This is a genomic window from Streptomyces sp. (assembly GCF_035645055.1).
GTDB lineage: Bacteria > Actinomycetota > Actinomycetes > Streptomycetales > Streptomycetaceae > Streptomyces.
Genome location: NZ_DASQNH010000097.1, coordinates 1 through 55,259 on the forward strand (window position 1 = coordinate 1; position 55,259 = coordinate 55,259).

General features: G+C 72.9%; 53 protein-coding genes, 1 pseudogene and 1 riboswitch (1 of these 55 running past the window's edge). Of the genes and pseudogenes, 28 read left to right on the top strand and 26 right to left on the bottom strand.

Going from position 1 to position 55,259, the window contains the following annotated elements; all coding sequences use genetic code 11:
* Together VE614_RS30750 and VE614_RS30755 are read left to right on the top strand one after the other, a co-directional pair.
* Positions 1–246 (top strand): diguanylate cyclase domain-containing protein (locus VE614_RS30750; protein WP_324944592.1); only part of this gene is annotated, 246 nt, incomplete at its 5' end.
* A 119-nt stretch (positions 247–365) separates the two neighbouring features.
* Entirely contained in the window at positions 366–1,304 is a 939-nt protein-coding gene (locus tag VE614_RS30755; protein ID WP_324944594.1) for a CBM35 domain-containing protein, read from the top strand.
* Between the two features lie 13 nt (positions 1,305–1,317).
* On the opposite strand, the gene VE614_RS30760 is transcribed toward VE614_RS30755, so the two are convergent.
* The 3 genes from VE614_RS30760 to VE614_RS30770 all read right to left on the bottom strand — a co-directional run bounded on the left by VE614_RS30760 (position 1,318) and on the right by VE614_RS30770 (position 4,528).
* Entirely contained in the window at positions 1,318–2,247 is a 930-nt protein-coding gene (locus VE614_RS30760; RefSeq protein ID WP_324944597.1) for a 1-phosphofructokinase family hexose kinase, read from the bottom strand.
* A gap of 125 nt (positions 2,248–2,372) precedes the next feature.
* Positions 2,373–3,587, bottom strand: coding sequence for an N-acetylglucosamine-6-phosphate deacetylase (gene nagA / locus VE614_RS30765; protein ID WP_414719672.1), 1,215 nt, complete (start codon positions 3,585–3,587; stop codon positions 2,373–2,375).
* The gene (locus VE614_RS30770) at positions 3,584–4,528 is read right to left on the bottom strand and encodes an ROK family protein (RefSeq protein ID WP_324944600.1); all 945 of its coding nucleotides are present in this window, start codon (positions 4,526–4,528) and stop codon (positions 3,584–3,586) included. The genes nagA and VE614_RS30770 overlap by 4 nt, the downstream gene beginning before the upstream one ends.
* Before the next feature lie 158 nt (positions 4,529–4,686).
* Between VE614_RS30770 and VE614_RS30775 the strand changes: the two genes are divergently transcribed.
* The 3 genes from VE614_RS30775 to otsB are packed head-to-tail and all read left to right on the top strand — an operon-like array spanning position 4,687 to position 7,135.
* Positions 4,687–5,940 (top strand): extracellular solute-binding protein, encoded by a 1,254-nt coding sequence (locus VE614_RS30775; protein WP_414719677.1) that lies wholly within the window; start codon positions 4,687–4,689, stop codon positions 5,938–5,940.
* Between the two features lie 44 nt (positions 5,941–5,984).
* Positions 5,985–6,242 (top strand): DUF3263 domain-containing protein, encoded by a 258-nt coding sequence (locus VE614_RS30780; protein ID WP_324944603.1) that lies wholly within the window; start codon positions 5,985–5,987, stop codon positions 6,240–6,242.
* 47 nt (positions 6,243–6,289) lie between these two features.
* Positions 6,290–7,135 (top strand): trehalose-phosphatase, encoded by an 846-nt coding sequence (gene otsB / locus VE614_RS30785; RefSeq protein ID WP_324944607.1) that lies wholly within the window; start codon positions 6,290–6,292, stop codon positions 7,133–7,135.
* A 480-nt stretch (positions 7,136–7,615) separates the two neighbouring features.
* Here otsB and VE614_RS30790 read toward each other — a convergent pair whose 3' ends face one another.
* Both VE614_RS30790 and VE614_RS30795 read right to left on the bottom strand, forming a co-directional pair.
* A complete protein-coding gene (locus VE614_RS30790) occupies positions 7,616–9,016 on the bottom strand; it encodes a trehalose-6-phosphate synthase (RefSeq protein ID WP_324944610.1) in 1,401 nt (466 codons plus the stop codon).
* 70 nt (positions 9,017–9,086) lie between these two features.
* On the bottom strand, positions 9,087–10,031 hold the full coding sequence (locus VE614_RS30795) for a glucosyl-3-phosphoglycerate synthase (RefSeq protein WP_324944613.1): 945 nt from the start codon (positions 10,029–10,031) through the stop codon (positions 9,087–9,089).
* 170 nt (positions 10,032–10,201) lie between these two features.
* A riboswitch (SAM riboswitch) is annotated at positions 10,202–10,365 on the top strand.
* A gap of 18 nt (positions 10,366–10,383) precedes the next feature.
* Here VE614_RS30795 and thrC point away from each other — a divergent pair.
* The 5 genes from thrC (at position 10,384) to VE614_RS30820 (ending at position 15,810) form a co-directional block, all read left to right on the top strand.
* Entirely contained in the window at positions 10,384–11,706 is a 1,323-nt protein-coding gene (gene thrC / locus VE614_RS30800) for a threonine synthase (RefSeq protein WP_324944615.1), read from the top strand.
* Positions 11,703–11,981 (top strand): MoaD/ThiS family protein, encoded by a 279-nt coding sequence (locus tag VE614_RS30805; protein WP_086169607.1) that lies wholly within the window; start codon positions 11,703–11,705, stop codon positions 11,979–11,981. The genes thrC and VE614_RS30805 overlap by 4 nt, the downstream gene beginning before the upstream one ends.
* A gap of 393 nt (positions 11,982–12,374) precedes the next feature.
* Positions 12,375–12,578, top strand: coding sequence for a cold-shock protein (locus VE614_RS30810; RefSeq protein ID WP_004986573.1), 204 nt, complete (start codon positions 12,375–12,377; stop codon positions 12,576–12,578).
* A gap of 303 nt (positions 12,579–12,881) precedes the next feature.
* Positions 12,882–14,504 (top strand): chaperonin GroEL, encoded by a 1,623-nt coding sequence (gene groL, locus VE614_RS30815; RefSeq protein ID WP_324944618.1) that lies wholly within the window; start codon positions 12,882–12,884, stop codon positions 14,502–14,504.
* A 172-nt stretch (positions 14,505–14,676) separates the two neighbouring features.
* Positions 14,677–15,810 (top strand): NADH:flavin oxidoreductase, encoded by a 1,134-nt coding sequence (locus VE614_RS30820; protein ID WP_324944621.1) that lies wholly within the window; start codon positions 14,677–14,679, stop codon positions 15,808–15,810.
* 224 nt (positions 15,811–16,034) lie between these two features.
* Here VE614_RS30820 and VE614_RS30825 read toward each other — a convergent pair whose 3' ends face one another.
* The 5 genes from VE614_RS30825 to VE614_RS30845 form a co-directional block, all read right to left on the bottom strand.
* A complete protein-coding gene (locus VE614_RS30825) occupies positions 16,035–16,604 on the bottom strand; it encodes a hypothetical protein (RefSeq protein ID WP_324944624.1) in 570 nt (189 codons plus the stop codon).
* Complete coding sequence (locus tag VE614_RS30830) at positions 16,601–16,870, bottom strand: type II toxin-antitoxin system Phd/YefM family antitoxin (RefSeq protein ID WP_324944627.1); 270 nt, start codon at positions 16,868–16,870, stop codon at positions 16,601–16,603. The genes VE614_RS30825 and VE614_RS30830 overlap by 4 nt, the downstream gene beginning before the upstream one ends.
* Positions 16,871–17,111: 241 nt before the next feature.
* The gene (locus VE614_RS30835; RefSeq protein ID WP_324944630.1) at positions 17,112–18,482 is read right to left on the bottom strand and encodes a PTS transporter subunit EIIC; all 1,371 of its coding nucleotides are present in this window, start codon (positions 18,480–18,482) and stop codon (positions 17,112–17,114) included.
* Positions 18,483–18,548: 66 nt separating this feature from the next.
* Positions 18,549–19,583 carry an N-acetylmuramic acid 6-phosphate etherase gene (gene murQ, locus VE614_RS30840; RefSeq protein ID WP_324944634.1) on the bottom strand — a complete coding sequence of 345 codons (1,035 nt, stop codon included), beginning with the start codon at positions 19,581–19,583 and terminating at the stop codon, positions 18,549–18,551.
* Between the two features lie 34 nt (positions 19,584–19,617).
* Positions 19,618–20,523, bottom strand: coding sequence for a MurR/RpiR family transcriptional regulator (locus VE614_RS30845; RefSeq protein WP_414719673.1), 906 nt, complete (start codon positions 20,521–20,523; stop codon positions 19,618–19,620).
* 55 nt (positions 20,524–20,578) lie between these two features.
* On the opposite strand from VE614_RS30845, the gene VE614_RS30850 reads away from it, so the two are divergent.
* Both VE614_RS30850 and VE614_RS30855 read left to right on the top strand, forming a co-directional pair.
* Positions 20,579–20,962 carry a hypothetical protein gene (locus tag VE614_RS30850; protein ID WP_324944639.1) on the top strand — a complete coding sequence of 128 codons (384 nt, stop codon included), beginning with the start codon at positions 20,579–20,581 and terminating at the stop codon, positions 20,960–20,962.
* Entirely contained in the window at positions 20,959–21,246 is a 288-nt protein-coding gene (locus tag VE614_RS30855) for a DUF4031 domain-containing protein (RefSeq protein WP_324944642.1), read from the top strand. Before VE614_RS30850 ends, VE614_RS30855 begins: the two co-directional genes overlap by 4 nt.
* Here VE614_RS30855 and VE614_RS30860 read toward each other — a convergent pair.
* Positions 21,228–22,313, bottom strand: coding sequence for a GNAT family N-acetyltransferase (locus VE614_RS30860; protein WP_324944645.1), 1,086 nt, complete (start codon positions 22,311–22,313; stop codon positions 21,228–21,230). The two genes, VE614_RS30855 and VE614_RS30860, sit on opposite strands and share 19 nt — an antisense overlap.
* Before the next feature lie 28 nt (positions 22,314–22,341).
* Positions 22,342–22,986: a hypothetical protein gene (locus tag VE614_RS30865; protein WP_324944647.1), complete on the bottom strand. Its 645-nt coding sequence runs from the start codon at positions 22,984–22,986 to the stop codon at positions 22,342–22,344.
* Between the two features lie 48 nt (positions 22,987–23,034).
* On the opposite strand from VE614_RS30865, the gene VE614_RS30870 reads away from it, so the two are divergent.
* Together VE614_RS30870 and VE614_RS30875 are read left to right on the top strand one after the other, a co-directional pair.
* Complete coding sequence (locus tag VE614_RS30870) at positions 23,035–23,712, top strand: maleylpyruvate isomerase family mycothiol-dependent enzyme (RefSeq protein ID WP_324944650.1); 678 nt, start codon at positions 23,035–23,037, stop codon at positions 23,710–23,712.
* Between the two features lie 86 nt (positions 23,713–23,798).
* Positions 23,799–24,491: a copper homeostasis protein CutC gene (locus VE614_RS30875; protein WP_324944653.1), complete on the top strand. Its 693-nt coding sequence runs from the start codon at positions 23,799–23,801 to the stop codon at positions 24,489–24,491.
* A gap of 74 nt (positions 24,492–24,565) precedes the next feature.
* On the opposite strand, the gene VE614_RS30880 is transcribed toward VE614_RS30875, so the two are convergent.
* On the bottom strand, positions 24,566–26,530 hold the full coding sequence (locus VE614_RS30880) for a HelD family protein (RefSeq protein ID WP_324944929.1): 1,965 nt from the start codon (positions 26,528–26,530) through the stop codon (positions 24,566–24,568).
* Between the two features lie 473 nt (positions 26,531–27,003).
* Here VE614_RS30880 and VE614_RS30885 point away from each other — a divergent pair, with 473 nt between their 5' ends.
* Together VE614_RS30885 and VE614_RS30890 are read left to right on the top strand one after the other, a co-directional pair.
* Complete coding sequence (locus tag VE614_RS30885) at positions 27,004–27,192, top strand: hypothetical protein (RefSeq protein WP_324944656.1); 189 nt, start codon at positions 27,004–27,006, stop codon at positions 27,190–27,192.
* A 110-nt stretch (positions 27,193–27,302) separates the two neighbouring features.
* Positions 27,303–28,352: a glycosyltransferase 87 family protein gene (locus tag VE614_RS30890; protein WP_414719678.1), complete on the top strand. Its 1,050-nt coding sequence runs from the start codon at positions 27,303–27,305 to the stop codon at positions 28,350–28,352.
* Here VE614_RS30890 and VE614_RS30895 read toward each other — a convergent pair.
* The gene (locus VE614_RS30895; protein WP_324944662.1) at positions 28,304–29,947 is read right to left on the bottom strand and encodes a DNA repair helicase XPB; all 1,644 of its coding nucleotides are present in this window, start codon (positions 29,945–29,947) and stop codon (positions 28,304–28,306) included. The two genes, VE614_RS30890 and VE614_RS30895, sit on opposite strands and share 49 nt — an antisense overlap.
* Before the next feature lie 164 nt (positions 29,948–30,111).
* Between VE614_RS30895 and istB the strand changes: the two genes are divergently transcribed.
* Positions 30,112–31,353: an IS21-like element helper ATPase IstB gene (istB, locus tag VE614_RS30900; protein WP_324944931.1), complete on the top strand. Its 1,242-nt coding sequence runs from the start codon at positions 30,112–30,114 to the stop codon at positions 31,351–31,353.
* Here the strand turns inward: istB and VE614_RS30905 are convergent.
* The 3 genes from VE614_RS30905 to VE614_RS30915 all read right to left on the bottom strand — a co-directional run bounded on the left by VE614_RS30905 (position 31,322) and on the right by VE614_RS30915 (position 34,563).
* A complete protein-coding gene (locus tag VE614_RS30905) occupies positions 31,322–31,552 on the bottom strand; it encodes a hypothetical protein (RefSeq protein ID WP_324944665.1) in 231 nt (76 codons plus the stop codon). The two genes, istB and VE614_RS30905, sit on opposite strands and share 32 nt — an antisense overlap.
* Positions 31,553–31,648: 96 nt before the next feature.
* Positions 31,649–31,777: a hypothetical protein gene (locus VE614_RS30910; RefSeq protein ID WP_324944667.1), complete on the bottom strand. Its 129-nt coding sequence runs from the start codon at positions 31,775–31,777 to the stop codon at positions 31,649–31,651.
* Between the two features lie 206 nt (positions 31,778–31,983).
* On the bottom strand, positions 31,984–34,563 hold the full coding sequence (locus tag VE614_RS30915) for a helicase-associated domain-containing protein (RefSeq protein WP_324944670.1): 2,580 nt from the start codon (positions 34,561–34,563) through the stop codon (positions 31,984–31,986).
* A gap of 173 nt (positions 34,564–34,736) precedes the next feature.
* On the opposite strand from VE614_RS30915, the gene VE614_RS30920 reads away from it, so the two are divergent.
* Both VE614_RS30920 and VE614_RS30925 read left to right on the top strand, forming a co-directional pair.
* Positions 34,737–35,756 (top strand): hypothetical protein, encoded by a 1,020-nt coding sequence (locus VE614_RS30920; RefSeq protein ID WP_324944672.1) that lies wholly within the window; start codon positions 34,737–34,739, stop codon positions 35,754–35,756.
* Positions 35,757–35,815: 59 nt separating this feature from the next.
* The gene (locus VE614_RS30925) at positions 35,816–36,475 is read left to right on the top strand and encodes an HAD family hydrolase (protein ID WP_414719674.1); all 660 of its coding nucleotides are present in this window, start codon (positions 35,816–35,818) and stop codon (positions 36,473–36,475) included.
* Here VE614_RS30925 and VE614_RS30930 read toward each other — a convergent pair.
* Positions 36,439–36,702: a hypothetical protein gene (locus tag VE614_RS30930; protein ID WP_324944678.1), complete on the bottom strand. Its 264-nt coding sequence runs from the start codon at positions 36,700–36,702 to the stop codon at positions 36,439–36,441. The two genes, VE614_RS30925 and VE614_RS30930, sit on opposite strands and share 37 nt — an antisense overlap.
* Before the next feature lie 165 nt (positions 36,703–36,867).
* Between VE614_RS30930 and VE614_RS30935 the strand changes: the two genes are divergently transcribed.
* Positions 36,868–37,251 carry a cold-shock protein gene (locus tag VE614_RS30935; protein WP_324944681.1) on the top strand — a complete coding sequence of 128 codons (384 nt, stop codon included), beginning with the start codon at positions 36,868–36,870 and terminating at the stop codon, positions 37,249–37,251.
* Positions 37,252–37,264: 13 nt separating this feature from the next.
* On the opposite strand, the gene VE614_RS30940 is transcribed toward VE614_RS30935, so the two are convergent.
* From VE614_RS30940 to VE614_RS30955, 4 genes are all read right to left on the bottom strand, one after another.
* On the bottom strand, positions 37,265–38,119 hold the full coding sequence (locus tag VE614_RS30940) for a 1,4-dihydroxy-6-naphthoate synthase (RefSeq protein WP_324944937.1): 855 nt from the start codon (positions 38,117–38,119) through the stop codon (positions 37,265–37,267).
* Positions 38,109–38,765: a futalosine hydrolase gene (locus VE614_RS30945; RefSeq protein ID WP_324944684.1), complete on the bottom strand. Its 657-nt coding sequence runs from the start codon at positions 38,763–38,765 to the stop codon at positions 38,109–38,111. Before VE614_RS30945 ends, VE614_RS30940 begins: the two co-directional genes overlap by 11 nt.
* A 26-nt stretch (positions 38,766–38,791) precedes the next feature.
* Positions 38,792–39,289 (bottom strand): DUF2771 domain-containing protein, encoded by a 498-nt coding sequence (locus VE614_RS30950; protein WP_324944687.1) that lies wholly within the window; start codon positions 39,287–39,289, stop codon positions 38,792–38,794.
* A gap of 62 nt (positions 39,290–39,351) precedes the next feature.
* Positions 39,352–40,776: an MFS transporter gene (locus VE614_RS30955; protein ID WP_324944690.1), complete on the bottom strand. Its 1,425-nt coding sequence runs from the start codon at positions 40,774–40,776 to the stop codon at positions 39,352–39,354.
* A 307-nt stretch (positions 40,777–41,083) separates the two neighbouring features.
* Between VE614_RS30955 and VE614_RS30960 the strand changes: the two genes are divergently transcribed.
* Positions 41,084–42,010, top strand: coding sequence for a DUF3027 domain-containing protein (locus VE614_RS30960; protein WP_324944694.1), 927 nt, complete (start codon positions 41,084–41,086; stop codon positions 42,008–42,010).
* A 440-nt stretch (positions 42,011–42,450) separates the two neighbouring features.
* Here VE614_RS30960 and VE614_RS30965 read toward each other — a convergent pair.
* Positions 42,451–42,636: pseudogene (locus tag VE614_RS30965) on the bottom strand (ATP-binding protein); the annotation flags it as partial.
* Positions 42,637–42,973: 337 nt separating this feature from the next.
* Between VE614_RS30965 and VE614_RS30970 the strand changes: the two are divergent.
* The 4 genes from VE614_RS30970 (at position 42,974) to VE614_RS30985 (ending at position 49,155) form a co-directional block, all read left to right on the top strand.
* Positions 42,974–46,105: a sacsin N-terminal ATP-binding-like domain-containing protein gene (locus VE614_RS30970; RefSeq protein ID WP_324944697.1), complete on the top strand. Its 3,132-nt coding sequence runs from the start codon at positions 42,974–42,976 to the stop codon at positions 46,103–46,105.
* A gap of 193 nt (positions 46,106–46,298) precedes the next feature.
* Positions 46,299–47,078 carry a DUF5707 domain-containing protein gene (locus VE614_RS30975; RefSeq protein WP_324944700.1) on the top strand — a complete coding sequence of 260 codons (780 nt, stop codon included), beginning with the start codon at positions 46,299–46,301 and terminating at the stop codon, positions 47,076–47,078.
* A 39-nt stretch (positions 47,079–47,117) separates the two neighbouring features.
* Positions 47,118–48,050 (top strand): hypothetical protein, encoded by a 933-nt coding sequence (locus VE614_RS30980; RefSeq protein ID WP_324944703.1) that lies wholly within the window; start codon positions 47,118–47,120, stop codon positions 48,048–48,050.
* A 199-nt stretch (positions 48,051–48,249) separates the two neighbouring features.
* Complete coding sequence (locus VE614_RS30985; RefSeq protein WP_324944706.1) at positions 48,250–49,155, top strand: DUF5707 domain-containing protein; 906 nt, start codon at positions 48,250–48,252, stop codon at positions 49,153–49,155.
* 3 nt (positions 49,156–49,158) lie between these two features.
* Here the strand turns inward: VE614_RS30985 and VE614_RS30990 are convergent, their stop codons facing one another.
* Both VE614_RS30990 and VE614_RS30995 read right to left on the bottom strand, forming a co-directional pair.
* Positions 49,159–51,552 carry an HAD-IC family P-type ATPase gene (locus VE614_RS30990; protein ID WP_324944709.1) on the bottom strand — a complete coding sequence of 798 codons (2,394 nt, stop codon included), beginning with the start codon at positions 51,550–51,552 and terminating at the stop codon, positions 49,159–49,161.
* Between the two features lie 30 nt (positions 51,553–51,582).
* Positions 51,583–51,849 carry a DUF2530 domain-containing protein gene (locus VE614_RS30995; protein WP_324944712.1) on the bottom strand — a complete coding sequence of 89 codons (267 nt, stop codon included), beginning with the start codon at positions 51,847–51,849 and terminating at the stop codon, positions 51,583–51,585.
* A 134-nt stretch (positions 51,850–51,983) separates the two neighbouring features.
* Here VE614_RS30995 and VE614_RS31000 point away from each other — a divergent pair, with 134 nt between their 5' ends.
* Complete coding sequence (locus VE614_RS31000; protein WP_324944714.1) at positions 51,984–53,435, top strand: NCS2 family permease; 1,452 nt, start codon at positions 51,984–51,986, stop codon at positions 53,433–53,435.
* Here VE614_RS31000 and VE614_RS31005 read toward each other — a convergent pair.
* Entirely contained in the window at positions 53,428–53,610 is a 183-nt protein-coding gene (locus VE614_RS31005) for a ribbon-helix-helix protein, CopG family (RefSeq protein WP_324944717.1), read from the bottom strand. The two genes, VE614_RS31000 and VE614_RS31005, sit on opposite strands and share 8 nt — an antisense overlap.
* Positions 53,611–53,765: 155 nt before the next feature.
* On the opposite strand from VE614_RS31005, the gene VE614_RS31010 reads away from it, so the two are divergent.
* Both VE614_RS31010 and VE614_RS31015 read left to right on the top strand, forming a co-directional pair.
* Positions 53,766–54,203 (top strand): MarR family transcriptional regulator, encoded by a 438-nt coding sequence (locus tag VE614_RS31010; protein ID WP_324944720.1) that lies wholly within the window; start codon positions 53,766–53,768, stop codon positions 54,201–54,203.
* A 27-nt stretch (positions 54,204–54,230) separates the two neighbouring features.
* Positions 54,231–55,259, top strand: partial view of an MFS transporter gene (locus VE614_RS31015; protein WP_324944723.1) — the 5' portion only. Its footprint extends 339 nt past the window's final position; 1,029 of the gene's 1,368 nt are visible here — the first part of the coding sequence; the start codon lies at positions 54,231–54,233; its stop codon lies beyond the right edge, outside the window.

Sequence of the window (55,259 nt, forward strand, 5' to 3'; positions counted from 1 at the left end):
GGCGACGAGTTCGTCATCCTCGCCGACGGCCTCGGCCGGGCCGACGCCGAGGACCTCGCCGTGCGGCTGCGCAACGAGATCATCCAGCCCATCCGGGCCGAGGGCCGGGCCGTCCGGGTGGGCGCCAGCTTCGGCATCGGCTGGGCGCACTGCGGGATGACCGCGGACGAGGTGCTCAAGTCCGCGGACGAGCGGATGTACGTAGAGAAACGATCTCGTCCCAAACAGCATCGCCGCGCGGGATGAACCGCAGGTCAGCGCGTTGGTGCGATCCGAGTCACCCGATTGGGGCAGTGAGAGCGGGTAGGCTCGCCCTCTCACCACCGCATCGCATCCGTTCCGCAGCTGCTTGAGGAGTACGAGGGATGACGCCCGGCAACAACGGCGCGAGCACGCCCGAGGACGACGACCCGTTCGGTTACCTGTACGCCGACGGTCAGGCCAACGGTGCCCAGCCGCCGTCCGGCGGTTACGGCTATCCGAACTCGGTCAGCAGGGTGCGTACGGTCGGCGACCGCCCGCGCGGGCAGCAGCACGTCACCTACGGGCAGGCCATACCGCCGCAGCAGGGCGGGCCCGGCCGTCCCAGCACGCACTACGCCGCGCCCGAGACCTACCCCGGCGGCGCCCCGACCACCCAGCAGCCGCTGCCCGGCACGCAGGGCGGCGGCCGGGGCCGCGGCCCCAACACCAAGGGGCTGCTGATCGGCGCGATCGCGGTCGTCGCGGCCGTCGTCATCGGCATCGGCGTGGCCATGCTGAACAGCGAGGGCGACGACGACAAGGCGGGCGGCGACACCACGCCCACCCCGACCGTCACCCAGAGCGGTGAGCCGACCCCGTCGGACAGCGGCAGCCCGGCCGCCGAGGACGAGGAGCTGCCGGCCATCGACGCCAAGACGCTGCTGCTCGGCGGCGGCGCCCACACCGCCGCCGACATCAAGGGCGCCAAGGCCGACGGCGGCTTCTACGTGACCGGCTTCAACACCGTCGGCGCCTCCGTCACCTGGAACGTCAACGGCATCCCGGAGTCCGGCAAGTACACCCTGTACGTCGGCTACGGCGTGCCCGGCAAGGACGCCAACGCCACCCTCACGGTCAACGGCACCGCCGCCTCCACGCCCGTCGACATGAAGAACTGGGCGAACGCCCCCGAGGGCGACTACGAGAAGGGCTGGACGAAGACGTACAACTACGTCCAGCTCAACAAGGGCACCAACACCATCAAGATCTCCTGCGAGCAGGGCAACCAGTGCGACGCCAACCTCGACCAGGTGTGGCTCGTCAAGGGCTGGGTGGAGTAGGACCGGGCGTGGCTCAGGCCGCGGTGGCCTCCGCGCTCACCGCGACCCGGGCCAGCAGCTCCTCGTAGGCCCGGCGGTCGAACTCCCCGGCCACCGGGGTGAGGACCGTCGCCGCCGACAGGGCGGTGGCGCGGGCCAGCCGGTCCGGCCAGGGCAGGCGCTCCACGAGCCCGGACAGCAGTCCCGCGACCGCCGAGTCCCCGGCGCCCGTCGGATTGCCGTGCAGCCGCGCGGGCGGTGCGGCGCGCCAGCGGCCCTCCGGGGTCACCGCGAGCAGCCCGTCCCGCCCCAGCGACGCCACCACGGCCCGGGCCCCGCGGCGGCGGGCGTCCTGGGTGGCGCGCAGCGGCTCGTGGGCGCCGGTCAGCTCGGCCAGCTCGTCGGCGTTCGGCTTGATGAGGTCGGGGCGGGCGGCGACGGCCCGGCGCAGCGGCTCGCCGCTGGTGTCCAGCAGGACGGGCACACCGGCCGCGCGGGCGGTGCGGACCAGTCCGGCGTAGGCGCCCACGGGCACGCCCGGCGGGAGGCTGCCGCACAGCGCCACCGCGTCGGCGGCGGCGAGCAGACCGCCGTAGGCCTCCTGGAACGCGGACCACTCGGCGGGGGTGATGAGCGGGCCGGACTCGTTCAGCTGGGTGGTGTCGCCGGTCTGCTCGTCGACGACGGCGATGGTGCGCCGGGTGACGCCGCCGATCGGGACGAGCGCGTCGCGCACGCCCGGGGTGGCGGTGAGCCGGTCCCGCACGCTGCGTCCGGTGCCGCCGCCCACGAAACCGGTGACCGTCACCTCGTGGCCGAGGGCCGCGAGCACCCGCGCCACGTTGACGCCCTTGCCGCCGGGGCGCTCGGTGACGTCGGTGACCCGGTGGGTGGCGTGGGGCCGCAGGGACCGGACGCGGTACGTGATGTCGAGAGCGGTGTTCAGCGTGACCGTGAGGATCACCTGGGCCGACCTCCCCCGAGTGGATGCGCTTGACGAGACGTTTTCCGGAGGCTTGATCATGCCAAAGAGACGGCGGTCGGCCCAGTCCTGGAACACGGCCGCCGTCCCGTCGACTCATGGACGGATTACCCCAGTTGGGGCTGAACCACCCATTCGCCGCGGCGCATCACGCCCGTCAGCTCGAAGTCCGCGTCCAGCAGCACCAGGTCGGCGTCCTTCCCGGGCTCCAGGGAGCCGATCCGGTCGTCCATCCCCAGCAGCCTGGCCGGGTTGGCGGAGATGGCCGCGACGACGTCCTCCACGGACAGCCGGTCGACGGTCACCGCCCGCTTGAAGGCACGGTCCAGGGTGAGGGTGGAGCCCGCGATCGAGCCTCCCTCCACCAGCCGGGCCACCCCGTCCGCGACCTCGACCTCCAGCGGGCCGAGCAGGTAGCGGCCGTCGCCGAAGCCCGCGGCGTCCATCGCGTCGGTGATGAACGCGACCCGGCCGGCGCCCGCGTGACGGAACGCCAGTTCCAGGGCGGCCGGGTGCAGATGGGTGCCGTCGTTGATCAGCTCGACGGTGACCCGCTCGTCCTCCAGCAGGGCCGCGATCGGGCCGGGGGCGCGGTGTCCGAGCGCGGGCATCGCGTTGAACAGATGGGTGGCGACGGTGGCGCCCGCGTCGATGGCCGCCACGGTCTGCTCGTACGTCGCGTCGGTGTGGCCGACTGCCGCGATCACGCCGTGCTCGCTGAGCAGCCGGACCGAGTCGATGCCGCCCGGCAGCTCGGTGGCCAGCGTGACCATCTTCGCGTGGCCGCGCGCCGCGTCGATCAGCTTGCGCACCTCCGCCGGGTCCGGGTCGCGCAGCAGCTCCTCGGAGTGGGCGCCCTTGCGGCACGGCGAGATGAACGGGCCCTCGAAGTGGATGCCGGCGATGTCGCCCTGTTCGGCCAGCTCGCTGAGGAGGCCCGCGCGCTCGGCGAGGAAGTGCATGTCACCGGTGACCGTGGAGGCGACCAGGGTGGTGGTGCCGTGGGCGCGGTGGGTGCGGATGCCCTTCAGGACGTCGTCGACGGTGCCGCTGGTGAAGCCCGCTCCGCCGCCGCCGTGGTTGTGGAGGTCGACGAAGCCCGGTACCACCCAGTGGCCGTCGAGGTCGATCACCTGGGCGTCGTCCGGGGCCGAGGCGGTGATGCGGGTGCCCTCGACGGCCAGGCGGCCGTTCTCGACGGTTCCCGTGGGGAGGACGATGTTGGCGCCGGTCAGGAGCAGGGGGGTGCGGTCCGTCGCGGGGTGCGGGAGGTTTGTGGCTGGTCGCGCAGTTCCCCGCGCCCCTGAGGGGGTGGCCGTCACGTCGGTTCCTCCGTACTGTCCGTTGAGTTGAGGAGATCCCAGGCGAGCAGGCCCGCGCCCAGGCATCCCGCCGTGTCGCCCAGGGCCGCCGGGACGATCGACGGCGGGTTCTGGAAGGTGACCCGCTGCCGGACGGCGTCCCGCAGCGGTGTGAACAAGGTTTCCCCCGCCTCGGCGAGCCCGCCACCGATGACGATCGTGCGGGGGTCCAGCAGGGTGAGGGCGGTGACCAGGCCGTCGGCGAGGGCGTCCACGGCCTCCCGCCAGATCCGGACGGCGTTCGGGTCCCCGGACATGACGGCCTTGGCGCAGTCCGCCGCGTCCGCGCCGGGGTCGCCGGCCGCCTCGGCCCAGGCCTGGCCGACCGCGGCCGCGGAGGCGTAGCGCTCCAGGCAGCCGCGCTGGCCGCAGGGGCAGGGGATGCCGCCGGGCCGTACGACGATGTGGCCGATCTCGCCCGCGTTGCCGTGCGCGCCCGCCTCCACCCGGCCGTCGATGCCGATGGCGCCCGCGATGCCGGTGCCGAGCGGGACGAAGAGGAAGCGGTCGGCGCCGCGGCCCGCGCCGATCCGGCCCTCGGCGAGGCCGCCGGTGCGGACGTCGTGGCCGAGGGCGACGGGGGTGCCGGACAGCCGCGCGCGGAGCAGGTCGCGCAAGGGGACGTCGCGCCAGCCGAGGTTGGCGGCGTAGGCGGCGATGCCGCGGTCGGCGTCGACGATGCCGGGGACGGCGACGCCGACGGCGGACGCCGGGGTGCCGAGGTGCTGTGCGCCGTGGGCGCGCAGGTCGGCGGCGAAGTCGAGGATGGTCTCCACGACCGCCTCGGGCCCGCGCTCGCGCCCGGTGGCCCGGCGGGCCCGGTGCAGCAGGGCGCCGTCCGCCCCGACCAGGGCGGCCTTCATCCCGGTGCCGCCCACATCGAGGGCGATGACGTGTCTCACGGGGGACAGTGTGGCCCGAGGACCCGGAAGAGGTCTAGTCCACTCACGTGGTGTAGACCTTGTGTGTCGGAAGGTGTAGACCTCCTTCCGCAATTCGGACAACAGGACAACGTGAGTCGACAGGGGTTGGGGAAGCGGTGCAGCGGCGCAAGGCAGGAATGATCGCGGTGGTGTCCGCACTGGGCATGACGGCGGTCCTCGGCGGCTGTGGCCTTACCGGAGGCTCCGACGACGTGACCCTGCGGCTGGTCGCCGCGGACTACGGCGACAGCGCGGCCAACAGCTCGAAGAAGTACTGGGCCGAGCTGGTCGAGAAGTACGAGGCCGACCACCCCGGGGTGAAGATCGAGGTCAGCGTCTACTCCTGGAACGACGTCGACCGCGAGGTCAAGGAGATGGTCGAGGCCGGCGACGCCCCCGACATGGCGCAGATCGGCGCCTACGCCGACTACGCGGACGCCGGACTCCTCTACCCGGCCGACGAACTGCTCTCCATCCCGGTCCAGGCCGACTTCGCCGGCCAGCTCGCCACCGCCGGGCAGATCGACGGCGCGCAGTACGGGATGCCGTTCGCCGCCTCCACCCGGCTGCTCTTCTACAACAAGACCCTCTTCACCGAGGCCGGCCTCACCCCGCCCACCACCTGGGACGAGCTGGCCGCCGCCGCGGCGGCGCTGAAGGCGCAGGGCGTGAAGTACCCGTACGCGCTGCCGCTCGGCCCGGAGGAGGCGCAGGCCGAGACCATGCAGTGGCTGCTCAGCGGGGGCGGCGGCTACACCGACAGCTCCGGCGGCTACGGCATCGACTCCCCGGAGAACGTCGAGACCTTCACCTGGCTGCGGGACGAGCTCGTCGGCAAGGACCTGACCGGGCCGGTCGCCCCCGGCAGGCTCAACCGGGCCGACGCCTTCGCCGCGTTCGCGAACGGGCAGGTCGGCATGCTCAACGGCCACCCCTCGCTGATGAAGATCGCCGAGAACAAGGGCGTGAAGTTCGGCATGGTGCCGATGCCCGGCGTCGACGGCGAGTCCAAGGCGACCATGGGCGTCGCCGACTGGATGCTGGCGTTCAAGCAGAACGGCCACAAGGAGCAGGTCGGCGAGTTCCTCGACTTCGTCTACAGCGACGAGAACGTGCTCGACTTCTCCCGCGAGTACGACCTGCTGCCGGTCACCAACTCCGCGTACGAGGTCATGAGCGCCGCCGAGGAGGACAAGGCACTCCAGCCGTTCCTGAAGGAGCTGCCGCTCGCCGAGCTGTACCCGGTGGGCAAGACGTCCTGGGCCCAGGTGGCCGCGGAGGTGAAGAAGCGGATCGGGCAGGCGGTCGCGCCCGGCGGCAGCCCGTCGGCCGTGCTCGGCAAGCTGGAGACCACCGCGCTCAACGCGGAGAGCGCGGCGGACGCTGACTAGCGGACCGGCGGTCGCTGTCAGTGGGGGCGGCTAGCGTTCCCCGTATGGAACGTCGTATGGAGCGTCGTGGGGAGCGTGGGCCGCTGGGCCGCCGGGAGCGGGACATCCTCGCGCTGGAGCGCCGGGGCTTTCCCGGCCCCGGCGCGAAGGAGCGCGCGATCCGCGAGGAACTGGGCCTCGCCCCGGTCCGCTACTACCAGCTCCTCAACGCCCTGCTCGACGACCCGAGGGCCCTGGAGCACGACCCGGTGACGGTGAACCGGCTCCGGCGGGTCCGGGAGGCCCGACGAGCCGAGCGATGAGGCCGGGTTCACGGTTCGGCACGGCCCCCGGCGGTTAGGTTCGCCCTATGGGCAGCCCTGAAACACACACGACGGACCTTCCCGAACCGGTGACCCCGCAGGGGCGCGACGGCCTGCGCGCCCTCCTCGCCCGCCCCGGCGAGGCGGTGATCGCGCTGGACTTCGACGGCACCCTCGCCCCGATCGTCGCCGACCCCGAGCAGGCCCGCGCCCACCCGGACGCGGTGCCCGCGCTGGCCGCGCTCGCCCCGAAGGTGGCCGCCGTCGCCGTGATCACCGGCCGGCCGGCCGAGGTCGCCGTACGCCACGGCGGCTTCGCGGACGCCCCCGGCCTGGAGCACCTGGTCGTCCTCGGCCACTACGGCGCCGAGCGCTGGGACGCGGCCACCGGCGAGGTCACCGCGCCCCACCCGCACCCCGGCGTGGCCGCCGTGCGCGCCGCGCTGCCGGGGGTCCTCGCCGGAGTCGAGGGCGCCCGGACCGAGGACAAGGGGCACGCGGTCGCCGTGCACACCCGGCGCGCCGCCGACCCCCAGGGCGCGTTCGACGCGCTGCGCGCCCCGCTCGGCGACCTCGCCGCCCGCAACGGCCTGATCGTCGAACCCGGCCGCATGGTCCTGGAACTGCGCCCGCCCGGTATGGACAAGGGCGTGGCGCTGGAGCGGTACGTCCGCGAGACCGACGCCGGCGCGGTCCTCTACGCCGGTGACGACCTCGGCGACCTCCCCGCCTACGCCGCCGTCGACACACTCCGCGCCGACGGCATCCCCGGCCTCCTGGTGTGCAGCGGCAGCGACGAGGTCACCGAACTCCGCACCCGCGCGGACGTGGTGACCGACGGCCCCCGGGGCGTCGTCCGCCTGCTGAGGACGCTGGCAGCCCACCTGCCCTGACCCGGCCGCCGGACGGCCGCCGGTCCGGCCCGCGTGGCCGACTGCCGTCACCCGGCCGGCCGGCGTGCTCGGCAGCCGCCGCGGCCCGGTCACGCGTCGGTCCGGCTGGTCGGCGTCCTCCGTGCTGCCGTCGGCTCGTCCGGCGCCGCCCCGTCCGGTCACGGCAGGTTGTCCCGGTCGGCGGGGAGGGACGGCGGCTGCCGCCCCGGCCGGTGGGTGTGATCACTCGCAGCGCGGCCCGGCCGCCGCCCCGGCCGGTCGGCACGGTCGCCCGGCGGCCCGGCTGGGTCGGCGTCCGCCGTGCTGCGGCCGGCCGCCGTCGCGCCCGGCGCCGCCGAGGCTCTGACGCGGGCCGACGGCGGGGGCCCGCCCGGCACCGACCCCGGCGGCCGGGGCGGCCGGTTCTCCCGGCCGGTGGGCCCGGCCGGTTGCCCCAGCCGGACGGCAACGGTCAGTCGCCGCCCCGGCCGGGCGGCGTGGTCAGCTGCCGTCCCGGCCGGTCAGTGCGGTCAGCTGGTCCAGGAACCACTGGGCCGGGGGGAGGGCGGTGGCCGCGGCGGTGAGGCGCTTGGTGCGTTCCGCGCGTTCGTCGAGGGGCATGGTGAGGGCCCGGTGCAGGGCATCCGCCGTTCCCACGATGTCGTACGGGTTCACCGTGACCGCGTCCTCGCCCAGTTCCTCGTGGGCGCCCGCCTCCCGGGACAGCACCAGCGCGCAGCCCTCGTCGGAGACGACCGGCACCTCCTTGGCGACCAGGTTCATGCCGTCGCGGATGGGGTTGACCAGGGCCACGTCGGCCAGGCGGTAGGCGGCCAGGGAGCGGGCGAAGTCGTCCTTGACGTGGAGGACCACGGGGGTCCAGTCCGCGGTGCCGTACTCGTCGTTGATCTCGCCCGCCAGACGCTGCACCTCCGCCGTGTAGTCGCGGTAGACGGCGAGGTCCTGGCGGGAGGGGTAGGCGAAGGCGACGTGGACGACGCGTTCGCGCCACTCGGGGCGGTCGGCGAGCAGCTGCCGGTAGGCGAGCAGGCCGCGCACGATGTTCTTGGACAGCTCGGTGCGGTCGACCCGGACGATCGCCTTGCGGCCCTCGCCGATCTCGGCGCGCAGCGCGGTGATCCGCTCCTCGACGTCCGCCTCGTGCGCGCGCCGGCGCAGGAAGTCGGCGTCCGCGCCGAGTCCGTGGACTCCGATCCGGGTGTCGCCGACCCCGCCCGCGAACGCCTCGCAGCACGCGGTGAACGCGTCGGCCCAGCGCCGGGTGAGGAAGCCGAGCCGGTCCGCGCCCAGCATGCCGCGCAGCACGGACCGCGCGATGTCGTCGGGGAGCATCCGGAAGTACTCCGGAGGCGCCCACGGGGTGTGCGAGAAGTGGCCGATCCTCAGATCGGGGCGCAGCTCGCGGAGCATGCCGGGGACCAGCACCAGGTGGTAGTCCTGCACGATCACCGCGGCACCCTCGGCCGCCTCCGCCGCCAGCGCCTCGGCGAACGCCCGGTTGTACGTCTCGTACGACGCCCACTGGCGCCGGAACTCCGCGTCGAACACCGGCTCCAGCGGTGTCTGGTACAGCATGTGGTGCACGAACCACAGCACCGAGTTCGCGATGCCGTTGTAGGCGTCCGCGTGGACCTCGGCCGGGATGTCCAGCATCCGCACGCCGTCCTCGCCGACCCCGCGGCGCACCGCCTCGCGGTCGCCGTCGCCGAGCGCGGAGCACACCCACAGCGCGCCCGCGTCCGGCCCGATCGCCGACAGCCCGGACACCAGTCCGCCGCCGCCCCGTCTGGCGTGCAGCGAACCGTCGTCGCGGACCTGGTAGGAGACGGGGCCACGGTTGGAGGCCACCAGTACCTGTGCAGCACCTGACGTCGAAGCCATGGTCCTCAACCTAGCCCGCCCCCCAACCGCTCAAACGTACGGTTCGGCCGTATACAGGAGGCCCGGCGGGTTACGCGACTCTGCGTGCCGCGTACTCCGCGATCTCCGCCATCGGCGGACGCTCCTCCGTGTCCACGGAGTACGTCCGCGGCTCGAAGCCGCCCGCCGCCCGCTCGAACTGGGTCAGCGACGGCCGGATCAGATGCCCGCGGGCCAGCCGCAGCTGGGCCGTGCGGTAGATCGCGGCGGACATCCGGCCCAGCGCCTGCCCGTCCTGGTGCCGGTGCTTGCGTACCCCGACGTCGACCTGGGCGAGCGCGTCCAGGCCCACCAGGTGCAGCGCGTCGACCAGCATGCCCAGTTCCACCCCGTACCCGACGGGGAACGGCAGCTGCTCCAGGAGCGAGCGGCGCGCCGCGTACTCGCCGCCCAGCGGCTGCACGAACCCGGCCAGCTGCGGCCAGTGCATGTTCAGCAGCGGGCGGGCCATCAGCTCGGTGACCCGGCCGCCCTGCCCGGCCGTGGCGCCCAGCGGACGGTCGTACATCGCCTTGACGAGGTGCACGTCCGGATCGGTCAGCAGCGGGCCGACGATCCCGGAGACGAAGTCCGGGGAGAACTCCCTCAGATCCGCGTCGACGAAGCAGACGAGGTCACCGCTCGTGACGAGCAGGGACCGCCACAGCACCTCACCCTTTCCGGGGACGGCCGGAACGCGCGGGAGTATCTCGTCCCGGTGCACCACGCGGGCGCCCGCGGCGGCGGCAACCTCGGAGGTGCGGTCGGTGGAGCCCGAGTCGACGACGACGATCTCGTCGACCAGCGGGACCTGCCGCATGAGGTCGTGACGGATGACGGCGACGATGTCGCCGACCGTCTCCTCCTCGTTGAGCGCGGGCAGCACCACACTGACCGTCTGGCCCGTGGCGCGTTTGGCGGCGAGGATCTTGTGGAGGGGTCGATCGGTCACGGACCAGGAGCGGGTGCTCAGCCAGCGCTCGACTTCTTCCAGCACAGTGCGCGGCTCCTCTGCGTTGTCTCGGCGAGTGGCGATGATCGGTCTGTGTTGCGATCCATCTCGCGGTTCGGACGGCTATCTCAACTGTCCTGGCCTTCGGTTACAGTCTTGAACAACGCTGATGACCATCGCATGTCGGGGGTCGCTCGCGTTCCACAACCGCATACAGCTCATCCAGAGGGGCAGAGGGACACGGCCCGATGAAGCCCCGGCAACCCTCCAGCCGGTCTCGTAGATCACCGCTGATCATGCTGATCATTTCGCGAGGCTCCCGGCTAGGGAAGGTGCCAAATCCGTCTCACGGCGAAGTGCGTCGTGAGGAAGATGAGGAGAAAGGGCCTCGCCTCACATGGCTGTGCAGACTGTTGCAAGCACCACGAATTCCGCTGCGGCTTCGACCTCTCCGTCCGCTTCCCCTTCCACGGTAGACCTCGGGCCCGCCGCCGCGCTCTCCTGTCGAGAGTGCGGCCACCGCGTCCCGCTCGGGCCGGTCTTCGCCTGCGAGGAGTGTTTCGGCCCGCTGGAGATCGCCTACGACTTCTCCGCGTACGACGCCGAGGAACTGCGCACGCGCATCGAGGCGGGCCCCGCGAACATCTGGCGGTACGCGCCGCTGCTCCCCGTCCCGGCCGACGTGGCCGGCAAGCCGAACCTCAACCCCGGCTGGACCAAGCTCGTCCAGGCCGACAACCTGGCGCGCGAGCTGGGTGTCGAGGCCGGCAAGCTCTTCGTCAAGGACGACTCCGGCAACCCGACCCACTCCTTCAAGGACCGCGTGGTCGCCCAGGCCCTGGAGGCCGCCCGCGCCTTCGGCTTCACCACCCTCTCCTGCTCCTCCACCGGCAACCTGGCCGGCGCGGTGGGCGCCGCCGCGGCCCGCGCCGGCTTCCGGTCCTGCGTGTTCATCCCGCACGACCTGGAGCAGGGCAAGGTCGTCATGGCCGCGGTCTACGGCGGCGAGCTGGTCGGCATCGAGGGCAACTACGACGATGTGAACCGCTTCTGCTCCGAGCTGATCGGTGACCCGGCGGGCGAGGGCTGGGGCTTCGTCAACGTCAATCTGCGGCCGTACTACGCGGAGGGCTCCAAGACCCTCGCGTACGAGATCTGCGAGCAGCTCGGCTGGCGGCTGCCGGACCAGATCGTGGTCCCGATCGCCTCCGGCTCCCAGCTCACGAAGATCGACAAGGGTCTCCAGGAGCTGATCAGGCTCGGGCTCGTCGAGGACAAGCCGTACAAGATCTTCGGTGCCCAGGCCGAGGGCTGCTCGCCGGTGTCGGCCGCGTTCAAGGCGGGGCACGACGTGGTCCGCCCGCAGAAGCCGAACACCATCGCCAAGTCGCTGGCCATCGGCAACCCGGCGGACGGTCCCTACGTTCTGGACATCGCCCGGCGTACGGGCGGCGCGGTGGAGGACGTCAACGACGAGCAGGTGGTCGACGCGATCAAGCTGCTGGCGCGGACGGAGGGAATCTTCGCGGAGACGGCGGGCGGGGTGACCGTGGGCGTCACCCGCAAGCTGATCGAGAACGGTGTCCTCGACCCGGCCGGGACCACCGTCGTCCTCAACACCGGCGACGGCCTCAAGACCCTCGACGCGGTGGCCGGCACCGGCCTCACCGCCACCATCCGACCGAACCTGGACTCCTTCCGAGAGGCTGGCCTCGCATGAGCGTGACCGTTCGCATCCCCACCATCCTGCGCACCTACACCGGTGGCCAGGCCGAGGTCTCCGCCGAAGGAGCGACCCTCGCCGAGGTCATCGCCGACCTGGAGAAGAACCACACCGGGATCGCCGCCCGGGTGCTGGACGACCAGGGCAAGCTGCGTCGGTTCGTCAACGTGTACGTCAACGACGACGACGTCCGGTTCGAGCAGGGGCTGGAGACCGCCACGCCGGACGGCGCCGGTGTGTCGATCATTCCCGCGGTCGCCGGCGGCTGCTGACCGCTGTCACGCGCTGTTCATCGAATTGCCCCCTCCGTGAGAGATGCGGAGGGGGCAATTCCATGTGGTTGAGCGCGGTAGAGTTGGGGAACCCGCCGTACTTTCCTCGATGTCGCTGCGTCGAGAAGCAGCCAAAATCGGCGGCCTTTTTGCGCCTTTCGCTCCTTATGCCGGGCCCGACTTGCCCCGAATCCGGGTGAATTCTTCATAAATAACCGATCACCGGTGCCCGGATTTCTCGTCCGATTGACCTGTTGCAGACGGCAGTTGGACAGATACATTCAGCCGCGGTCGACGCGTTCCGGCGCACGCCCCCAATGACTGGGGGGTGAGGTCTGACCCGGATCCGCGAAGTGTGGATCTGTGCAAGGGCCAGTAATAGGGGAGTTAGGCATGGCTCAGGGCACCGTCAAGTGGTTCAACGCGGAGAAGGGGTACGGCTTCATCGCGGTCGACGGTGGTGCGGACGTCTTCGTCCACTACAGCGCGATCCAGATGGACGGGTACCGCACCCTGGAAGAGGGCCAGCGGGTGGAGTTCGAGATCTCGCAGGGCCAGAAGGGCCCGCAGGCCGACATGGTTCGCGTCACCGCCTGAACGTTCTACTCGAAGGGCTCGCACCGCATGCCGGTGCGAGCCCTTCGGCGTGTGCGCCGCGCGCCCCCGCGCCCTGTTCGCCCACCGCTGACTGGCCGCCGGACCCCGGAAGGCGCTTGCACTCGATGGGGTCGAGTGCTAATCATTGCGTTAGCACTCTGAAGGTGAGAGTGACAACGAAGGACCGGGTCGGTGAGGCCGCAGGCCAAGTGGGGCAAGGAACCACGAGGCAGGCAGGCCGTCCGTCGCGGGCGCGGGCGCGGTCCGAAGGAATCACCCCCAGTCCTGGAGGGACCACTTCACATGGCCAAGATCATCGCGTTCGACGAGGAGGCGCGGCGCGGCCTCGAGCGCGGCATGAACCAGCTCGCGGACGCCGTGAAGGTGACGCTCGGCCCCAAGGGCCGCAACGTCGTCCTCGAGAAGAAGTGGGGCGCGCCCACGATCACCAACGACGGTGTCTCCATCGCCAAGGAGATCGAGCTCGAGGACCCGTACGAGAAGATCGGCGCCGAGCTGGTCAAGGAAGTCGCCAAGAAGACGGACGACGTCGCCGGTGACGGTACGACCACGGCCACCGTTCTCGCCCAGGCGCTGGTCCGCGAGGGCCTGCGCAACGTGGCCGCCGGTGCCAACCCGATGGCCCTGAAGCGCGGTATCGAGAAGGCCGTCGAGGCCGTCTCCGGTGCGCTGCTCGACCAGGCCAAGGAGGTCGAGACCAAGGAGCAGATCGCCTCCACGGCCTCCATCTCCGCCGCCGACACCCAGATCGGCGAGCTGATCGCCGAGGCCATGGACAAGGTCGGCAAGGAAGGCGTCATCACCGTCGAGGAGTCCCAGACCTTCGGTCTGGAGCTGGAGCTCACCGAGGGTATGCGCTTCGACAAGGGCTACATCTCGGCGTACTTCGCCACCGACATGGAGCGCATGGAGGCGGTGCTCGAGGACCCGTACATCCTCATCGCCAACTCCAAGGTCTCCAACGTCAAGGACCTGCTCCCGCTCCTGGAGAAGGTCATGCAGTCGGGCAAGCCGCTGCTGATCATCGCCGAGGACGTCGAGGGCGAGGCCCTGTCGACCCTGGTCGTCAACAAGATCCGCGGCACCTTCAAGTCCGTCGCCGTCAAGGCCCCGGGCTTCGGTGACCGCCGCAAGGCCATGCTCGGCGACATCGCCATCCTCACGGGCGGCGAGGTCATCTCCGAGGAGGTCGGCCTCAAGCTGGAGAACGCGACCCTGGACCTCCTGGGCCGCGCCCGCAAGGTCGTCATCACCAAGGACGAGACCACCATCGTCGACGGCGCCGGCTCCGCCGACCAGGTCGCGGGCCGCGTGAACCAGATCCGCGCCGAGATCGAGAACAGCGACTCGGACTACGACCGCGAGAAGCTCCAGGAGCGTCTGGCGAAGCTGGCCGGCGGCGTGGCCGTCATCAAGGCCGGTGCCGCCACCGAGGTGGAGCTCAAGGAGCGCAAGCACCGCATCGAGGACGCCGTCCGCAACGCGAAGGCGGCCGTCGAGGAGGGCATCGTCGCCGGTGGTGGCGTGGCCCTGCTCCAGGCCTCCCAGGTCTTCGAGAAGCTGGAGCTGGAGGGTGACGAGCTGACCGGCGCCAACGCCGTGAAGCTCGCCCTGGAGGCCCCGCTCAAGCAGATCGCCGTCAACGGTGGTCTCGAGGGTGGCGTCATCGTCGAGAAGGTGCGCAACCTGCCCGTCGGCCACGGCCTGAACGCCGCGACCGGTGAGTACGTCGACATGATCGCCGAAGGCATCATCGACCCGGCGAAGGTGACCCGTTCCGCGCTGCAGAACGCCGCCTCCATCGCCGCGCTCTTCCTCACCACCGAGGCCGTCATCGCCGACAAGCCGGAGAAGGCCGCCGCGCCGGCCGGCGGCGGCATGCCGGGCGGTGACATGGACTTCTGATCCGTTCCGGATCGGACCCGTCCCACACCGAGGGCGGCACCCCCAGTTCGCTGGGGGTGCCGCCCTCGGGCGTGTCCGGGGTCACAGGACCGGGGTGGAATCAGGGGGCCGGCTCCCCGGTTGGGGATCCTTGCACACGCACATACCGCTTGGTACCCCAAGGAGCCCCCTGGTGACCGTCACCGCCGACACTCCGGCCGCCCGTGCCGCGCAGATCCTCGCCCGTCCCGTCTCGATCAACGGTCTGACCGTCCCCAACCGGATCGCGATGGCGCCGATGACCCGCCAGTTCTCCCCGGGCGGCGTCCCCGGCGCGGATGTGGCGTCGTACTACGCGCGCCGCGCCGCCGCCGGTGTCGGCCTGATCGTCACCGAGGGCACCTACGTCGGTCACGCCTCGGCCGGCGAGAGCGACCGGGTGCCGCGCTTCCACGGCGAGGAGCAGCTGGCCGGGTGGGCGAAGGTCGCCGAGGAGGTGCACGCGGCGGGCGGGACGATCGTGCCGCAGCTGTGGCACATCGGCATGGTCCGCGAGCCGGGGCGGCCGCCGTTCCCCGACGCCCCCGCCGTCGGCCCGTCCGGACTGCGGATCGGCGCCGACGAGCCCACCGGCACGGCGATGACCCAGCGGGACATCGACGACGTGATCGCCGCGTTCGCGCAGGCCGCCGCCGACGCCGAGCGCATCGGCTTCGACGGCGTGGAGATCCACGGCGCCCACGGCTACCTCGTCGACCAGTTCCTGTGGGCGGGCACCAACCGCCGTACCGACGCCTACGGCGGCGACCCGGTGGCCCGCGCCAGGTTCGCGGCGGAGATCGTCGCGGCGGTCCGCGAGGCCGTCTCCCCGGACTTCCCGGTCATCTTCCGCTACTCGCAGTGGAAGCAGGAGGCGTACGACGCCCGGCTCGCCGAGACGCCCCAGGAGCTGGAGGCCATCCTCACCCCGCTCGCCGCGGCCGGTGTGGACGCCTTCCACGCCTCCACCCGCCGTTACTGGCTGCCGGAGTTCGAGGGGTCCGACCTCAACCTGGCCGGCTGGACCAGGAAGCTCACCGGCAAGTCCGCGATCACGGTCGGCTCGGTCGGTCTCGACGGCGGCGACTTCCTCCGCTCCTTCCAGGGCCAGGGCGCCACGGTCGGCAGCCTCGACAACCTGCTGGACCGGCTGGAGCGCGACGAGTTCGACCTGGTCGCGGTGGGCCGGGCGCTGCTCCAGGACCCGCTGTGGGCCGAGAAGGTGCTGGCGGGCCGGTTCGAGGAGCTGGCGCCGTACGACGCGGCGGCGGTGCGGACGCTGAGCTGACGCGCGTACCGGCGACGGCACGACGGCCGAGGGCCCGGGTGGGGTCCCGGCCGTCCATCACCCCGTTTTTCCTTCCGTTTCCGTACGGTCCTGGCGGTCGGCGCGGGCGCGGCGCTGCCGGCCGTGCGCGGTGGCGGCGTGGGTCCCCCGGCGGCGTGCGGCGGGCGCCCCGCAGGACTCCGCGACGGGCGAACCGGAGATGACCGGGGCCGGGGCGTGGGCGACTACAGGTTGCCCATGGGCTCGATGTCGACCCGGACCGGGGTGCCCCACACGCGCAGCACCTCGTAGTCGGTGAACTCGTGCACGAGCCGGTACGCCATCGCGGGCCGCGACCCGCGCCGCTGGGCGGTCAGGTACAGCTCTGCCTCCCGGCGGTCCCGGCGCGGCGTCCCGCACAGCTGCCACTCCTGCCCGTTCCACGCCTCCGGCAGCCACCGCTGCTGGGGCTGCGGCCGGTCACCGCGCGTCCCGTAGCGGGAGGGCGCGGTCGGGGTGGGCTGCTGGGCCGGGCCGGGGCCGTTGAACCCGGCGCGGCGGGCCGCCCGCCGCCGGGTCTCGCACAGCAGGCACAGATCGGGGGCGGCCTCGTCCACGGGCCCGTTGGGGTGCTCGGCGCAGCGGGTGCTGGGCGCGGCCGTGGTGACGCTCTCCTCCAGCAGGTCCAGAGCCCGCCGCAGGTCCGCCTTCACCTCGTGCAGCCTGGCGTCCGGGGTGTCGGCGGTCAGCGCCTCCCCGTGCTCGCCGAGCAGACGGAGGGCACGGCCCAGGGCGGTGAGCTGGGCGTGGTTCACAGGGCCTCCCGCCGGTCTTCCTCCTCCAGGGCCATGAAGTCGTCGTGGGACATCGACGGGCCGCCCGGGGTTGCCTCTCGGGCTCGTGCTTCGGCGATGCCAGCCTCGTCGCGGAGCCGCCGAAGCTGCTCCAGCTCGCTTGTCGGGATGAGCGCGGCGGCGGGCTTGCCGTATTCCGTGATCAGGATGTGCTCCTGGCCGTGCCGGACCCTGCCGACCAGTTGACCGAGCTGGTTGCGGGCTTCCACGAGCGGATACGCGTCCATGCGAGGACTGTACAGACCTGCGTGTGTGTACCGCGTGCTCATACGGGTGCCTCCCGGCGTCGGGACATCGCGGCGCGGATCTCCGCCGCGCGGGCGCGCACGGTCGGGGCGGGCAGCGGCGCACTGGAGCGGTCGGGGGCGCGTTCGCCCGGCACGCGCCGCACTGGCCGCCCGGCAGGGCCTCCGGGCTGCCCGGCGGACCACAGGACGCGCACTCCGGGCAGAGCGGGTGGCCACCAGCTCAGGCCCTTCTGAATCCGAACGCGTATGTCGCGACGAACCCCGCCGCGTAGCCGGTCAGCAGGCCGCCCGCGTAGATCGCCGCCGTCGCGGCGAGGCCCCGGTCGCCCGCGAGCAGGGGGAACAGGGCCCAGCCGGACGGACCGATCGCCGTGGCGCCGACCGTGTCGCCGAGCATCGCGAAGGCGCCGAGGAAGGCGCCGCCCGCCGCGCCGCCCACGCAGGCGGTGAGGAAGGGGCGGCCGAGGGGGAGGGAGACGCCGTAGATCAGGGGTTCGCCGACGCCCAGCAGCCCGGCGGGGAGCGCGGACCTGATCGTCGTACGGATCGACTCGTCGTGGCGGAGGCGGACGTAGACCGCGGCCGCCGCGCCCACCTGGCCCGCGCCCGCCATCGCCAGGACGGGGAGGAGGACGGTGCTGCCCCGCTCGTCGATGAGGGTGGCGTGGATGGGGATCAGGGCCTGGTGCAGGCCCAGCATGACGAGGGGGAGGAAGAGACCGCCGAGGACGAGTCCGGCGAGGGCGCCCGTGGTGGTGAGGAGCCAGTTCGCGGCGGTGCCGATCGCCGAGGAGACCGCGCCGGCCGCGTACATCAGGCCGTACAGCGTGGCCAGTCCCGCGACCAGGACCGTCACCGTCGGGGTGAGGAGGACGTCCAGCGTCGGCGGGACCCGGCTGCGGCACCACTTCTCGACGGCCGTGGCGAGCAGCGCCGCCGCGAGCGCGCCCAGGACGCCGCCCTGGCCGGGAGCCAGCGGCACGCCGAACGCCGTCACCTGCGCCACCCCCGGGAACACGACGATCGCCGCCACGGCCCCGCCCAGGACCGGAGTGCCGCCGAACTCCTTCGCCGTGTTGTGGCCGACGAACACCGCGATCAGCGACATGAACGCCGAGCCGATCGCGGCGAGGGCCGGGGTCACTCCGGGGAGCCATCCGGCGTTCAGCAGGAGTCCGTTCACACCCGCCAGTACGCCGCAGCCGATCAGGGCCGGGATCAGCGGGACGAACACGTTGGCGACCCGGCGCAGGGCCAGTTTGAGGGGCGTCGCGTTCCGCTCGCGCCGGTCCTGCCGCAGCCGGGCGCCGCGCGCCGCGAGTTCGGCGGCCGGGCCGGGTGCGAGCAGGGCCTCGAACCGCGGGGCGACCCGCGCGACCGTGCCCGGGCCCAGCACGATCTGGTAGGTGTCGTCGTCCACCACGCCGAGGACGCCGGGCAGGGCGCGCAGGGCCGTCTCGTCGACCCGGGACCGGTCGGCGAGGCCCAGGCGCAGCCGGGTCATGCAGTGGGCGACGGAGGTGACGTTCCCGGGGCCGCCGACGAGGGGGAGGATGCCGGCGGCCAGCGCGTGGGGGGCTTGGTCGGTCATGGAGCAACCATGCGGCGCGCGGTCACCTCACCGGTGGCCCGACGCGCCGTCGGCGGCGGCGCGCGGTCAGTCCCGGGCCGCGGTCAGCGCCGCGCGCAGCCGGCCCCGGTTCTCCGCGAGCAGGCGGGCCGCCGTCCTGCCGTCGACATCGGCCAGGATGCTCAGGATGGCGTCCTTGACCTCTCCGCCGGAGTCGGCGAGGGCGCGTTCGATCTCCTCGTCGGCCGCTCCGGTGGCGAGGGCGACGATGCGGCGGGAGCGGGCGCGGAGCTTGTCGTTGGTGGCGCGGACGTCGACCATGAGGTTTCCGTAGGTCTTGCCCAGCCGGATCATCGTGATCGTCGACAGCATGTTGAGGACGAGCTTCTGCGCCGTGCCCGCCTTCAGGCGGGTGGAGCCGGTGATCAGTTCCGGTCCGACGACGATCTCGATGCCGTGCTCCGCGGCGGCGGACAGCGCGCTGTCCGGGTTGCAGGCGAGGCCGATGGTGAGGGCGCCGAGCCGCCGGGCGTGTTCCACCGCGGCGATCGCGTACGGGGTGCGGCCGGAGGCGGAGACGCCGACCACCGTGTCCTCGGGCGTCAGGGCGAGCGCGTCGAGGTCGGCGCGGGCCAGGTCCGCGGAGTCCTCCGCGCCCTCCACCGAGGTCACCATGGCCGGCGGGCCGCCCGCGATCAGGCCGACGACCTGGGCGGGGTCGGTGTTGAAGGTGGGCGGGCACTCGGAGGCGTCCAGGACGCCGAGCCGGCCGGCGGTTCCGGCACCGGCGTATACCAGCCGGCCGCCCCGGCTCATCCGGGCCGCGACGGCGTCGATCGCGGCGGCGATCCCCGGCAGCTGCCGCGCGACCGCGCCGGGCACGCCCGCGTCCTCCCCGTTCATCAGCGTGGCGATCTCCAGCGTGGACAGCCGGTCGATCTCGGCGAGTTCGGGACGGAAGGCCTCGGTGGTCAGGCTGTCGAGCTGGCTTCGCAGGTCATGGGTGTCGGAGGCATTGGAGGTGTTGAAGGCGTCGGAGGTGTCGGAGGTGTTGGAGGCGTCGGACCTGTCGGGGGTGTGGAGGGTGCGGGGGGTGTCGGAGGTGCGGGGGGTGGAGGTCATGGCGTGCGGCTCTTCCCTTACGGACAGTGCGGTGTCATCTGCGGTGCCGGTGCGCCAGCGCTTCGTACGACGCCGACAGCGCCGGTGCCGCCGTCTCGTACGTCCGCTGCGCCACCCCCACGAACAGGCAGTCCACGACCAGGAGCTGGCTGGTCCGGGACGACATCGCCGCCGGGCGCAGTTCGGTCTCCCGGGCGATGGACGTGGTCAGCACGTGGTCGGCGTACTGCGTCACGGGGGAGTCCGGCCGTCCGGTGATCGCGACGGTGGTCGCCCCGCGTTCGAAGGCGACCCGCAGGGGCTCGATGACGTCGCCGGTCGACCCGGAGTGGGTGATGGCGAGCGCGACGTCGCCCGGGCGCAGCTGGACCGCGTTGGTCACGGCGAGGTGCGGATCGCTGTGCGCGTGGGCTATCAGCCCGATGCGCAGCAGCTTCTGGGTGAGGTCCTGGGCGACGAGCCCGGACGCGCCCACGCCGTACACGTCGACGCGGCGGGCGGCGGCGAGCGCGGTGACGGCGGCGCCCAGCTGGGTGGTGTCCAGGGCGGCGGCGGTGTCGGCGAGGGTCTGCTGCTCGTCGTAGGCCAGCTTCGCCACCACGTCGGCGATCGGGTCGTCGACCGCGATGTCGGTGGTGATGGCGGGCGCGCGGCCGGACTGCTGCTGGGCGGCGAGTCCGGCCAGGGCGAGGCGCAGATCACGGTAGCCGGGGTAGCCGAGCAGGCGGGCGGTGCGGACGACGGTGGCCTCGCTGGTGCCGGTGAGTTCGGCGAGTCCGGTGACCGTGAGCGCGGCGCAGCCGGCCGGGTCGCCGGCGACGGCCTCGGCGACGCGCTGCATGGAGCGGGTCATGGAGGGGGCGAGGGCGCGCACTTTGGCGGCGAGCGCGCCGGGTGCGGGCGGTGGCCCGCCGAAAGTTTCCTTCACATCCCTGGGCACCCCTGAAAGATATTTTCGGCTCCGAGTCCCGGTCAAGAGTGCGCACAATGGGGGCATGGACCCCATCAGCCCCATGGAGCAGGCACTGCACGCGGCGCGTGCCCTCGTGCTGGCCGATCTCGTCGCGGGCGAGGTCGCCGAGGCGGACGTCGTCTCACTGGTCGAGGACTCCGTCGCGCAGCGGCGCTGGTGGGTGGAGCAGTGGCCGGACGGCGCGGACTTCGTGGCCGGGCTGGTCGCCCAGGACGTGCAGGACGCGCTGCTCGACCGCTACGGCCGCTGGCCGCTGTGCCCGGTGTGCCGCTCGGGCGACCCGCACGCGCTGGACGTCGAGCCGGAGCTGGGGCCCGACCCGCACTGGGTGTGCCACAAGGCGGGTGTGAAGGTCGCGTCGATCGGCTCGCTGGGGTCGGCCCTCGGCGGGACCTCCTCGTCGTGACCGTATACATCGACCCGCCGGCCTGGCCTGGCCACGGCCGTCTGTGGTCCCACCTGGTCAGCGATGTCTCGTACGACGAACTCCACACCTTCGCCGCCGCGCTGGGCGTGCCCCGCCGCGCCTTCGAGCGCGACCACTACGACATCCCGGCGCACCGCTACGCCGACGCGGTGCGGGCCGGCGCGGTGGAGGTCACCAGCCGCCAGGTGGTGCGCCTGCTGCACGGCGCCGGCCTGCGCCGCCGCAAGCGCCACTCCCGGGCAGGTCACACCCGCAGCTCGTAGGCGAACAGCTCGCCGTCCGCCTCCACCTGCCGGAAACCGGCCCGTGCCACGACCCGCTGGGACGGTACGTTCGCCCGCTCGACGGTGGCGAACAGCGACTGTACGTCCGTCCTGGCCAGCGCCCACCCGGAGAGCGCGCGCAGTGCCTCGGTGGCGTAGCCGCGGCCGCGCGCGGAGGTGGCCAGGTCGTAGCCGATCTCGGTGCGGCCCTCCTCGTCCGGCGCGGTGTGGAAGCCCATGCCGCCGACCGCGCGGTCGTCCTCCCGCCGCACCAGCACGAAGAGTCCGAACTCGGGCCGGTGCACCCCGGTCTCGTACGACTTCAGGGCCATCGCGGCGGCCTCCCGCGTGCCCTCGTACGGCCCGCCCGCGACCCAGTCGAACCCGCCGTCGCCGCCGGCGGCGAGGTCGGCCGCGGCGGCCGGGGTGACGCCCTCCAGGGTCAGGCGCCCGGCGGGCAGGACGAGGTTGTTGCTCCACAGCCAGTGGGTGACCGGCTCACGGCCGGGCAGGCCGCCGCGCCCGGTGGCCCACAGCAGGGTCGGCCAGGGGGCGGGCCCGGGCCGGACCTGCGGGAAGATCCGCGTGAGTGCGAACTCGGCGAGGTCGGCGGGCGGTTCGTACGCCAGTCCCAGCCCCTCGGCGATGTCATGCGTGTGCAGCAGCGTCTCGGTGACGCCCATCGCGGCGAAGCCCTCGCGGTTCGCGCTGCGGAAGGGGAACGGGTGGAAGGCGCGGGCCCGGGGCTGGGTGGTGCGCACGGCCGCGGTGAGCAGGGTGCCGGTGGTCTCCAGCACGTCGATCAGACCGGCCGGGTCCGTGCCGTCCTCGATGACGAGATCGAACGGCGCGTACGCGTCCATGTGCCGTCCCCGGCCCGCGAGTTGCCCGGCGTACGCGATCAGCGCACCCGCGAGGTGCCCGGCCGTCCGGCGGCAGTTCCACTCCAGGCCGCCCGCCCGGGTGCCGTCCCAGTCCGCTTCCGCCGCCGTCCGCAGCAGCCCCGCCGCGTCCGCCACCGCCCGTTCGACGGCCTCGGCCGCCCGCTGCCCGCACACGTCAGTCATGCTCGGCAGGCTAGGCGAGCGGCCGCGCTCAGTACGACAGCATTTCCAGCTCGGCCGTGAGGTTGTAGCGGGCGGTCGCCTCCCAGCGCTCGGCCCCGTACGGGGTGCGGAACAGCCGGGGCAGGGCGAGCAGCTCGCGCAGGATGGCGGCGCGGCCCGCGCGGAAGGCGTCGGCGGGGACGAAGCCGTACTCCTCGCGCACGGCGGCGGTGTAGGCGGCGTACCCGGACGGCGGCGAGGCGAGGATCGCCAGGTCGGCGTCGCACAGGACGTGCCCGTTGCGGTCGTCGCCGGCGGGCGCGTGCCCGGCGGTGAGCCGCACCAGCCGGGCCACCTCGGCCGTGCTCTCCTGGCTCAGCCCGGCCTCGGGCAGCGCCCGCTCGGCGAGCCGCGCCGACCGCTCCTCGTTCTCGGACCGGTCCGGCAGATACACGGCGTCGTGGAACCAGGCCGCCAGCCGCACCAGATCCGGGTCGTCCGCGTACTCCGCCAGCGTGTCGACGTGGTCGAGCACCGCCGTGAGATGGGTGAGCGTGTGATACCGGCGCTGCGGCTCCTGCCAGCGGGCCAGCAGCCGGTCGGCGTACGGCGACGGGTCGGGGCCGTCACCCGGGTGCCGGGCCCGCTGAAGCGAACGGGCGAAGCGGGCGCGCAGCTCGTCGAGATCGACCATGGACGCATTCTCCCGCTCGGCGGGCGCCCGGCGACCTAGCGTGGCCCCATGACTTCCATGACGGACGTACACGAGGAACGGGACCCCGAGCTGCCCGGGCGGCTGCTGACGGTCGAACGGGACGCGCTGGTCCCGCTGCTGCGCGGCCGGCCGGACGAGGACTTCGCGCGGCCGGCCACCGCCTGCCCCGGCTGGACGGTACGGGATGTGCTGGCGCACTGTTCGGCCGCGCTGACGCGGGTGGTGGAGAACCGGTTCGAGCCGGGCGTGTTCTCGGCCGAGTCCAACGACCGGGACATCGCCGAGCGGGCCGGCTGGACGAACGCGCGGATCGTGGACGAGCTGGAGCGCGGAATGACCGAGGCCGGGCCGGTGATCGCCGGGGCCGGCGGGGCGCTGGACATGATCGCGCTGGGCGAGTGGGTGCACGCGGGTGACGTCCGGGAGGCGCTCGGCGAGCCCGGGGCGTACGCCGGTGCCGGACTGCCGTACGCCCTCGACCTGCTGGCCCGGCTCACCCGGGAGCGCGGCCACGTCCCGCTCCACGCCGACCTGGACGACCGGGACGAGCCCCTGCTGCTCGGCGAGGTGAGCGGCGACCGGCCGCCGGCCCGGTTCATCGGAACCGCGCCGGTCCTCGTACGGCTCTGCTCGGGCCGTTCGACGGCGGGGCACGACTACGAGCTGGCGGGCGTGGAGCCGGGCGAACTCAGCATCTTCGGGTGAGGGGCGCCCCGTACGGGCGTAGTCTTTGATTGGACTAGACCTGTCGAGCCGTAACGCGGCTGACGAACGCCGACGAATGGGGTGTCATGAGCAAGCGTGCAGTCCTGGAGGTGATCGCCCTCGACGTCGAGGACGCGATCGCCGCCCAGGCCGGCGGCGCGGACCGCCTTGAAGTGATCACCGACATCGCCGCCGACGGGCTCACCCCGCCGACCGGCACCTTCACCGCGATCCGCGCCGCCGTCGACATCCCGGCGCGGGTGATGCTGCGGCTCGCCGACGGGTTCGCCGTGGGCGACCTCGACCGGCTCGTCGGCCTCGCCCACGAGCTGCGCGACGCCGGGGCCGACCAGTTCGTGCTCGGGTTCCTCGACCCGCACGGCGAGGTCGACGTGCCCGCCGTGGAGCGGATCGCCGCCGCCCTCGACGGCTGCCCGTGGACCTTCCACCGCGCCATCGACCACGCCGCCGACCGCGAGGCCCTGCGCAAGCAGCTCGACGGCCTGCCCGGCCTGGACACCTACCTCACCGCGGGCTCGGCGGCCGGCGTCGACGACGGACTCCCCACCCTCCTCGCCGAGGCGGCGCGGCGCGGGGAGCCCGGCTACGAGCAGCGGATCCTGGTCGGCGGCGGCCTCCGCCTCGACCACCTCCCCCACCTCCTCGCCGCCGGCCTCGACGCCTTCCACATCGGCGGCGCGGCCCGCCCCCAGGGCTGGGACGGCCCGGTGTCGCCGACGGCGGTCGCGGAGTGGCGAAAGGCACTGGACGCGGGCTGAGCCGTCCGCTGGGCAGCGAGGCCGAGCGGCGGGGCCGGCGGGCCCCGTTCGCCGGCTGGCCGAGTCGGGCTCGGCTAGCCGAGCTGATGCGGCAGCGGGGCCGTGTGGGTCACGATCAGGCCCGAGACCGCCCGGGTGAGGGTGACGTACAGGCGGCGCAGGCCGGTGCGTCCGTCGGGTTCGCCGTCGACGATCGCCTGGGGCTCGTCCAGGACCACGTAGTCGTACTCCAGGCCCTTCGCGAGCGACGCCGGGACCAGGGTCAGCCGGGTCTCCCGGGTGGTCTCCTCGCCGGGGGCCAGGCACGGGATCCCGGCCTCGGCCAGGGCCTTCGCGAGAGCCGGGACGCGGGCGTCCGCGGCGATCAGGCCGATCGAGCCCTCGCGCCGCAGCGACTCCTCGCAGGCTGCGACCACGTCCGGCGTGCCGTCGACCGGGCGCACCTCGAAGTAACCCGGATTCTCGCGGACCGAGGCCACGGGGGCGAGGCCCGGCGCGATGTGCGGGAGCAGCCGGGAGGCGTAGGCGATCACGTCCGTCGGCACGCGGAAACCGGCCGTCAGCTCCTCGATCACCGCGTCCGCCTTCCCCAGGTGCGCCAGCGCCTCCCGCCAGCCACGGGTCGCCCACGGCGTGGTGCCCTGCGCCAGATCGCCGAGCACGGTCGCGCTGCCGGTGGTGCAGCGGCGCCCCACCGCCCGGTACTGCATCGGTGACAGATCCTGCGCCTCGTCCAGCACCACGTGCCCCAGCGAGTGCGTGCGCTCCACGAGGTCCGCCGCCTCGTCGATCAGCACCGCGTCCGCCGCCGACCACTTGGCCGACTTCACGCTCCTGACCGGCTTCGCCCACAGGATCGTCTTCTGCTCGTCCGCGGAGAGGATCCCCTGCGCGTGCGCGGCGAGGAAGTCCGCGTCCGTCAGCAGCCGCAGCACCAGCTTCGCCGGGTCCACCACCGGCCAGATCGCCTTCACCGCCGCCTTCACCGCGCTGTCGCGGGCGACCGCGTCCTGCACCCGGTCGTCCGGCGCCTCGCCCGCGCGCTCCATCTGCACCAGCACCGCGTGCGCGATCCGCTGCGGCAGGGCCTTGCCGGCGGCGCCGTAACGGATGTCGCGGTCGAACAACTCGCGGACGATCTCCTCCAGTTCGTACGCCGGGACCCGCCACCGCCGCGAGCCGCGCACCACCACGACCGGCTCGGTGGGCATCGTCACGTGGGAGTAGACGGCCCGGCGCAGCACCTGGGCCATCCGCGCGTCGCCCTTCACGACGGCGGCCGCCGCGTCGTCCGTGCCGCGCACCTCGACGTGCGCCACCAGGTCGTCCACGGTGGACTGACGCACCGTCAGTTCCCCGAGCGCCGGGAGTACTTGCTCGATGTAGTGCAGGAAGGACCTGTTGGGCCCGATGACGAGCGTGCCCGTGCGGGCCAGCCGCTCGCGGTGGGCGTAGAGGAGATAGGCGACCCGGTGCAGGCCGACGGCGGTCTTCCCGGTGCCCGGACCGCCCTGCACGCACACCGTTCCGCCCAGCCCCGAGCGGACGATCTCGTCCTGCTCCGGCTGGATGGTGGCGACGATGTCCCGCATCGGGCCGACGCGCGGCCTCTCGATCTCCCGCTGGAGCAGCCTGCTGGCCCGCGCCGCCTCCGCCGGGTCCGACAGATGCTCGTCCTCGTACGCGGTCAGGTCGCCGCCCGTGTATCCGAAGCGGCGGCGCAGCCCGATGTCCATCGGGTCCTTCTTCGACGCCCGGTAGAACGGCTGGGACACCGGCGCGCGCCAGTCGACGACCATCGGGTCGCCGTCGGCGTCGTGCACATGCCGCCGCCCGATGTAGAAGCGTTCCCCCTCGGCGCCCTCGGCCCGGTCGGCGCCGGGCGCGCGCAGATAGTCCAGGCGGCCGAAGAACAGCGGGGTGTCGCTGAAGTCGGCGAGCGCCTTGATCCGCTCATCGATCTGACGCGCCAGGATCTGGGCGTCCACCCAGTTCGCGGTGGCGTCACGCAGGTCCAGCGACTCGACGTCCTCGCGCATCGCGCGCAGTGCCGCACGGGAGGCGGCGAGATGGGCGCGCTCTCGGGAGAGCGGGTCGGCGTGGGCCGGCGGGGCGGTGGGGGCTGACGCCGGGTCTGAGGGAGCTGTGGGGGCCGCGGGGTCGGCGGGGCCGGCGGTGGACAAGGGGGTGCCTCCGGATGGACCTGCGTGGGCGGGTGGCTGCGGGATGCCGACCGGTTTCCGTCCGGACGGCGGCGCTCCGTGGCGGAGGCGGGCAAGAGCGGAGATTTTAGAGGAGCGACGGAGACGGCGGCCAACGCTTTTCGCACGCCCCTCCGCCCCCTCGCCGCACCTGTCCCTCCGCCCCCGCCGCACCCGCTGACGCGCCCCCTCCCGCGCCCCTGGCGCGCTCTGCTTCCTCCTCGCGGTGTACGGCCCTCCCGGGCCCCCTAGGGGGCGAAGCCGACCAGAGACCGATGCGGCCCTTATGTCCGGGAATCCACCATGGAGACATGAGTGCAGCAGCCATCAACCCCGCACCGGCCCCCGTCCGGCCCCCGGCCGGCGCGACCGCCGTCGCCGGCAGCCACCGGCACCGCCTCGGTGACGCGCTCCGCGCCGTGAAGGTCTTCGCGGGCGCCGCCTTCGACGTGATCATCCTCGGGGAGTACGGCGAGGAGGCGGGAGTCCGCCGCCCGTGACGGTCTAGGGTCACCGCGTGACCCGCCGTGCGCGCAGCGCGACTCCCTGGATCCTCCTCGCGTTCTCCCTCACGGCGTTCGCCGTGCTGTGCGTGGTCCAGCGCATCCCCATGGCCGACGCGCTGGTCTACCAGGCGGAGGGCGAGGCGGTCCTCGACGGCCGTGATCTGTACGGTTTCACGGTCACCGAGTGGCATCTCCCGGCTACCTACCCGCCCTTCGCGGCCCTTCTCTTCACCCCCACGGCCTGGCTCACCCCGGCCGCCCTGAAAGCGGTCTTCCTGGTGGGCAACACCCTGCTGCTCGCCTGCCTGGTGCACCTCTCCGCCCGCCTGGCCGCCCTGCCCCCGCGCCTGCCCGCCCTGTGCGCGGCGACGGCCCTCGCGCTCTGGCTGGAGCCCGTCTTCCAGACCCTGCTGTTCGGACAGATCAACCTCGCCCTGGCCTGCCTGGTGCTGTGGGACCTGACCCGGCCGGACGGCGCCCGCGGCAAGGGCGTGGCGGTGGGGATCGCGGCCGGGATCAAACTGACTCCGGCCCTCTTCGTCCCGTACCTGCTGCTCACCGGCCGCCGGCGCGAGGCGGCGGCCGCGACGGCGGCGCTCGCCGGAACCGTCCTGCTCGGCGCTCTGCTCCTGCCCGCCGCGAGCGCCGACTTCTGGCTGCGCCGCCTCTACGAGACCGGCCGGGTGGGAAAGCCGTGGATCGTCGACAACCAGTCCCTGCAGGGCCTGGCGGCACGGCTGCTGGGCGACCCGGCGCCGGGCCCGGCGTGGTGGCTCCCGGCGCTCCTGACGGCGGCGGGCGGCCTGTGGCTGGCGGCCCGCGCGAACGACGACCGCCACGGCGTCCCGCTCACCGCGCTGACCGCCCTCCTGGTGTCCCCGGTCAGCTGGTCCCACCACTGGGTGTGGTGCGTCCCGCTGATCGCGGTGCTCCTGGCGGACGGCCGCCCCCGTCTGGCGGCGGCCACCGTCCTCGTCTTCACCGCCCGCACCCTGTGGCTGGTTCCCCACGAAGGTTCCCTGGACCTCCGCCTTCCGTGGTGGCAACAGCCGCTGGCCTCGCCGTATCCGCTGGTGGGCCTGGCGGTGCTGGTGCTGCTGCGCCCTCAGCTCTCCGTCAGCAGCTCGTCCGCGTCCATGATCCGGTACGCGTAGCCCTGTTCGGCGAGGAAGCGCTGGCGGTGGGCGGCGAAGTCCTGGTCGATGGTGTCGCGGGCGACGACGGAGTAGAAGTGCGCCTGGTGGCCGTCCGCCTTGGGGCGCAGGACGCGGCCGAGGCGCTGGGCCTCCTCCTGGCGGGAGCCGAAGGTGCCGGAGACCTGGATGGCGACGGTGGCCTCGGGCAGGTCGATGGAGAAGTTGGCGACCTTGGACACCACCAGGACGCTGATCTCGCCCTGCCGGAAGGCGTCGAACAGCTTCTCGCGCTGGACGTTGCTGGTCTCGCCCTTGATCACGGGCGCACCGAGGTGTTCGCCGAGTTCGTCGAGCTGGTCGATGTACTGGCCGATCACGAGGATCTGCTGTCCGGCGAAGCGCCGCACGATCGCCTCGGTCACCTTCCGCTTGGTCGCGGTGGTGGCGCAGAACCGGTACTTCTCCTCCGCCTCGGCCGTCGCGTACGCCAGCCGCTCGGAGTCGGTGAGGTTCACCCGGACCTCGACGCAGTCGGCGGGCGCGATGTACCCCTGCGCCTCGATCTCCTTCCACGGCGCGTCGAACCGCTTGGGCCCGATGAGGGAGAACACGTCGGACTCGCGGCCGTCCTCGCGCACCAGCGTCGCGGTCAGCCCGAGCCGGCGCCGCGCCTGGAGGTCGGCGGTGAACTTGAAGACGGGCGCCGGCAGCAGATGCACCTCGTCGTAGACGATCAGGCCCCAGTCCCGCGAGTCGAACAGCTCCAGGTGCGGGTAGACGCCCTTCCGCCTGGTCGTGAGCACCTGGTACGTGGCGATGGTGACCGGCCGGATCTCCTTGCGCGTCCCGCTGTACTCACCGATCTCGTCCTCGGTCAGCGAGGTCCGCTTCACCAGCTCGTGCTTCCACTGCCGCGCGGAGACGGTGTTGGTGACGAGGATCAGCGTCGTCGACCGGGCCTGGGCCATCGCCCCGGCCCCGACCAGCGTCTTTCCGGCACCGCACGGCAGGACGACGACACCGGACCCGCCGTGCCAGAAGTTCTCCACGGCCTGCCGCTGGTACGGCCGCAGCGCCCAGCCGTCCTCGGCCAGGTCGATCGGGTGAGCCTCGCCGTCCACGTACCCGGCGAGGTCCTCGGCCGGCCAGCCCAGCTTGAGCAGCGTCTGCTTGATCTGCCCGCGCTCCGAGGGGTGCACGACGACCGTGTCCGGGTCGATCCGCTCGCCCACCAGCGGGGCGATCCGCTTGGAGCGCAGCACCTCCTCCAGCACCGGCCGGTCGGTGGCGGTCAGCACCAGCCCGTGCGCGGGGTGCTTGACCAGGGACAGCCGCCCGTACCGGTCCATGGTCTCGGCGATGTCGACGAGCAGCGCGTGCGGCACCGGGTAGCGGCTGTACTCGACCAGCGCGTCCACCACCTGCTCGGCGTCGTGCCCGGCCGCCCGCGCGTTCCACAGCCCGAGCGGCGTCACCCGGTAGGTGTGGATGTGCTCGGGCGCCCGCTCCAGTTCCGCGAACGGCGCGATGGCCCGACGGCAGTCGTCGGCCCGCTCGTGGTCGACCTCGAGCAGCAGAGTCTTGTCCGACTGGACGATCAGCGGTCCGTTCACGTACGTACACCCTTCCGCGCGGCCAAACGTCCAGTGTGCCTGATCCACGGCGGTACGGCGGGTGCTGCCGCCGACTGTTCCTACAGGATGTCTATTCAGCCCTGCGGGTGGCGGCGTTCGGCCGTACGGCGGGGCGATGCGAAGAATGGCGCAGTGTGCAGACCATGACGCGTACGCCGCCTCCGCCGACCGCCACGCTCGGATACGCCCTTTTCGCCACACGCTGGCTCCAGGCTCCGCTCTACTTCGGCCTGGTCGTCGTGCAGGGCGTCTACGTCTACAAGTTCTTCAACGAACTCTGGACGTTGGTCGTGCGGTGCGTGAGCGGCCGGGCCGACGAGACGTATGTGATGCTCGCGGTGCTGAAGCTGGTCGACGTGGTGATGATCGCGAACCTGCTGATCATGGTGATCGTCGGCGGCTACGAGACGTTCGTCTCCCGTATCGGCCTCCAGGGCCACCGCGACCAGCCGGAATGGCTCTCGCACGTCAATCCGAACGTGCTGAAGGTCAAGCTCGCCACCGCCATCGTCGGCATCTCGTCGGTCCATCTGCTCCAGATGTTCGTGGACGTGCACCACACGGAACGCCACGACCTGCTGTGGGGCACGGTGATCCACATGGCGTTCATCGTGTCGGCCGCGATCCTCGCGTACATGTCGGGGCCGATGCTGGCGCGCTCCGAGCACCCCCCCAAGGAGCACCCCCACCCCGGCGCCGCCACCGACCCCGACCCGGTGGCCGGCGAACCGGCCACCGCCCCCACCGTTCCCCTCCCGATCCCCGCCCAGGCCGGTCCGCCCGTGCGGGAGCCGCACGCCGAGGACCGGATCCGGGACGCCGCCTTCCCCGCCCGCAAGCAGCTGGAGGACTTCGACACCGGGTATCCGCGCGTCTTCGACCGGGACGCGGTGGCCCGGCTCGGCAAGCTGGACTTCGTCGCCGCCCGTCGCAACGTGGTGTTCACCGGCGCCCCCGGCACCGGCAAGACCCACCTCGCCATCGGGCTCGGGCTGCGCGCCTGCCAGGCCGGGCACCGGGTGCTGTTCGCGACCGCCGCCGAGTGGGCGGACCGGCTGGCGGCGGCGGAGGCCGCCGGGCGGCTCGCGGAGGAGCTGACCGGGCTCGACGACGTTCCCCTCCTCATCGTCGACGAGGTCGGCTACGTCCCCTTCGGCGCGGACGCCGCGCGGCTGCTGTTCCGGCTGGTCGCCCACCGCTACGAGCGCGGCTCGCTGATCGTGACCAGCGACCGCCCGCTGGAGCGCTGGCACGAGGTCTTCGACGGCCCGTCCGTCCCGGCGATGGTGGACCGCCTCGCCCACCACGCGGAGACCGTACGCCTCGAAGGGGACAGCTACCGCAAGCGCCCGGCTACTTCAGCGTGGGCAGAGCGATCGTATTGATCAGCGGTCCCTCGATGGTCACCCCCTCCGTGACCAGCGGTTCCCCTCCGACGGCCGGCAGCGGCAGCGGCGCCGCGGCTGCGGACGCCTGCGGGGCCGGCGCGCCGACCAGCGCGACGGCCGAGATCAGCGCGGCGACGGCGAGCGCGGCGGCGGTGGAGCGGGCGCGGGGGGCGGGGGCGGTGGGTTCGGAGCACATGGGACGTCAGGGCCTTTCGAGCGAGCGAGAAGGGGGATGGTCCGGCGGGCCGGTCCCGGAGGGGCGGACGGGACCGGCCCGGTTCCGGGGTGCGGATCAGACCGGCGGCGTCTCGAGGACGAACCCGGCGATGTCGATGCCGATGGCCGCGGCCTGGGTGGTCAGGGCGCCGAACATCAGGGCGGCGGCGGAGAGAACGGTGGCCACTCGACGGGCTGCGCGCATGGGGGACTTCCTTTCGGCTGTGCCACCCGAGCCGCCCGCCGGGCGGCCCGGGCTCGATGCGTGATCAGGACAACCGGTGGCTGCCCGGCGCCCGCCGCCGGAATGCGACAGGCCCGGAAAGCTCCCTCATGGGTGGGAAAAACCCGGCGTGGCGTGCATGAATCCGGGCGTACACCCCCGCGGGTGACCGTCGCCGGGCACCGAGGTCAGACCTCGTCCTCCGCCAGCTCCGCCACACCCGTGATCCGGTGCAGCGCGAAGGTGCGGACCTCGTCCGCGGTGTGGTCGTACGCCGTCACGAAGCCGCCCTCGACCCGCACCGGGGCGATCACCCGCTGGCTCGCCGCGCCCTCCGCGTTCACATAGCCGATCCACAGCGCCTGCCCGGTGAGGACGGCGGCCTGCACGGTGGCCAGGGTCTCGGCGGAACTGGTGCGCGGCGGCTCACCGCCCGGGGCCGGGGCATCGGTGCCCGAGGCCTCGCCGGGGCCCGGCTTGCGCGGGGCGGTGGCGGCCAGGTCGCCCGCCTTGATCGCCCGGAGCGCGGCGGTGAGGAGTGTCGTGTCGGGCACCGGGGGGCCCTCCGGCACCGGTTCGGGCGCGGTGCGCGGCGGGGTGCGGTGGGCGTGCGCGCGGGTGATCAGCACGTCGCCCTCGGCGGACTCGGCGGCCGGGGCGAAGCCCATCGCGCGCAGCCCCTCCAGCAGGGCGGCGGGGTCGGCCTGCGCGGCCAGCACGGTCGGCGCGAGCCGGCGCAGCCGCAGCCCCGCGGAGCGTTTGTCGGCCAGGATCTCGTTGAGCAGCGCGTCGTCGTCGCAGCGGACGTACGCGGAGGCGGCGCCGACCCGCAGATGGCCGTGCCTGCGGGCCACGTCGTCGATCAGGTAGGCGAGCGGCTGCGGCACCGGGGTGCGGGAGTGCTCGGCGAGGAAGGCGTGCAGGTCGCTGGCGCTGCGGCCGGCGTCCAGGGCCCGGCGTACGGAGGCGGGGGTGAAGCGGTAGACGGTCGCCCCGCCCTTGGACTCGACGTCGGCGAGCACGCCCAGCGCCTCGGCCAGCGGCCGGTGCAGCGGGCCGGGTGCCACGGCCGTGAGGTCGGCCTGGAGCAGTACGTGGTCCAGCGGCTCGGGCAGCAGCGGCGCGAGCAGCCGGACGGCGGCGGCGGTGGCCACGGCCTGTCCGGCGGGGGAGAGGGGTTCGGGCGGTGCGGGGGCGGGGTGGCGGTGGTGGTGCACGGGGAGCTTGTCGCCGGGGCCCTCCGGCTCGGGCGCGGGCGCGTGCTCCGGCGCGTGCGCGGGTGCGGGTGCCCCGAGCAGGGCCCGCCCGTGCCCGGACAGCGCCCCGCGCCCCGTCACACCCAGCAGCTCGGCCTCCGCCAGCGTCCACCGCGCGAGCCGCGCCCGCAGATCCTCCTCGGTGTCCCGGCCGCCCCGCGAGGGCCGCTCCCAGCGCAGGCGGGCGAGCACCGCCTCGGCATCGGGCGCCGCGCCTTCCGGCAGGGCGGCGAGCAGGCCGAGCACCCGGTGCCGTACCTCCGGCGCGGCCGAGCGGTCGAGGCCGGGGCCGAGCGCGGACAGGGCGCGCTCCTTGGCGTCCCGCCCGCCGACCAGACCGGGCGTGCGGGTGGCGGCCAGCCAGGCCTCGGCGAGCCGGCCCCAGCGTTCGGCGGCGGGCCGCTCCAGCCACTCGTCGTAGGCCGGGGTCGCGGCGTACCGCTCGTCGGCCTCCCCGTCGGAGGCGATCAGTCCGGCGGCGTAGGCCAGCTCCACCCAGAAGGCGGCGACCGGCTCGGAGACGTCGAGGGCGACGGCGGTGCGCTTCAGGTCGCGCACGCTCAGCCCGCCGGCCCGCAGCACCGCCGGGCCGCCCCCGTCCCACTCCTTCAGCAGCTCCTCCACGGTGGCCAGCGCGGTCAGCGCCTGTCCGGCCGCCGTCGCGTCCACAACCTGTGGACGGTGCGTGGCGGCCGGCTTCACGGCGGGCGGCACCGGCTCGGGCGCCCGGTGCGCGCGCCCGGCGCGCAGATGCAGAGCCACCTCTCGTGGCAGGACGACCGTCCCGGGCGCGGTCGGCAGCAGCAGCCCCCGGTCCAGCAGCCAGCGCAGCCGGGGCGCCGGGTCCGCGGTGACCTGGCCGTACGGCGGGCCCCACACCAGCCGTTCCAGCACGTGGAGCGACTCCTCCGGGGCGCCGGCGAGCAGCGCGCGCATCCGGGAGCGGTCGGAGAACAGCGCGGTCAGCGAGGCCACCGCGGAGACCGAGTCGTGGGTGGACGGCAGCCCCGCCTCCGCCACGATCTCCTGGATCCGGCCCGGCGACATACCGGCGGTCGCCTCCTGCACCGTCGGTCCGAGCCCCGTCGGCGACGGGTGCTGCGGCGACGGCGCGAGCAGTTCGCGCGCGGTGCGCACCAGCCGCAGCCGCTCGTCGTCGCCCCATACCAGCGCCTGCTCGCGCAGCACGCGCACGGCGCGGGGCAGCGCCGCCGCCACGGCCGGATCACCGCCGTCGCCCGCCATCAGACCGAGCACCTGGGCGTACGGCACCGGGTCCGGGGCCACGGCCAGCGCCTGCGCCGTCTGGAGCGTGAACCGGTCCAGCCGCTCCAGGGCGCGGACCACCGAGGCCCGGGTGCCCGCCCGGGTGGCCAGCTGGGTCAGATCCGTGGGCACGGGCGTGATGAGGTCGGGACGGCTGCGCAGGAGCGCGGCAAGGGAGTCGTCGTCCCGGGCGCGGAGCGCTTCCGCGAGGGACCGGGGGGCCGCGGGCTTCTCCTCGGTGCTCATCCGGTCAACGGTAGCGGGTGCGGGGTCAGCGCCCCAGGCACGCGCGGGGCCCGGCGCCGGCCGGGCGATGCCCGAGCAGACGGGCCGTCGCGCGCCCGCCCCTGCGCTAACGTCGTCACCCGGGGAATCCGGCGTAAACCGGAAATCGGCACACCCGCCCCGGAGGGGACAGCGTGGGCATCGAGAGCGACAAGGTCGTCTACGAGTATCTGAGCCGCGTCGGCGACGTGGCGCAGCAGCGGCAGCTGCCCTCCGCCGACCGGATGCGGCTGGTCAGCCAGTTGCGGGACGAGATCGACCGGCGGCGGGCGAAGGCACCGGTGGACAGCCCCGCCGCGGTCCGCCGGATCATCGACCGGCTGGGCAGCCCCGACGACGTGGTGACGGCGGCGGGCGACCGCGGGGCGCGGACCGCTCCGGAGCCGCCACGGGCCGCGGTGCCGGTCCAGCGGGAGGAGAAGGCCGCGGTCCGGGAGCGCCGCGCGAAGAAGTCCGCGGAGAGTCCGGGCAAGCCACCGCGAGGTCTGCCCAGGAGCCTGCGCCGGGTCGTCCCCCGCCCCCGCCCCGCCGAACCGGAGCGTCCGGTCGGGGACGCCCCTTCCCCGCCCCACCTCGCGAGCCTGTACGAACTCGGGGACGGCACGGCCCAGCCGGACTGGTGGCGGGTGGACGGCACCCCGTTCGGCGCGGGGGAGGCGGTGCCGGGCTTCGTCGGCGGGGTGGAGATCCCCGAGCTGCTGAAGCCGCCGCCGACGGACGAGGAAGCGCCCGGGAAGCGGCCGGTGCCGATCGAGTCCGACGACGAGGAAGCGGAGGAGGAGCGGGCTCCCCGGCGCCGCTTCCTGCCGTCCGCCGGCACGTGGAACAACCCGCTGCTGCTCCTCGCCGCCGCCCTCCTGGTCGCCGGGGCGGCCCTGGGCCACCTCCTGGTCCTCGCCCTCGGCTGGCTCATCGTCTACCTCTCCCGCCGCCTCACCCAGACCGAGATCAAGTGGGCGGTCGTGTTCCTCCCCGCCCTGGCCGTCGCGGGCGGCTTCACCTGGCTCTGGGGCCGCACGGAGGGCCGCTGGGGGGACCCGATCCCCGAGGGCGGGATGGGCGCGGCGATCGGTGAGACCTGGCCCTGGGTGCTGCGGGGAGCGGCTCTCGCCTCGGCGGCGTTCCTGGTCTGGCGCTCCCGGAAGCAGCGCTAGGGGGTGTCTCGTCGCGCCGGGCCGCGCGCCCCGTCTCCGGGCCGGACCCACCCGGCACAATGACCCGCATGGCCTACACCCCCGCGCGCCCCGCCCCCACCGTCGGCTTCGACCTCGACATGACCCTGATCGATTCGCGCCCCGGTATCCGCGCCTGCTACCGGGCGCTCGCCGAGCGCACGGGCACGTTCATCGACGCCGACCTCGCGGTGACCCGCCTGGGCCCGCCGCTGGCGCGGGAGCTGGCGAACTGGTTCCCGGAGGCGGAGGTCCCGGCCATGGCCGATCTGTACCGGTCGATGTATCCGGGGTACGCCATCGCCCCCACCCCCGCCCTCCCCGGCGCCCGCGAGGCGATCGCCGCGGTCCGGGCGTCCGGCGGGCGCGCGGTGGTCGTCACCGCGAAGTACGAGCCGAACGCCAAGCTGCACCTGGAGCACCTCGGCATCGAGCCGGACGCGGTGGTCGGCGACCTGTGGGCGGAGGCCAAGGCGGTGGCGCTGCGCGAGCACGGCGCGGGGGTCTACGTCGGCGACCACCTGGGCGACATCCGGGCGGCCCGGGCCGCCGGCGCCCTGTCGGTGACGGTGGCGACCGGACCGTTCGGCGCGGACGAGCTGCGCGCGGCCGGTACGGACGTGGTGCTCGCCGGCCTGACCGCGTTCCCGGAGTGGCTGGCCGGTTACCTGGCCGACGCCCCGGAGGCCTCCCGCGCCTGACGGCGCCCGGCGGCGACGGCTCGCAGCACTCCGGCGCCGGCGATCAAAAATCCGACGCCCATGAGCATGCTCAGTGCGAACATGTACGTCGGAAACGGCGTCGTGCCGAGGAACAACGGGGCCACCGTGACCAGGGTGGCCACGGCACCGAGGAAGAACACGACGGCTCCGGTACGGACCAGCCGGTCACCGGGCGCGGCGGAATTCGATGGGGTTTTGTCTCGCACCGCACCAGGGTAGTTCCCAGCGCGAGGGGAACAACCGGGCGACGTCTTGTCAGCGGCCCCGGGACCATTAGCCTTGGTACCGGCGGGTCAGTGACGACCCGCTCTAGTGCTATCAAGAGCCGTTTCCGAAGCAGTTTTCCGACGAGTACGAGGACGAGGACAGACGTGCCTACCGGCAAGGTCAAGTGGTTCAACAGCGAGAAGGGCTTCGGCTTTCTCTCCCGTGACGACGGCGGTGACGTCTTCGTCCATTCCTCGGTTCTCCCCAACGGAGTGGAGACGCTCAAGCCGGGCCAGCGCGTGGAATTCGGCGTCGTCGCCGGTCAGCGCGGCGACCAGGCCCTTTCGGTGACCCTGCTGGAACCGACCCCGTCGGTGGCCGCCGCGCAGCGCAAGAAGCCGGACGAGCTGGCCTCGATCGTCCAGGATTTGACGACCCTGCTGGAGAACATCACCCCGATGCTGGAGAAGGGCCGTTACCCGGACAAGGTCTCCGGCAAGAAGATCGCCGGACTGCTCCGCGCGGTCGCCGACCAGCTCGACGTATGACGTTGTAGACCCGTCAAGGGAATTCCAGCGCGTCCGGGCCGAGGGGCGGCAGCAGTCCCTCGGCCGCCGCGCGCGTGAGCAGCCCGCGGACCGCCGCGTAGCCGTCCTCGCCGAGGTCGGCGGTGAACTCGTTGACGTACAGCCCGATGTGCTGGTCGGCGACGGCCGGGTCCATCTCCTGGGCGTGTTCCATGACGTAGGGCCGGGAGGCCTCGGGGTCGTCCCACGCGGCCCGTACGGACGTCCGGATCGCGTCGGCGAGCCGCCGCAGGGTGTCCGCGCCCAGCGACCGCTTGGCGATGATCGCGCCCAGCGGGATCGGCAGCCCGGTGGTGTTCTCCCAGTGCTCGCCCATGTCGGCGAGCTTGTGCAGTCCGTAGTTCCGGTAGGTGAACCGGGCCTCGTGGATGACGAGTCCGGCGTCCACCCTGCCGTCCCGCACGGCCGGCATGATCTCGTGGAACGGCATCACCACGATCCGCCCGACCCCGCCGGGCACGGTGTCCGCCGCCCACAGCCGGAACAGCAGGTACGCCGTCGACTTCTCGCTGGGCACGGCGACCGTACGGCCCCTCAGGTCCGCCCCGGTGCCCGCCTCCCGGGTGAGCACCAGCGGCCCGCAGCCCCGCCCCAGCGCGCCGCCGCAGGGCAGCAGGGCGTACTCGTCGAGGACGTACGGCAGAACGGCGTACGACACCTTCAGCACGTCGAACTCGCCGCGCTCGGCCATGCCGTTGGTGAGGTCGATGTCGGCGAACGTCACGTCCGGCGCGGGGACGCCGGGGACACGGCCGTGGGCCAGGGCGTCGAAGACGAAGGTGTCGTTCGGGCAGGGGGAGTACGCGATCCGCAGCTTCTCACCGGTCATGTCGGTCATGTGCGGTCCAGCCTTCCAGTACGGGTGCCAGCTTCCCGAAGCCGTCCGCCAGCGCGTCCAGCGCCTCGCCGATCCGCCAGGCGGCGCGGTCGCGCGGGCCCACCGGGTTGGAGACGGCCCGCAGCTCCAGCACGGGCACCCCGTGCGCGGCGGCGGCCTCGGCGACGCCGAAGCCCTCCATGGCCTCGGCGAGCGCCCGCGGGTGGCGCGCGCGCAGCGCGGCGGCGCGGGCGGCGGTGCCGGTGACCGTGGAGACGGTCAGGACCGTGCCGGCGCGGGCCCCGGTGGCCGTCGCGACGTCCCGGACGAGCGCCGCGGGGCAGCGGTGGGTGATCGTGCCGAAGCCCAGCTCGGTGACCGGCAGGAAGCCGTCGGGGGTCTCGGCGCCGAGGTCGGCCGCGGTGATCTCGTCGGCGACCACCAGCGAGCCGACGGGCGCCCCGGGGGCGAAGCCGCCGCCGATCCCGGCGGAGACCACCAGGGTGAAGGGGCGGCCGTCGCGGGCGGCCTCGGTGAGGGCGGTCGCCACACAGGCGGCGGCGCGGGCGGGACCCACACCGGCCGCGACGACCCGCCCGGTGGTTCCGGGGAGGGTCCGGGCCACCGCGTCCCGCTCGGCGGGGACCGCGGTGGCCACCAGGACCCGGGGTACGGCGGACGTGGTCAGGAGTCCTTCTTCAGCTTGAAGTTCCACAGACCGGTGGCCTCGGTCTCGCCCTCACGGATGGAGACGAGCGTGGAGTCGCCCTGGGCGCCGTACTGGGCGTTGAAGAACACGCTGCCCGGAATGGTCCGGTACGTCTTCTTGCTGGCGTCGGTGAGCGGCTGACCGTTCATCAGGATCGTCCAGCCCTCGTCCGCGATCTCCGGGTCGACACCGAAACGTACGGTCTCGTCCGGATCGACGGTGATGGACTTGATGTCCGTGTCCTTGAGGCACTGGGCCAGCGCCCGCGCCTTCAGGACCTTGCCGTCCTGGTAGCAGGTCGCCTCGGCGTTGACCGAGTCCGAACCGACCGTGATCGTCGAGACCGGCGTCGGCTTGTCGCAGGCCGACAGGACAAGCAGTCCGGCGGAAACGGCGCCGGCGACGGCGACGGCGCGGCGGCGTCGCCCAACACTGTGTTGAGTAGCGGCTTCGCCGCGGGGCAGCGTGGTCATGGCCGAAGGCTATCGGGCGCACGGGGAACCCCGCCCAGGTGGGGTACGAGCCGTGGCGTGGGTTACGCCACTCGCGTGCGCGGCCGGCCGCCCTGCCGGGCCGAGCCGAGCAGCCCCCGCGCGGTCGTCAGCCAGCCCGCGGCCAGCACCGCGGCGGCCACCGCGAGGCCCAGGGCGCCGTTCAGCGGCATCACGATGCCGACCGCTCCGCCCAGCACCCAGGCCATCTGGAGCAGCGTCTCCGAGCGGGCGAACGCCGAGGTGCGCACCTGCTCCGGCACGTCCCGCTGGATCAGCGCGTCCAGGCTCAGCTTGGCCAGGGCCTGCGAGAATCCGGCCACCGCGGCCAGGCAGGCCACCAGGAACGCCCCGAAGAAGACCGACGCGGTGACCGCCACGCCCAGGTCCACCGCGATCACCGTGACGACGATGATCTCCGGCGCGCGGGCCTTCAGCGCCGCCCCCACCGCCGTACCGCAGGCGTTCCCGATGCCCGCCGCCACCGCCACGATGCCCAGCGACACGGCGGCGCTCTGCCCGGTCAGCGGGTGCTCGCGCAGCAGGAAGGCCAGGAAGAAGATCAGGAAACCGGCCAGCCAGCGGGTGGTGGCGTTCACCACGAGGGCGTGGGTGACCGCGATGCCGACCGTCCGCAGCCCCGGGCGCTTGACCGGCTTGCGGTGCGGGCCGTGCAGATGCTCGGCGTCCGCCGCGAGCAGCGCGGTGTCCTCGCCCTTGGCCGAGTCGACCTTCCGCGGCAGCGAGAAGGACAGGAACGTCCCGGCGACGAAGAGCACGAAGGCGCCGTAGAGCGGCCAGCGCGGACCCAGGGCCTGCAACCCCGCCCCGACCGGGGCCGCCACGCCCGTGGCCAGCAGCCCGCCGAGGGTCACCCGGGAATTCGCCTTGACCAGCGAGAAGCCCGGCGGCAGCAGCCGTGGCACGACGGCACTGCGCACCACCCCGTACGCCTTCGACGCGACCAGCACCCCCAGCGCGGCCGGATACAGCTGGAGGCTGCCGGAGATCACCGCCCCCGACAGCACCAGGGCGAGCAGCGCCCGCGCGAGCATCGCGCACGCCATGGCGGCCCGGCGGCCGTGCGGGACGCGGTCGAGCAGCGGCCCGATCACCGGCGCGAGCAGCGTGAAGGGCGCCATCGTGATCGCCAGGTACAGCGCGACCCGCCCCCGCGCCTCGTCGGTCGGCACGGAGAAGAACACGGTGGAGGCGAGAGCCACGGTGATCATGACATCCCCGGCGCCGTTCACCGCGTGCAGCTCGATCAGCTTGCCCAGGCCCGACTCGCCCGCGCCGTGCGCGTGCGTCGCCTTCCTGATGCCGCGCGCGGTCCCGGTCACCGGCAGGTGCAGGGCACGCCCGACCGCGCGGAGCGGTCCGCCCCTGCGGTCCGCTCCGCTGCCTCGGCTGCTCCCTTTGGCCCCACCGGTCCCGGCCGGGCCCTCGGGCGTCCTCGCGGCTGCCACCCCGTCATAGTGCCCCGAGAACGGCCGGAGTAGCGGGGTTACGGCGCGGATCACGACGAACTCGACGGGGTCGGGGCGGGCGGCGGTGTAGGCCAAGTGCACGGGAACAGGTAGCGTGCGTAGCGCGCCGTGGCGAACGTTCTCGGCCGCGCGCCTCACCGGCATCCCGCAGAATGGATGACGTAGGTGTGCCCGAGAGCGTGAGGACACGGACGTCGACGCGGCCCCCAGGTCCGCTCCGTCCGCCGCCCCCACCGCCTCAAGGCAAGGCGCACCCGTAAGACGGCGTAGGAGAGAAGCGATACCTGTGAGCGCAGCGACAACGCGAAGCCGCACCCCCGACCGCCTGTGCGCCGAGGCCGTCGACCTCGCCCGCGCCGCCGCCGAGGAGGCCGCCGCGCCCGGGGTCGTCGGCGAGCATGCCGGGCTGGTCTCCGAGGGTGACCGCGTTGTCACGCACTTCTTCGAGTGCAAGGAGCTGGGCTACCGCGGCTGGCGCTGGGCCGTCACGGTCGCCCGCGCCTCCCGCGCCAAGATCGTCACGGTCGACGAGGCCGTCCTCCTCCCCGGCCCCGACGCCGTCCTGGCCCCCGAATGGGTGCCGTGGAGCGAACGCCTGCGCCCCGGCGACATGGGCCCCGGCGACCTCCTGCCCACCGACGCGGACGACCTGCGCCTGGAGCCGGGCTACACCGGCGAGGACGAGCCGCTGCCGAACTCCCCCGTCTCGGGGGACATGGCCGAGCTGGTCGAGGCCGAGGACGTGGAGGTGACGGCCGGCACACCCGCCCACCTCCCCCAGACGCCCACCCGCGGCACCATCGCCGCGATCGCCGAGGAACTCGGCCTGCGCCGCGCCCGCGTCCTGTCCCGCTACGGCCTGCACACCGCCGCCGACCGCTGGGAGGAGGCGTTCGGCCCGAAGACCCCCATGGCCCAGGCGGCCCCCGCCGCCTGCGTCAGCTGCGGCTTCCTCCTCCGCATCGGCGGCTCCCTCGGCCAGGCCTTCGGCGTCTGCGCGAACGAGTTCTCCCCGGCGGACGGCCGCGTGGTCTCCCTGGCCTACGGCTGCGGCGGCCACTCGGAGGCCGCGATCATGCCGAAGCCCCCGCGCCCCGCCCCGCCGGTCATCGACGAGACCCGCGTCGACCCGTTCCCCCTCCGCCCGGCCCGCGACTCGGGCTCGGTCCCGGACGTGACGGACGAGGAGACGGCGGAGCTGGGCCACTCGTAAGAGGTGGCCCTTCCAGGTGATTTCCGTCACAGTTCCGCATGTCTCGCCGGCGAAGACCTCCTCGGCTCAGTACCCCGGACCCGTGGCCTGGGAGCCGCCCGCTGCTCGGCCAGTGTCGTGCTTCCGCGACCCGAGTGAAGGGCGCTGCGCGTCGGCTCCGCCGATGGCCCTCCGGGCCACCCTTGACTCGGCTCGCTCCGGCACGGGTGAGAAGCGAGCGGGCGGCCCAGGGAAAGCGGGGGCCAGGTGGGCCCGTGTGCCGCGAGCCGGACTGCTGGCCTGGGAGGGCTACGCGTCAGCGCCGCACCGGCACGCCGGGTTGGCCAAGCGGCGGTCGGGAGGACTTGGGCCGGCCACATGGCCGGCGCAGTGTGACATCAGCCCCCTGCCCCGAGGGCTTCCCCTCCCGCCCGCTGCCCAAAGGTTCCAATCGCCCGCCAGCCGTGCGTGACCGCGTTCCACGCCAGCTGCGCCACGATCAGCGTCGCCGGGTCCAACGGCAGGTCCGAGGAGCGAAGTTGCCCGGCGGCCAGCAGTCGGGCGAGGCGGGCTCCGCGGGGTGTGGAGGACAGCTGGACGCTGAAGTTGCGGACGGGGGTGACGGTTTCCTGGTTCACGTCACTCAGCGTGGCCGCGCGTGCGTACCGTGAGTGGTGACGTGAGTACGTACTCGATTCGCGAGGCCTCCGCCGGGGACGCCTTCGGACCGGCGTGGTTCAAGAGCAGCTGCAGCGGCGGCAGCAACGGCGAGTCTGCGTCGAAGTGGCCACCACCACCACCCCTGCAACCATCCACATCCGTGACTCCGAGCAGAGCAACGGCCCCCGCCGAGCAGAGCAACGGCCCCCGCCTCACCCTCACCCCGGAGGCCTGGTCGGACTTTCTGACCTACGCGTCCAGCGACCAGTCGGGACCCTCGCTCACGGTACCTTCGTCCTCTCGTCACGAGGAGGAGAAGGCAACGTGAGCAAGTACGTGCGGCCGGCGGCCGAGGGGGCCGATCCGTTCGGGACGGGGCGGCTGCGGCGCGGGGTGTTGGACGCGTGGGCGACCAGTCCGGCGAGGTTCCGGGAGGACGCCAACGCCGAGGAGGACCTGGTCCTCGGCGGGTACCGGGACCGGCTCGTCGTCGAGCTGGCGCAGAACGCAGCCGACGCCGCCGCGCGCGCGAACGTGCCCGGGCGGTTGCGGCTCACCCTCCGGGACGGGGTGCTCGTCGCCGCGAACACGGGCGCTCCGCTCGACGCGGCCGGGGTCGAGTCCCTGTCCACCTTGCGGGCCTCGGCCAAACGGGACACCCATGACCGGGCCGTCGGGCGGTTCGGCGTCGGGTTCGCCGCCGTGCTCGCCGTGACCGACGAGCCCGCTGTGGTGGGACGGCACGGCGGGGTGCGCTGGTCGCTGGCCGAGGCGCGGGATCTGGCCGCGGACGTGGCCCGGCACAGCCCGGGGCTCGGGGACGAGATCCGGCGCAGGGACGGGCACGTGCCGCTGCTGCGGCTGCCGTTCGCCGCCGAGGGGCGGGCGCCGGAGCCGTACGACACCGCGGTCATCCTTCCGCTGCGGGACACGCCCGCCGCCGATCTCGCCGAGCGGCTGCTGCACGCCGTCGACGACGCCTTGCTGCTCGCCCTGCCGGGGCTGGAGGAGGTCGTCGTCGAGATCGGGAGTGAGGCGCCCCGCACGTTGTGGCGGCGGGGTGAGGGCGCGCTGACCGTGGTCGAGGACTCGCGGGACGGGACGACGACCTGGCGTACCTCCGCCGCCCACGGGCCGCTCGACCCCGGTCTCCTCGCCGGGCGGCCCGTCGAGGAGCGGTTGCGGCCGTACTGGTCGGTCACCTGGGCCGTGCCCGTGGAGGAGGCGGGCGGGGGGCCCGGTCGGCCCCGGACCGCTCCGGTCGTGCACGCGCCCACGCCCAGTGACGAGCCCCTCGGCGTGCCCGCGCTGCTCATCGCCTCTTTCCCGCTCGACACCACCCGGCGGCACGCCGCGCCCGGCCCGCTCACGGACTTCCTGGTGGAGAGGGCGGCGGACGCGTACGCCGAGCTGCTGGCGGACTGGCGGCCGGTGACGGACGGGATCATCGACCTGGTGCCCGGGCCGCTGGGCAAGGCCGAGCTGGACGGGGCGCTGCGGCAGGCGATCCTCGCCCGGCTGCCCCGCACGTCGTTCCTGCCGCCCGCCGTGCCGCCCGTCGAGGGCGACGGCGAGGTGCCGGAGTCGCTGCGGCCCCGGGACGCCGAGGTCGTGGAGGGTGCCGGGGCGGACACCGTGCGGGTGCTCGCCGAGGTGCTGCCCACGCTGCTGCCGGCGGGTCTGGAGCGGCGGGTGGAGCTGCGGACGCTGGGTGTGGCGCGGGTGCCGTTGACGGATGCGGTGGACCGGCTGGCCGGGCTGGAGAAGGAGCCCGGGTGGTGGTGGCGGCTGTACGACAGTCTCGCCGGGGTCGATCCGGATCGGCTGTCGGGGCTGCCGGTGCCGCTCGCCGACGGCAGGACGACGATCGGGCCGCGGCGGGTGCTGCTGCCGCTGCCCGATGCCACGGTGACCGACCCGGAGGTGCTGGCCCGGCTGGGGCTGAAGGCCGCCCATCCGGACGCCGCCCATCCGCTGCTGGAGAAGCTGGGCGCGCTCCCGGCGACCCCGCGTGCCGTGCTCACCACCCCGCAGGTGCGGGCGGCCGTCGCCGCCTCCATGGACGAGGACGGGGGCGGCGCGGGCTGGGAGGAGGACGCGCTCGACGCCGAGGAGCTGGCCGAGACCGTGCTGACGCTGGTGCGGGAGGCGGGTCTTGAGCCGGGCGACGAGCCCTGGCTGGGCGCGCTCGCGCTGCCCGACGAGGACGGGGAGCCGACCCCGGCCGGTGAGCTGGTCCTCCCCGGCAGCGCCTTCGCCCAGGTGATGCGGGAGGGGGAGCTGCCCTTCCTCGACGCCGAGCTGGCCGAGCGGTTCGGCGAGGCGCCGCTCGCCGCGTGCGGGGTGCTGGCGAACTTCACGCTGGTGCGGGCCACGGACGTGGTCCTCGACCCGGACGAGCTGGAGCCCCGGGACGGGGACTTCGCCGAGCCCGACGATCCCGGGCTGCTGGACGCCGTGGACGTGTGGTGCGAGGACATCCTGGACCGGTTCCCGGACACGCCGGTGCCGCCGGTGGCGACCGAACTGGTCGCCGTACGGGATCTGGACCTCGTCGACGACGACAAGTGGCCGCAGGCGCTCGCCCTGCTGGCCCGGCCGCCGCTGCGCGACGCGCTCACCCAGCCGGTACGGATGCTGCTGCCCGACGGCACCCACGAGGTCGTCCGGCCGTACACGGCGTGGTGGTTGCGCGGGCACCCGGTGCTGGACGGCCGGCGCCCGGCCGGTCTGCTGGCCGCCGGCGGTGATCCGCTGCTGCGCGGGCTGTACGAGGAGGCGGACGCCACCGGGTTCGACGACGAGCAGGTGCTGCGGGCGCTCGGGGTGCGCACCTCGGTGGCCGCGCTGCTCGACGAGCCGGGCGGCGCGGCGGAGCTGCTGGACCGGCTCGCCGACCCCGGGCGGCAGGTGACCGCCGCCCAACTGCACGGGCTGTACGGGGCGCTGGCCGATCTGGACCCCGAGCAGGTGACCCTGCCGGACGAGCTGCGGGCCGTCGTGGACGGGCGGGTGGAGGTGGTGGACGCGGCCGACGCGGTCGTCGTCGACTCGCCCGACCTGCTGCCGTTCACCGGCGGGGTGCCGCTGCTGCCGGTGCGGCCGAGCCGGGCCGCCGAGCTGGCCGAGCTGTTCCAGGTGCGGCGGCTGAGCGAGTCGGTCACCGGGGAGGTGACGAGCGAGGGCGCCGAGCACGACGTACCGGATGCGGTGCGGGTGCTGCTCGGGCCGCGCACCCCCCGGTCGTACGTCGAGCACGAGGAACTGGTCGTGGACGGCGTGGAGATCGACTGGCGGGTGACCGCCGACGGGGTGCTGCACGCCGCCACCCTGGAGGGCGTCGCCGCCGGGCTGGCGTGGGCGGCCGGGCAGTGGCCGCGCCGCTTCGAGGTGGCGGCGCTGCTGGAGGACCCGTCGCGGACGGAGGAACTGGCGCGGGACCGCTGGTTCGACTGACGCCGGGCGCGACCGGTGAGGGGTTCCGCGATTTCTCGCACGAATTTCTCATCGGTCGTACAACCATTCGCCCACCTCGTGGATCTGATCATGCGAGTCAACAGACTCCGCGATCACTTGGGCCCCGTACGCACCTCACCAGCCGTGCGGTTCGACGGGCGGCGGGGCCCCTTTCTCTCCACGGGGAAGACACATGCGCATCCGTGCCACCCTCGGCGTCGTCACCGGCGCCCTGGCGCTCTCCGCCGTCTCCGTCCCGGCCGCCCAGGCCGACGAGATCAGCGGCGACACCACCATCTCGAACATCTCGGTGAACGGCGGCAAGGCCGTCGTCGTCGGGTCCACCACGTACAAGCGGATCACCATCTCCTTCACCGTGAAGGACGACTCCGGCGTCGAGAACGCCATGGCCCTGCCCTACTACGGCACGGACCTGGACCACGCCGACAGCGCCGCGCTGCCCAACACCAGCGACTACTACTCGGTGTGCACCGCGGTGGACTCCACCACCGCCAACTGCAAGGCGACGTACGACTTCACGCCGGGCGAGAACGCCATCAACAGCGTCGCCGGCACCTGGAAGCTGTGGGTCCTCGCCTCGGGCAAGGACGGCGACTACGTCCAGAAGGAGAACGCCCGCAGCTTCAAGGTGCAGCGCCTGTCCAAGCTGACGGTCAACGCCTCGCCGGAGCCGGTGAAGAAGGGCAAGACCCTCACGGTCACGGGCAAGCTGACCCGCGCCAACTGGGACGCCAACAAGTACTCCGGCTACGCCGGCCAGTACGTGAAGCTCCAGTTCCGCAAGAAGACCGACACCAGCTACACCACGGTCAAGACGATCAAGACCAACTCCTACGGCGACCTGAAGACCACGGTCACCGCCTCCGTGGACGGCTACTACCGCTACAGCTACGTGGGCAACTCCGCCACTCCGGCCGTCAGCGCCGCGGGCGACTTCGTCGATGTGCAGTAGTCCGCGCCCGTCCCTCGCTCTTTCCCACTGAGGAAACACATGCGTATTCGCCCCACCGTGGCCGCCGTCTGCGGCGCCCTCGCCCTGTCCGCCGTCGTCGCGCCGGTCGCGCAGGCCGCCGACGCCCCGAGCCGCGGCGACCGTGTCGCCTCGGCGCTGGCCGCCCACCAGGCGGCCTCCGCCGGGTCGGACCGCAGTGCCTTCTCCACCGCCGCCGACGAGGGCGCGCCCTACGCCCTCGATCTCACCTTCTCCGGTGTGAAGATCAACGGCGGCAAGCCGATCGCGGTCGGCACCAAGGCCCAGAAGACCGTGCCGGTGACCTTCAAGGTGACCCACGCCGCGGACATCGACCTGGACGCCGAAGACTTCGAGATGGACGTCTTCCTCTACCGGGGCACCCTCGAGAAGCCGGTCAACGTGCTGATCGGCGACGACTACCCGGTCTGCGCCGCCACCTCGGCGACGACCGCGTCCTGCAAGGGCACCGTCGACATCTACCCGGCCGACGGCGAGCTGATGAACGCGGACGCCACCACCTGGAAGGCCGTCGGCTTCGCCGTGGACTGGAACGACCAGCTCATGGCCGAGGAGCCGGACTGGAGCAAGGTCGGCTACGCCGAGGCCGACAACCTGGCCACCACCCGTCTCCAGCGCTTCTCCAAGCTGACGGTCAACGCGGGTCCGGAGCCGGTGAAGAAGGGGGCCACCCTCACCGTCACCGGTCAGCTCTCCCGCGCCAACTGGGAGACGGGCACGTACAACGGCTACGCCGGACAGTCGGTGAAGCTCCAGTACCGCACGAAGAACGCCACCAGCTACACCACGATCAAGACGATCAAGACGAACAGCTACGGCAACCTGAAGACCACGGTCAAGGCGTCCGCCGACGGCTACTACCGCTACAGCTTCGCGGGCACCACGACCACCCCGGCCGTCAACGCCGCGGGTGACTTCGTCGACGTGCGCTGAGCATCCCCCGCGGCCCCGGCCGCGACCACGGCCCCGGAAGCCATCCGGGGCCGTGTGTTTTTTTCCGGCCCGTTGTCCAGCCGCCGGGGCAGCCGCTTTTTTCGGCCGTCGTGGGCGCTCCGGGCAACCCCGGGTCCCTCAAGTCCATCTGACCACTTGAGTCATGACTCGACTTCACGAACATTCACTTGGGGAACGCATGCGCATACGAGCCACCGTGGCCGCCGTCTCCGGCGCCCTGGCCCTCTCCGCCCTCGCCGTCCCGGCCGCGCAGGCCGCCGGCGGGCACGCTCAGGACGGCGACTACCGCGCCGACGCCGCGAAGATCGCCCGAGCGGCGAACGACCGCGCCCCGGGGAAGCCGTACGACCTGGCCGTCACCTTCTCCGACTTCAAGGTGGCCAAGGCCATCAAGGTCGGCACCGGGGCCCACGTCTCCCGCACGGTCACCTACACCCTGACCCACGGCGCGGACGTCAACGTGAAGGCCGCCGACTTCCTCACCGCGCCCTACCTGTACCGCGGCAGCTTCGACGCCCCGTCCGCCGTCCCGCTGATGGGCAACAACCCCGCCACCTGCAAGCCCACCTCGTCGACCACCGCCGCCTGCACCGGCAAGATCGACATCTACCCGGCCCAGGACGACCTGCTCAACCGCGACGCCGGCACCTGGAAGGGCGCCGCCCTGGCCATCGACTACAACGGCCAGGACCCGGAGGGCTTCGACTTCGACATCACCAAGGTCGGGTACGCCGACCAGGGCGGCCTCGGCACCGCGCTGATCCAGCGCGCCTCCCTGCTGACCGTCGACGCCACGCCGGAGCCGGTGAAGAAGGGCGCCACCCTCACCGTCGCCGGCAAGCTGTCCATCGCCAACTGGGAGACCCACAAGTACTCCGGGTACGCCAACCAGTCGGTGAACCTCCAGTTCCGCACGAAGGACGCCACCAGCTACACCACGGTGAAGACCATCAAGTCGGCCGCCGGCGGTGTCCTGAAGACCACGGTCAAGGCGTCCGCAGACGGCTACTACCGCTACAGCTTCGCGGGCAACGTCGCCGTCCCGGCCGTCAACGCCGCGGGCGACCTCGTCGACGTGCAGTAACCCCTACGCGGGGAACCGGCGGCCGACCCACCTCCACAGGACTTCCAGGGCGGCCGCCGCTCCCGCCGCGATGCCCACCGCGATCCACGGCATCGTCACCCCGACCAGCTTCAGCGCGAAGAAGTCCTGGAGCCACGGCACCGCCAGCACCACCACGAACGCCCCGCCCATCGCGGCGACCAGCGCGATCCGCCACCAGGTGTAGGGGCGGGCGATGATCGCCAGCACCCACATCGAGATCAGGAACAGCGTCAGCGTGGCGGCACTGGTCTCCGCGTCCAGCGCCGCCGGGCCCGAGTAGTGGTGCCCGGCGATCAGATACGTGGCGAAGGTCGCCAGCGCGGCCAGCGCCCCGCCCGGGATCGCGTACCGCATCACCCGCCGTACGAAGTTCGGCCGCGCCCGCTCCTTGTTGGGCGCGAGCGCCAGGAAGAAGGCCGGGACGCCGATGGTGAGGGTGGACAGCAGGGTGAGGTGCCGGGGCAGGAACGGGTACTCCACCTGCCAGCAGACCACCAGGATCGCCAGCAGCACCGAGTAGACCGTCTTCACCAGGAACAGGGTCGCCACGCGGGTGATGTTGCCGATCACCCGGCGGCCCTCGGCGACCACCGACGGCAGCGTGGCGAAGCTGTTGTTCAGCAGCACGATCTGCGCCACCGCCCGGGTCGCCTCCGAGCCGGAGCCCATCGCGACCCCGATGTCGGCGTCCTTCAGCGCGAGCACGTCGTTCACGCCGTCGCCGGTCATCGCGACCGTGTGCCCGTGCGACTGGAGCGCGCCGACCATGTCCCGCTTCTGTCGCGGGGTGACCCGGCCGAACACCGTGCCCTCGTCGAGGGCGGTCGCCATGCCCGCCCGGTCCGCGGGCAGCGTGCGCGCGTCCACCACGCCGCCGCTCAGGCCCAGCTTGCCCGCCACCGCGCCGACGGAGACCGCGTTGTCGCCGGAGATGACCTTGGCGCGGACGTTCTGCTCGGCGAAGTAGCGCAGGGTGTCGGCGGCGTCCGGGCGCAGCCGCTGCTCCAGGACGACCAGGGCGGCCGGCTCGGCGTCCCGGGCGACCTCGGCGGAGTCCAGGTCGTCCCCGGCGGCGCGGGCCAGCAGCAGGACCCGCAGGCCCTGCTCGTTGAGCCGCTCGGTCTCGGTGAGGGCCGGGTCGTCGGGGGTGAGCAGCACGTCGGGGGCGCCCAGCAGCCAGGTGCTGGTCTCGCCGTCGCCCTCGCTGAAGGAGGCGCCGCTGTACTTGCGGGCGGAGGAGAACGGCAGGGACTCGGTGCACCGCCAGTCCTCGGCCTCCGGGTAGGCGTCGATGATCGCCTGGAGGGAGGTGTTGGGGCGCGGGTCGGACTCGCCGAGGGCGCCGAGGACCCGGCGTATGTACGCCTCCTCGTGGCCGCCCAGGGTCCGCAGCTCGGTGACGTCCATGCCGCCCTCGGTGAGGGTGCCGGTCTTGTCCAGGCAGACGGTGTCCACGCGGGCCAGGCCCTCGATCGCGGGCAGCTCCTGCACCAGGCACTGTTTGCGGCCCAGCCGGATCACCCCGATCGCGAAGGCGACGGAGGTGAGCAGCACCAGGCCCTCGGGGACCATGGGCACGATGCCGCCGACGGTCCGGGCGACGGAGTCCTTGAAGTCGGTGTTCTTGACGACGAGCTGGCTGATGACGAGGCCGGTCGCGGTCGGGACCATCATCCAGGTGACGTACTTGAGGATCGTGGAGATGCCGGAGCGCAGCTCGGACTGGACCAGGGTGAACCGGGACGCCTCCTCGGCGAGCTGGGCGGCGTAGGCCTCGCGGCCCACCTTGACGGCCTGGAAGGCGCCGCCGCCGGCCACCACGAAGCTGCCGGACATCACCTGGTCGCCGGGGCGTTTGACGACCGGGTCGGCCTCGCCGGTGAGCAGCGACTCGTCGATCTCCAGGCCGTCGGCCTCGACGCACACCCCGTCGACGACGACCTTGTCCCCGGGCCCGACCTCGAGGACGTCGTCCAGGACGATCTCCGAGGTGCCGACCTCGACGGCGACCCCGTCGCGCCGCACGGTGGGCCGCACCTCGCCGATCAGGGCGAGCGAGTCGAGGGTCTTCTTGGCCCGCCACTCCTGGACGATGCCGATCCCGGTGTTGGCGAGGATGACGAAGCCGAACAGGCTGTCCTGGATCGGCGCGACGAACAGCATGATCACCCAGAGCACGCCGATGATCGCGTTGAACCGGGTGAACACGTTCGCCCGGATGATGTCCACCATCGACCGGCTGCTGCGCACCGGCACGTCGTTGACCTGCCCGCGCGCCACCCGCTCGGCCACCTCCGCGGCCGTCAGCCCCCCGGCCGGCACCGCGGAGACGGGGCGCGCGGAGCCGAGGTGGGCGTCCGCGTCGATGTGGGTCATGCATTCGACGGTACGTGCGGAGCTACCGCTTCACCCGCCGAATGCGCTCTTCTCCCGCGCCGCCCGCTTGAGGGCGGCGTCGCGCTTGCGGACGTACCAGATGCCGATCAGGCCGAGGCCCGCGCCGGCCAGGCAGGTCCACACCCACCAGGTGTGGCCGCGTTCGTCGAACCAGCCGTAGAAGGGGAGCTGGACCAGGAAGAGGACGAACCAGAGGATCGTGCCGCCGGTGATGGTGGCGACCACGGGGCCCTCAAGGGGCTCCGGCGCCTCGTGCTTGGGGGTCCACTTCGCCATGGGGCACAGCTTACGAGGCGGTCGGTTCAGAAGGGCGGGCGATCAGTTCTACGCGCGGAGATGGCAATCAAGGACTCATATGTTCATACTGAAACCGTTTGTCTCTGACCGCTTCTGCTCGTAGGAACACACCAATGACCACCTCGGCACCCGCCAAGGTCCCCACGCCCGAGCAGCCGGGCAAGGCGTCCGCCCACGGCGCCCTGGACCGCTACTTCAAGATCTCGGAGCGTGGCAGCACCCTGGCGCGCGAGGTCCGTGGTGGTCTCGCCACCTTCTTCGCGATGGCGTACATCATCGTGCTGAACCCGATCATCCTCGGCAGCGCGAAGGACATGTACGGCAACCAGCTGGACAACGGCCAGCTCGTCACCGCGACCGCGCTGACCGCGGCGTTCACCACCCTGCTCATGGGGGTCGTCGGCAACGTCCCGATCGCGCTCGCCGCCGGTCTCGGCGTGAACTCGGTGGTCGCGCTCCAGCTCGCGCCCCGGATGTCCTGGCCCGACGCGATGGGCATGGTCGTGCTGGCCGGCTTCGTCGTGATGCTGCTGGTCGCCACGGGGCTGCGCGAGCGCGTGATGAACGCGGTGCCGTTCGGGCTGCGCAAGGCGATCTCCATCGGCATCGGCCTGTTCATCATGCTGATCGGCCTGGTCGACTCCGGCTTCGTCTCCCGGATCCCGGACGCCGCCCACACCACCGTCCCGCTCCAGCTCGGCGGCGACGGCCACCTCAACGGCTGGCCGGTGCTGGTCTTCGTCCTCGGCACCCTGCTGACCCTCGCGCTGATCGTGCGCAAGACGCCCGGCGCGATCCTGGTCTCGATCGTCGTGATGACCGTCGTCGCGGTCGTCATCAACGCGATCGCGGACATCCCGTCCTGGGGCCTGACCACCCCGAAGTGGCCGGGCAACCCGGTCGCCACCCCGGACTTCGGACTGGTCGGCGAGGTCAGCCTGTTCGGCGGCTTCGAGAAGGTCGGCGTGCTGACCGGCCTCCTGTTCGTCTTCACCGTGCTGCTGTCGTGCTTCTTCGACGCGATGGGCACGATCATGGGCGTCAGCGACGAGGCCAAGCTGACCGACGCCCAGGGCCAGATGCCGGGCATCAACAAGGTCCTGTTCGTGGACGGCATCGCGGTCGCCGCGGGCGGCGCCAGCTCCTCCTCGGCCACCACCGCGTTCGTGGAGTCCACGGCCGGAGTCGGCGAGGGCGCCCGCACCGGCTTCGCCAACGTCGTCACCGGCGGCCTGTTCGCCGTGGCCCTCTTCCTCACCCCGATCGCCACCATGGTCCCCTCCCAGGCGGCCACCCCGGCGCTGCTCGCGGTGGGCTTCCTGATCCTGGCGGGCTCCGTCAAGGAGATCGACTGGGCGGACTACACGATCGCCGTCCCGGCCTTCGTGACGATGCTGATGATGCCGTTCACGTACTCCATCACCAACGGCATCGGCATGGGCTTCATCACCTTCGCCGTGCTGCGGCTGGCGGCCGGGCGGGGCCGGGAGGTCCCGGCGGCGATGTACGTGGTGTCGGCGGTGTTCGCCTTCTACTACCTGATGCCGGCGCTGGGGCTCACGTAACGCCGTAGAACCTCTCGGTCTCCTCGACGGCGGCCTGGAAGCGCTCGTCGAAGTCATCACGGATGAGCGTCCGGACGACATGGTCCTGGACGCTCATTCCTCTTTTCGCCGCGTGGTGCCGGAGACGTTCGAGCAGCTCCCCGTCCATCCGCAGGCTGAGCACGCTGGTCCCCATGGGGACGAGGGTCGGCGGACGCCCCGGGTGGTGAGTGACATTCCGCTTCTGGATCACTCGTTCGGGTGATGATCGGTCTTTCGTGGTGCGTGTCACGGGCGGAGGCGTCCGCTCCGAATGGTCTTTAGAGAGAGTAATGAGTTACGCTAAGGAACATGCCGGACCTTAACCATGGCGACGACGCTGCCGCCGTGAACTCCCTGCGTTCCGCCGTCATGCGGCTCTCCCGTCGCCTCAAGCACCAGCGGGTCGACGAGTCACTGAGCCCCACCGAGATGTCGGTGCTGGGCACCCTGTCCCTCTGCGGCAGGGCCACACCGGGCGAACTCGCCCGCAAGGAGCACGTCCAGCCGCCGTCGATGACCCGCATCGTCGCGCTGCTGGAGGCCAAGGGACTGGTCCGGCTGGAGCCGCACCCCGAGGACCGGCGCCAGAAGGTGGTCACCCCGACCGAACAGGCCGAGGCGATGCTGGAAGAGAGCCGCCGCAAGCGGAACGCCTTCCTCGCCACCCTGGTGGAGTGCCTCGACGAGGACGAGTGGGCCAAGCTGCGCGCCGCCGCCCCCGTGCTGGAGAAGCTCGCGCACCTGTAAGCAGTCGCAAGGAGGAGGCGAACCCTGTTGAGTACGGGACCCGGAGCAGACTCCGCCCCCGCACCGGCCACCCACGACACCGCATCCGTCCCCGAGGCCCCCCGTGAGGCCAAGGCCTCCATGTTCAGCTCGCTGAAGATCAGGAACTACCGCCTGTTCTTCCTCGGCCAGGTCGTCTCCAACACCGGTACCTGGATGCAGCGCATCGCCCAGGACTGGCTGGTGCTCAGCCTCACCGGCTCCGCCACCGCCGTCGGCGTCACCACCGCGCTCCAGTTCCTGCCGATGCTGCTGTTCGGCCTCTACGGCGGCGTCCTCGTCGACCGCCTCCCCAAGCGGCCCACTCTGGTGGTCACCCAGACCGCCATGGCCGTCACCGGCCTCGCGCTCGCCGCGCTCACCCTGACCGGCCACGTCGCCGTGTGGCACGTGTACGTCGCCGCCTTCGCGGCCGGCCTCGCCACGGTCGTCGACAACCCGGCCCGGCAGTCGTTCGTCAGCGAGATGGTCGGCCCCGGCCAGCTGCACAACGCGGTCAGCCTGAACTCGGCGAACTTCCAGTCCGCCCGCCTCGTCGGCCCCGCCGTCGCGGGCCTGCTGATCACCGGCGTCGGCACCGGCTGGGCGTTCCTGCTCAACGGCCTGTCCTTCGTCGCGCCCATCGCCGGACTGCTGCTGATGCGCGCCCGCGAACTGCACGTCGTCGAGCGCACCCCGCGCGGCAAGGGCCAGCTCCGCGAAGGCCTGCGCTACGTCGCCGGACGCCCCCAGCTGATCTGGCCGATCGTCCTGGTCGGCTTCGTCGGCACCTTCGCCTTCAACTTCCCCGTCTACCTCACCGCCTTCGCCGACGACGTCTTCCACGCCGGCGCCGGCACGTACAGCCTGTTCAACACCCTCATGGCGGTCGGCTCCGTCACCGGCGCCCTGCTCGCCGCCCGGCGCGGCACGGCCCGGCTGCGGGTGCTGAGCGCTGCCGCGCTGGTCTTCGGCGCGGTGGAGATCGTCGCCGCGGCGACCCCGCAGCTGTGGATGTTCGCGGCGCTGATGATCCCG

What these genes read in the sequence shown, in the direction of transcription:
- VE614_RS30890 (WP_414719678.1), top strand. Translation starts at nt 27,303, where the DNA reads ATGGCCGACGCGCTGGTCTACCAGGCGGAGGGCGAGGCGGTCCTCGAC.
- VE614_RS30990 (WP_324944709.1), bottom strand. Translation starts at nt 51,552, where the DNA reads ATGACCCACATCGACGCGGACGCCCACCTCGGCTCCGCGCGCCCCGTC.
- VE614_RS30885 (WP_324944656.1), top strand. Translation starts at nt 27,004, where the DNA reads ATGAGTGCAGCAGCCATCAACCCCGCACCGGCCCCCGTCCGGCCCCCG.
- VE614_RS30790 (WP_324944610.1), bottom strand. Translation starts at nt 9,016, where the DNA reads ATGGCTTCGACGTCAGGTGCTGCACAGGTACTGGTGGCCTCCAACCGT.
- VE614_RS30925 (WP_414719674.1), top strand. Translation starts at nt 35,816, where the DNA reads ATGACCCGCATGGCCTACACCCCCGCGCGCCCCGCCCCCACCGTCGGC.
- VE614_RS30805 (WP_086169607.1), top strand. Translation starts at nt 11,703, where the DNA reads ATGAGCGTGACCGTTCGCATCCCCACCATCCTGCGCACCTACACCGGT.
- VE614_RS30755 (WP_324944594.1), top strand. Translation starts at nt 366, where the DNA reads ATGACGCCCGGCAACAACGGCGCGAGCACGCCCGAGGACGACGACCCG.
- VE614_RS30910 (WP_324944667.1), bottom strand. Translation starts at nt 31,777, where the DNA reads ATGCGCGCAGCCCGTCGAGTGGCCACCGTTCTCTCCGCCGCCGCCCTG.
- VE614_RS30835 (WP_324944630.1), bottom strand. Translation starts at nt 18,482, where the DNA reads ATGACCGACCAAGCCCCCCACGCGCTGGCCGCCGGCATCCTCCCCCTC.
- VE614_RS30775 (WP_414719677.1), top strand. Translation starts at nt 4,687, where the DNA reads ATGATCGCGGTGGTGTCCGCACTGGGCATGACGGCGGTCCTCGGCGGC.
- VE614_RS31010 (WP_324944720.1), top strand. Translation starts at nt 53,766, where the DNA reads ATGCCGGACCTTAACCATGGCGACGACGCTGCCGCCGTGAACTCCCTG.
- VE614_RS30905 (WP_324944665.1), bottom strand. Translation starts at nt 31,552, where the DNA reads ATGTGCTCCGAACCCACCGCCCCCGCCCCCCGCGCCCGCTCCACCGCC.
- VE614_RS30995 (WP_324944712.1), bottom strand. Translation starts at nt 51,849, where the DNA reads ATGGCGAAGTGGACCCCCAAGCACGAGGCGCCGGAGCCCCTTGAGGGC.
- VE614_RS30870 (WP_324944650.1), top strand. Translation starts at nt 23,035, where the DNA reads ATGACTTCCATGACGGACGTACACGAGGAACGGGACCCCGAGCTGCCC.
- VE614_RS30985 (WP_324944706.1), top strand. Translation starts at nt 48,250, where the DNA reads ATGCGCATACGAGCCACCGTGGCCGCCGTCTCCGGCGCCCTGGCCCTC.
- VE614_RS30980 (WP_324944703.1), top strand. Translation starts at nt 47,118, where the DNA reads ATGCGTATTCGCCCCACCGTGGCCGCCGTCTGCGGCGCCCTCGCCCTG.
- murQ (WP_324944634.1), bottom strand. Translation starts at nt 19,583, where the DNA reads ATGACCTCCACCCCCCGCACCTCCGACACCCCCCGCACCCTCCACACC.
- VE614_RS30830 (WP_324944627.1), bottom strand. Translation starts at nt 16,870, where the DNA reads ATGGACGCGTATCCGCTCGTGGAAGCCCGCAACCAGCTCGGTCAACTG.
- groL (WP_324944618.1), top strand. Translation starts at nt 12,882, where the DNA reads ATGGCCAAGATCATCGCGTTCGACGAGGAGGCGCGGCGCGGCCTCGAG.
- VE614_RS30915 (WP_324944670.1), bottom strand. Translation starts at nt 34,563, where the DNA reads ATGAGCACCGAGGAGAAGCCCGCGGCCCCCCGGTCCCTCGCGGAAGCG.
- VE614_RS30950 (WP_324944687.1), bottom strand. Translation starts at nt 39,289, where the DNA reads ATGACCACGCTGCCCCGCGGCGAAGCCGCTACTCAACACAGTGTTGGG.
- VE614_RS31000 (WP_324944714.1), top strand. Translation starts at nt 51,984, where the DNA reads ATGACCACCTCGGCACCCGCCAAGGTCCCCACGCCCGAGCAGCCGGGC.
- VE614_RS31005 (WP_324944717.1), bottom strand. Translation starts at nt 53,610, where the DNA reads ATGGGGACCAGCGTGCTCAGCCTGCGGATGGACGGGGAGCTGCTCGAA.
- VE614_RS30850 (WP_324944639.1), top strand. Translation starts at nt 20,579, where the DNA reads ATGGACCCCATCAGCCCCATGGAGCAGGCACTGCACGCGGCGCGTGCC.
- VE614_RS30860 (WP_324944645.1), bottom strand. Translation starts at nt 22,313, where the DNA reads ATGACTGACGTGTGCGGGCAGCGGGCGGCCGAGGCCGTCGAACGGGCG.
- VE614_RS30940 (WP_324944937.1), bottom strand. Translation starts at nt 38,119, where the DNA reads ATGACCGGTGAGAAGCTGCGGATCGCGTACTCCCCCTGCCCGAACGAC.
- VE614_RS30880 (WP_324944929.1), bottom strand. Translation starts at nt 26,530, where the DNA reads ATGCGCGAGGACGTCGAGTCGCTGGACCTGCGTGACGCCACCGCGAAC.
- VE614_RS30865 (WP_324944647.1), bottom strand. Translation starts at nt 22,986, where the DNA reads ATGGTCGATCTCGACGAGCTGCGCGCCCGCTTCGCCCGTTCGCTTCAG.
- VE614_RS30975 (WP_324944700.1), top strand. Translation starts at nt 46,299, where the DNA reads ATGCGCATCCGTGCCACCCTCGGCGTCGTCACCGGCGCCCTGGCGCTC.
- istB (WP_324944931.1), top strand. Translation starts at nt 30,112, where the DNA reads ATGACGCGTACGCCGCCTCCGCCGACCGCCACGCTCGGATACGCCCTT.
- VE614_RS30810 (WP_004986573.1), top strand. Translation starts at nt 12,375, where the DNA reads ATGGCTCAGGGCACCGTCAAGTGGTTCAACGCGGAGAAGGGGTACGGC.
- VE614_RS30875 (WP_324944653.1), top strand. Translation starts at nt 23,799, where the DNA reads ATGAGCAAGCGTGCAGTCCTGGAGGTGATCGCCCTCGACGTCGAGGAC.
- VE614_RS30780 (WP_324944603.1), top strand. Translation starts at nt 5,985, where the DNA reads ATGGAACGTCGTATGGAGCGTCGTGGGGAGCGTGGGCCGCTGGGCCGC.
- otsB (WP_324944607.1), top strand. Translation starts at nt 6,290, where the DNA reads ATGGGCAGCCCTGAAACACACACGACGGACCTTCCCGAACCGGTGACC.
- thrC (WP_324944615.1), top strand. Translation starts at nt 10,384, where the DNA reads ATGGCTGTGCAGACTGTTGCAAGCACCACGAATTCCGCTGCGGCTTCG.